Origin of the sequence: Bacteroides sp. GM023 (assembly GCF_014750685.1) — a bacterium.
Lineage (GTDB): Bacteria > Bacteroidota > Bacteroidia > Bacteroidales > Bacteroidaceae > Bacteroides.
The window spans coordinates 115,343-173,013 of sequence record NZ_JAAXGE010000014.1; the positions used below are offsets into that span (position 1 = coordinate 115,343).

A 57,671-nucleotide genomic window follows, 5' to 3' on the forward strand; every position below is an offset into this window, starting at 1 on the left:
CAAGAAGGTGGCTCATCACAATGGTAACTTTATGAAAGCCTGGCTGCCGAAAGCCAGCACAGAGAATGAACGTTCTACGGTAGTGATCGAAACACCGGAAGGTGTGGAAGTGCTCACCCGCCAAATAGCCGGTGCTGTGGCACGCCGTATCGTAACCTACGCTGAGGTAGGCGAAGAATGTTATATCGACGAACACATGGGATTCATCAAATTCGGTTCTCGTGTGGATGTATATTTGCCCATTGGTACAGAGGTCTGTGTCAGCATGGGTCAATTAACGACCGGTAACCAAACGGTTATCGCCAAACTTAAATAATTCTGTCACAATGACAAACGTTATTAAAAACAGTATCCCGAATACTGTAACCTGCCTGAACCTTTTCTCCGGTTGTATCGCTTGCGTCATGGCTTTTGAAGCAAAATACGAACTGGCACTGCTTTTTATCGCTTTAAGTTCTATCTTCGATTTCTTCGACGGACTGTTGGCCCGTGTTCTCAATGCTCATTCTATCATTGGAAAGGACCTGGATTCACTGGCTGATGATGTCAGCTTTGGCTTTGCGCCTTCAGTGATTGTATTCTCTTTGTTTAAAGAGATGTACTATCCGGCAAGCATGGAATTTATAGCTCCTTACTTGCCTTATGCCGCTTTTCTGATTTCCGTATTCTCTGCTTTGCGTTTGGCAAAGTTCAATAATGATACCCGGCAGACAAGCTCTTTTGTCGGCCTTCCTGTTCCTGCCAACGCCTTGTTTTGGGGTTCTTTGGTGGCAGGCGCACATGATTTGCTGATTTCCGAAAGCTGCCATCCTGTCTATCTTTTTATACTCGTTTGTCTATCTTCATGGTTGCTGGTATCAGAAATACCGATGTTTTCCCTGAAATTCAAAAGTCTGTCATGGGGTGACAATAAAGTCAGTTTTATTTTCTTGATTATTTGTATTCCTTTACTTGTTTTCCTGGGAATCAGTAGCTTTGCAGCCATTATTGTATGGTATATTTTACTTTCACTTTTTACAAGAAAAAGTAAATAAACAATCTCTTGGCACGTTTGTTGTACTATGAGTTTTATCAAAGTTACAATATAAAAATCATAGCCCGATGCATATACTTTTATTTATACTTATCTTTATTATTGCCATTGTCGTATTTGGTCTCTCTATTGTCGGATTCCTGCTAAGAGCCATTTTCGGAATAGGACGCCGTTCCTCGTCGTCGTCACGTCCGAAACAAGCTGAATCAGGACGTAGTGCTACGGGACAACAGAGTTACAATCAGGGAACACAGAACCCGACGGATAATGAAGAGGAGATATATTCGGAGAATGTAACGGGAAGAAGGCATAAGAAAATATTCACGCAGGATGATGGTGAATATGTGGACTTCGAGGAAATTAAAGAATAGTGATTAGCGTTTAGCGATTAATAGCTGCTCTGCATAGTGTTAATCACTAATCACTAACCGTTAATCATTTATCTCCGTTTCGCAGCAAAAAACTCTTTCATAAGCGTGGCACATTCATCTGCCATCAGTCCTTTAACGACAACAGTTTTAGGATGCAGAGCCGAACCGGCATATTTCTGATAGCCACGTTTCTCATCTTCGGCACCAAATACAAGTTTTCCTGTCTGTGCCCAGGCAATGGCTCCGGCACACATCACACAAGGTTCAACGGTGACATATAGTGTACATTCATTGAGATATTTACCACCAAGTACATTGGCAGCGGCAGTAATGGCCTGCATTTCGGCATGAGCCGTCACATCGTTCAATGTTTCCGTGAGATTGTGAGCACGTGCGATAATCCGCTCTTTACAAACCACGATAGCTCCTACGGGAACCTCTCCCCGGTCGGCAGCTTTACGCGCCTCTATCAAAGCTTGTTTCATGAAGTAAGTATCGTCCAGCATATTCTTATCGTCTCATATCGTGTTCACCGAAAAGGGTGGGATAATCTTCTTCCATATTCTTATGGATAAACATGAGAATGGTTTCACGAAGCCAACGTGACTTATTCGATATCTTGTATTTTTCAAGATAACGATCAACTATCAGTTGCTCTTCATCGCTCAACAAAATGCTCATCCGTCGTTCCCTTTTGGTACACTCGACGTGCATTTTCAGGCACTTCTTATTCCTTTTTCTCATATCTTCTGCAAAATTACTTTTACTTCTGTAAATTCAAAGAATAAAAGCAGTAAATTTGCAAAAAAAGATGGCTAAACATAATGAATTGGGTAAAGCCGGAGAAGATGCCGCTGTAGCCTATCTCGAACAGCATGGTTATATCATTCGTGACCGTAACTGGAGAAAAGGACATTTCGAACTGGATATTGTGGCTGAAAAGGACAATGAGTTGATTGTAGTAGAGGTGAAAACCCGCAGCAACACTCTGTTTGCAGAACCGGAAGATGCTGTTGATCTGCCTAAAATAAGACGTACAGTACGTGCTGCGGATACCTATTTGAAACTGTTTCAGATTGACAGCCCTGTACGTTTCGATATTATCACTGTAGTAGGTGATGATGGAGATTTCAAGATTGAACATATGAAGGAAGCATTTTATCCGCCTTTATTCTAATTATAAACATATAAAACCGGAATACTAATGAACGTAGAAACTGTCAGAGAATACTGCCTGAGCAAGAAAGGAGCCACGGAATCTTTTCCTTTTGATGATGTATCGCTTGTGATAAAGGTTATGAATAAGATGTTTGCTCTTATTGACCTGGAAGGGGCAAATCACATTGCACTGAAATGTGACCCTGAAAAGGCAATTGAACTGCGCGAACATTATTCGGGCATTGAAGGGGCTTATCATTTTAACAAGAAGTACTGGAGCAGCGTCAGTTTTGACAGCGATGTGGATGATAAACTGATGAAGGAGCTTATCGATCATTCCTACGATGAAGTAGTCAAGAAGTTTACTAAAAAGTTACGCACAGAATATGATGCCCTCCCCTGATTTATTTCCGGTTCCATTGATTCATATCAGCGAAACGAATTCTACCAATAACTATCTGCAAACTTTCTGTGCCCGGGAAAGCACGGAAGAACTGACGACCGTAGTTGCAGACTTTCAGACATCCGGACGGGGACAGCGTGGCAATTCATGGGAATCGGAACCCGCTAAGAATCTTCTTTTCAGCTTTGTACTTTTCCCTGAGTTTTTGGAAGCACGGCGTCAGTTTCTTATTTCGCAGATTGTGTCTTTAGCTATTAAGGAAGAATTGGATACATATACTAATGACGTTTCTATCAAATGGCCGAATGATATTTACTGGAAAGAGAAGAAAATATGTGGCATATTGATAGAGAATGATTTGATGGGGCGGAATATCAGTCAAAGCATTGCAGGAATCGGAATCAATATTAACCAGGAAGCATTTCGCAGCCCGGCTCCCAATCCTGTTTCTCTATACCAAATCACAGGAAAGCAATATGATATTTTTGAAGTTCTGAAGAATATCATGCTGCGTATCCAGTCCTATTATAGCCAGCTTCAAAAGGGTGATACATCATCCATTGTCACCCAATATGAAAAGTCGCTTTTCAGAAAGGAAGGAATACACCGATACAAAGATGTCAACGGTGAATTTCTTGCACGAATTGTATGTGTAGAGCCCGAAGGCAGATTGATTTTAGAAGATGAAAGACAGATAAAAAGAGGTTATATGTTTAAGGAAGTGGAATATTTATTGAAATAAATAATTGACTGACTGATTAAAACATTATCTTTGGGACCTACGTTTCTATATAAAAACTCTTTCATTTATGAAAACAAGACTAATTTTTCTCCTTCCATTATTATGGGTGCTAATAGGTTGTAGTGATTCAAACTCCGATTCTGCAACTTTGGAGATTTCCCAATCTACATTTGATGGTGTCAGTTCGGAAGGAGCTGCCATAAAAGTATCTATTACATGTAATTCCACATGGAGAACCACTAGCAATCAAAGTTGGTGTATTCCCAACCAACAAAGTTCAAGCAATGATGGAGAACTCGTTTTAACCATACATGCTAACACCACATCAGAGGAAAGAAGTGCCACTGTTACCATCATGGCAAAAAAGACGAATAAAACTATTAAAATAACCCAATCGCCCTCCACTAACATAGCCAGCGAACATCACTACAAATTGCCTGTCATATTCCATGTTCTTTATAAAGACCGTAATGATGAAGATCAATATGTAGCTGAAGGACGTCTTGCCCAAATCATTAATGCGTGTAACTTGATATATAAAAATAAGATATATAAAAACGCAAATAATAATATTAGCCAAGATATGAACCTTGAATTTGTCTTGGCTACTGAAAAGCCGGATGGAAGTCCTTTAGAAGAAGCAGGCGTTGAACGTATAGAATGGGAAACTTCTTCTATGTCTTGCAAGCAATTTATGGATGGTAAAGACAAAAACCAAGCCAAGAAGTATGCAGAAATGTTATGGAATCCTAGAGTCTATATTAATATCTTCATATATACATTCAGTGAGAACAATATTCTAGGAATCGCACACTTACCTTACTGTTTGTCATCATATCCGTTAGACGGTTTAAACAATGGAGATTATTTCTTAAGCCATGAGGTAGAATATCCGCACTGTGTCTCTATCAATAGTAAGTATATTTATATAAATGGTGATAGCCAATATTACTACACAGCCGATGTTTATAATACGCTCGCACATGAATTAGGACACTATCTTGGATTGCACCATGCCTTCTCTGAAGATGGAGATAATACAGATTTGTGTAAGGATACTGATTACTGTACAGACACTCCTACCTATAACATTACTAAATATACAGAATTAATTAACGGTATGGGCGATCTAACCAAGTATCCATTTGCTGAATTGTGTACAAGAACAGATTGTGACGGTGGCACTTTTGTTTCACGCAACATCATGGATTATGCCTATTGTTATTCGGATCAATTTACATTCCAACAACGAAAACGCATCCGCCACGTATTGTCTTATAGCCCTCTTATCCCTGGGGTAAAAGAATACACATCTGCAGATACCCGTTCATTGAGTTGTGACGAACAACCACCAATACAATTCAGATATTAAAACAAAAAGAGGTGAACCGTCTAACGATTCACCTCTTTCTCTATTCTCAATATCTTATCCAATGTCTTTTGAGCTTCTGTCGATGGAAACCGAAGGATTACCTTCTGCAATGAATCCCGTGCTTTCTGATAGCCTGAAGAAAACACTTGGGACAATCCGTCCCGATAGCGGGCATATTGCATCTTTGTCGGTGACGATATTTTCTTGTAGTCGGTATCCAACTTTTTCTTCTCCCTTTCGGCCATCAAATAATAATAATTACCTAAAAAGATATTGGCAGCCAGGTTTTCCGGCTCCAGTTGCAATATTTTCTCGTACATACGCAACCCATCCTTTTCCTGCCCGCGACATACCTGCATTTCTGCACAAGCTTCCAAATAGTCTACATCATTCGGATTCTTTTGCAGTAACTCTTTATAAAATAAATAGGCTTTATCAAAATTCCGATGTTTTTTATAAGCAAGAGCCAACTCAATAGCCAGTTTCGAACTAATCTCGCTGTTCTTGTCCACATTTGTCCAATAGTACATTTCCGTGCGGTCAATATTCAGACTGATCGTCTGCCGGAAATAACTCACAGCTTGCCCGTTCTGCCCTGCTTCGATAGCGGCAGACACTTTCTGCAACATCTCATCGACCGACTGCGCATTCAGCATCAGTGGCAACGAAAACAAAGATAAAAAGAAGATAGTTAAGGCTCTCATAATCCAATATTTGCTATTTAGTTCGTGGCACACAAAGATACAATAAAAAAATAAAAAATGTACCTTTGCGCACAAAAAGAACAATCAATTTGATAAAAGTGTTTCTATAAAATGATAGATAAAAAACAAACCTCTGAAAACAGACGAATATTACAGATTGCCATACCATCGATTATATCCAATATAACCGTTCCGTTACTGGGACTTATTGATGTCACTATCGTAGGTCACCTCGGTTCTCCGGCTTACATCGGAGCCATTGCCGTAGGGGGAATGTTGTTCAATATTATCTATTGGATTTTCGGTTTCCTGCGCATGGGAACCAGTGGCATGACTTCGCAGGCTTACGGTCAGCACGATCTTAATGAAATCACCCGGCTGCTATTGCGTTCTGTCGGCGTGGGATTATTAATCGCCTTCTGTCTGCTGATACTTCAATATCCTATCTTGAAACTGGCATTTACATTTATACAAACGACACCGGAAGTCGAGCAACTGGCAACGACCTATTTCTACATTTGCATTTGGGGAGCTCCCGCCACATTAGGACTTTATGGATTTGCAGGCTGGTTCATCGGAATGCAGAATTCACGTTTCCCGATGTATATCGCTATTACGCAAAACATTGTCAATATTGTAGCCAGTCTCTGTTTTGTCTATTTATTGGATATGGAAGTGGCAGGTGTAGCTTTGGGAACCCTCATCGCCCAATATGCAGGTTTCTTCATGGCTATTCTGTTATACCTACGCTATTATCATACACTTAGAAAACGAATTGTATGGAAAGATATTTGGCAGAAGAAGGCTATGTATCGTTTCTTTCAGGTAAACCGTGACATCTTTTTCCGTACGCTTTGCCTTGTCATAGTCACCATGTTCTTCACTTCAGCCGGAGCTGCACAAGGAGAAGTTGTTTTAGCGGTCAATACGTTACTGATGCAATTATTTACTCTCTTTTCTTATATCATGGATGGCTTTGCCTATGCCGGCGAAGCATTGGCAGGACGTTATATAGGAGCTAAAAACCAAGCTGGGCTGCGCAGCACAGTGCGCCACCTTTTCTATTGGGGATTTGGACTTTCGTTGGTATTCACTATTTTATATTCAGTTGGTGGAAAAGAATTCCTGGGATTGCTGACTAACGATGCTTCAGTAATCAATGCGTCGGACTCCTATTTCTATTGGGCACTTATCATTCCGTTAGCCGGTTTTTCTGCTTTCTTGTGGGATGGAGTATTTATCGGCGCCACCGCTACGCGTCAGATGCTTTACTCGATGCTAGTTGCTTCCGCCAGCTTCTTCGGGATATATTATGCATTTCATTCTCTTTTGGGAAATCATGCTTTATGGTTGGCGTTTCTTGTTTATCTTTCCTTAAGAGGAATCGTACAAACTTTCCTGGGAAGGCAAATAATGAAAAAGTAATCGCATCCCGTAACCCAAGTTTTAAAGTGGTCGAATTTGACCACTTTAGTAATGCTTAAAAAATAACTTGGGACACATTGAGATTATTTGTTATACTTTAAACGGTCACTTTTTATACACTTCGGTATGGTAATGAATCATAAGTTCCACCGGTTTCACCTTATAGTTAAAACACCGATGAATAGAGTGAAAGCGGGTGAAAGCAATGGCTAAATTTAGGTGAAAACTACCCTATTCGCTTTCACCTTGTTTTCTTAAAATATCCCTTGAGCTAAAACGAATATGGTTATAGCTAATCCGGATATGATTATAGCTAATCGAAATATGCTAATAGCAAATCCGCTGTCAAGTGTTAATAGTTTGGGTATCAGGTATTAACAGTTTGGGTATCAGGTATTAATAGTCTGGCTATCAAGTATTAACAGTTGAATCATTGAAGCTATATACCCAGCGTATTGGAGCTATATCTCCATCATGCTGAATCTATATGTCCAACACGGTGGGGCTATATGTCCAACAACCGGTATAAATAAATTCAATAGGTGAAAGCGATTACGGAGGATTTCACCTTATTTATTCACTTGCTTTCACCCGCTTTCACCTTATTCATAGGTGTTTCAACTATAAGGTGAAATTGATGGAACCAATGATTTAAAAGTTCGTGTTACTTATGCGAATCAATAATAAAAAAACAAACGATTCTTGTTTTTGTTAAGATACGGTTTTGCATACGTTAATAAAAACATTGAGTTGGAAGATACGAAGGTGACAAGTTGGAGCGTATATTGAATGATGCGAAAGATATTACCGGGACTTCGAGGCTTTTCCGCAGAAAGTCTTAAGAAAATGAGATTGTTCTATGAAGGATGGATGATGCTGGAAAATGGTTCGTCTATTTCTGGAGATGATAATTCGGTAATTGCAATTACCGAAACAGGCGAGATTGACATTTATCACGCTATGGTCATTCCTAATACGGCAGATTTTCCTGCAACAGAATTCCTAGCAGTTCCGTTTACACACCATTCGAGAATTCTGAGCAAAACAAAGACTTTATTAATAAGCCATTCGGTGCCATTTCTCCCTTTTCATTCGTTTATTCCAGAGATTTTCCGTAAGTTTGCGGCAAACAATAAAAAGCAAAAGATATGGCTAAGTATAAAAGAATCTTACTAAAGCTCAGCGGAGAGAGCTTGATGGGCGAGAAACAATATGGTATTGATGAAAAAAGACTGGCAGAATATGCAGAGCAAATCAAGGAAATCCACGGACAAGGCGTACAGATAGGTATCGTTATCGGTGGCGGAAATATCTTCCGTGGATTGAGTGGCGCCAATAAAGGTTTTGACCGTGTGAAAGGTGACCAAATGGGAATGTTGGCTACTGTTATTAATAGCCTTGCCCTAAGTTCGGCCCTTGTAGCTACCGGAGTGAAAGCCCGTGTATTGACGGCAGTCCGCATGGAGCCTATCGGTGAATTTTATAGCAAATGGAAAGCTATCGAATGTATGGAAAACGGTGAGGTTGTCATCATGTCCGCAGGAACAGGAAACCCTTTCTTTACTACAGATACAGGTTCTTCACTAAGAGGAATAGAAATCGAAGCTGACGTAATGCTGAAAGGAACCCGTGTAGATGGCATTTATACCGCCGATCCGGAAAAAGATCCTACTGCAACTAAATTTGATGACATCACTTATGATGAAGTACTGAAACGCGGTTTGAAAGTTATGGATTTGACAGCCACTTGTATGTGCAAGGAGAATAATTTGCCTATCGTCGTATTTGATATGGATACGGTAGGTAATTTAAAGAAAGTAATCAGTGGAGAAGAAATAGGTACTTTGGTACATAACTAAATTATAAAAAAGGACGTTCCCGGGAAATAAGGGAATTTAGTATTCAGGAACGTCCTTGAAAACATAACACTACAAAACACGGACTTTCACAAGGGCATATTTTGTTTCTCTTTATGATATTTCCATCCTATAAGTAATAATATTATTGATGAGAAATATCGGGAGAAGTTATTGTTCTTCGTGGGAAATTTTGTTTCCTTCTGAAAAAGGGGCAATATGATTGTATTATAGCGATGAGCGGTAGGCAGTCCGTATATATTCTCCTATCGCATTATCGTTATTGATTTCTATAAATTTCTTCAGCAAATCCGAAAATCCGGTTTTTATTTGTTCTGCATTTTTGTCCGTGCAAGTTGCGGAATATTCGTCAACAGCCATCAGGAAATCCTGCATACGTTCATTAAGCATCGTTCCTTTCGTAAAGACAATATCGGAAATACCAGCTTGGATAGTTCCGTTTTCCAAAACGACAGGAAGACGATATTCAAGTCCCGGACGACGGGTAGAAATGGAAAGTATCTTCACTATCGGCGAGACAATCGTTGCCGTGTCGGCAAAGACAAACTTTCCGTTTATTATCTGTGCACTATCTACGGGTAGATCGGTACAAGCATCTTTCATATAGACCTTTTTACCTTCAAATTCAGGTAGGGATGCTGTACCGTCAATCTCATATCCTTTCAGTTGATGACCGGAACAGGCTCCTCCCAACAACCCTATACCTAAGAGATAAAATAATATTTTTTTGCTCATTGAGTTATTTATTCTTCATCAATGAAAAAGAAAGCCGTCCGCCAATACCAGCAGAGCGGCTCTCTCTTTTCATTTATACATTTGTATAATCATTTATCCTTAGAATCTGAAACCCAGTTTCACCACAGGCATTTCGAAAACCTTGATGTTGTGGTGACCGGCATTATATTTATCAAACCCTTTCGGACAAATCTGTATCAAGTCATAGCGGTAAGCCAGCGGATGCATTTCGAAACCGAAAATAAAACCTTTGGCAATACTATACTCGATGCCTGCTACGGCAGCTACTTTGAAACCGTACATCTGACCGGCTTTACTACCGGAAGTGAACACTTGAGCAGGAAGTTCTTCCGACTCGTCACTATCCTTATAGGTGTCTCCGGTATAAGGTTCGGTAGTTTCAATGCGTGCCATCTGGAAGCCAAGTGCGCCTCCGATATATGGATGAATACGTTCGTTGCGCGTCTTGAAATAATAGTTGGAACCGACAGACATATACCAATTATTGGTCATCTGCGCATTGATATAACTTTGCGCCGGGATAATCATGTCGGGTACACTGTTGTCTCCTTCCACATAGTCTTTCTTGGGAGTCAGGCTGACATTCATGCTGAACTGGAAGTTTACATCCCAGTTGTCAGACAGAAAGTATTTACCTTCCACACCTGCAATATTGACAAGACTATTATTGTTCAGACTACCGATATTCAGGTAGCGGTCCAGGTCGCCGGAGTTGTCCGTTCCTCCATTTGGAAGTCCGATTACTCCTTCGGTATTGGTAAACTTGGGTAGTAGATAAGAGGTGTTCTCATTGAAGAACTTTCCACTGCCAAGCATCACCGAAACCTGCCACTGCCCTTTCTTCGGGGCAAACGACGCATCATCACTGCTGCTGTAGCGCTGCGCCAATGAAGGCGCAGCAGTCATACAGGTCAGCAAAAGTAATGTGCATAGTTTTTTTATCATCTTGTTACTTTTACGTAGTTAGAGAATTATTTGGTCAAAGCAGCAAGCAAAGCTTCCAGTTGAGCAAATGCCATCTTATAAACAGATTGTGATTTATCATATTCAGCTTGTGCAGAATCTAAAGCCATTTTTGCATTTTTAGTTACATAAGCCAATGTATAATCACCTGCGATGAAAAGGTCTTTTTCCGTTTTTTTAACTTTAACTACTTGTTTAGCGTCTTCAACATCTGTTGCGGCTCCAGCCACTTCTGCCTTCCAGTAATTTATGATTTCAGCAACAGATTCTCCAACAGCAGCTCCGGTAGTACCAACCTTTCCAATATTTTCAATTTGGGTATCAACAACGCCGACCAACGCTTCTATATCTATCACCAAATCTTTACATTTTTGAATTTCCGCTTCTACTTCTTTAGTTAATGCTTCCTTATCTTCTGTAGCTTGTTTCTTTTCTGCCACGGCTTTATAATAAGCGATACGAGCTTCATTTGCTTTATCAACATACTCCTGTATCTTCACTGAATTTGCCTGAATTTCTGCCTGAAGTTTAGTACGGACATCTTTCAGCTGCTTATTCAATGCTGTAAGCAAAGGCTCAACATCAGATAAGTTAGTATAATAATCAACCTTGTCCTTTGCAGCTACAACTACACCTAACTGTCCATAATCACCATAACTACCATTATTCTCCAACTTAGTATTAGGATGCTCTTTATAATAGCTACGAACCATATCTTCTGTCACTTCGGTAAGTCTTGCTGATTCTCCTGTTGTAGGAATAATATTACCAAATGCATAATATGAAGCTTTAGTTAAGTCATTTTCCATAGCAGTATCGTCTTTCAGCTTGGTTTCCGTCAGCTTACCATAGTCATTATCTTTTCCATCTACAGAAATCTTCTTACCTAAAATCTTATAAGTAATTTTTTGCGTAGTTGCATCCGTTTCTTTTTTATAAAATCCACTAGTGTTATTGGTCAAGTCAGAAATACTTAAATTATTCACAACAATCTGTGTGTAAGGGTAACTAGCAAGAACCTTAAAAGAAGATATTGCAATGTCCAACGGTGACAAAGTACTCTGTACTTTAATATTTGCAGCTGTAATCTTATCATCTTTCAACGATTTTACAGCAGCCAATGCTGCAATGCTAGCATTACTTTCTATAGTTGCTTTATTAGCTGTATAATTTTTAGTCACTTCATCAGAGATTGCACCTTCACCCGGAATACCTACACCACTATTCAAGTTGGTAAGTACAAGTTTGGCTGTACTGATTTTTTGGTCAATAGTAGGGCTAGCACCAACGAACGAATTATATGCAGTACGCAAATTGTCTTTAGCATCAATAACCGCCCACATCAGCTCGAATTCTACATTCTTTTTCTCATCAGCTTTCCACTTATCAATTGAAGTATTATAAGCAGCATCATACTTAGTTTTATAGTCTGTATTAAATGCTTTTATAGCAGCATCTAATGCATCATAATTTGTATTATAAGTATCAACAGACTTCTTCAAGTCCCAATCCGTTCCCTGAGAAGTTTTTCCCTTTTGAGGAACAGCAGTAATCTCTCCGTCTTTATATGCTTTAACGATAATATTCCAATCAGCTTTTAAGTCGTCTAAGTCTGCTTCTTTCGCCTTAAGTACTTTTTTAGCTTTTTCTAAAGCTATCTTAGACCATTCGGTACCATTATCATCAATTGAATATTCATCACCAAGTGCTTTAATCCAAGAATCGACAGCATATAATGATTTAGCAGCAGCAGCAGTAGTAGCCTGCAAACTATCTTCCATAGCTAAATCTGCCAAATAATTTTCCTGACTATACGTCCCCCCATTGTAAATGAATTGACCCTTAGCGGTGTCATATCTGCCACCTACAGCACTTGCAAACGGATTTACTTTTCCAAAAAGTGTAATCAATTCTTTATTAATAGGTTCCGACTCATATTTTTTAATAGAAAGTGTAGTAACAGTTCCACGAATAGCAGTACCTGCCATAGCATATATCGAGTCATTATGAGCAACGTCATAAGCTGTCTTTGTTTCAGTTTCAAGCGTAGCTTTCTCTCCTTCAAGTTTCTCAGCCTTTTTATATTCAGGTGAATTTAACTTCTCCTGTTTTTTCAATTCAGCTTTCTGTTGTTCGCTCTTATACTGATCAATCTGTTTTTTATAGTCTGCTTTCTTTACATCCCATTCAGCAGCACCAAAATCTTTACTTTCTACAAAAGCCAAAATCTCTGTATTTTTTTGCAGACTGATTTCAGCCTTCTCAACATCAACTTGAGCTTCTGCCAATTGTGCCTCCAATTGTCCTAATGTAGGCATTTTAGGATCAGTCAAAGCATTAAAATAAGCAGTTTGAGCATTTTTTAAGGCATTATACTTACCATTCATTGTACTAGTTGCAGAAGCTAAGAACTCTTGCGCAGCTTGAACCTGTCGCTGTTCTTTATCACTTAATGTCAACTTGGCAAGTTCAATCTCTTCCATAGCTATATCATAAGAAGCCTGAGCTCTTGCTGTTGCTTCCTGAGCTGCCAGCATATCCTCTTTAAATTTCTCTGCAGCCAAAGCCATGTTGTTTTCTGCATCGGCTTTTCTTTTATTCGATTCAGCTATTTCTGCTTCAATTCTTGCTTTTTCTGCTTCATTCGTAGCCTGTTCCAACTCAACTTTAAGCTCCTTCAGCTTCACTTCCAATGCTTGCAACTGATTGTCATACTCTGCTTTCTGATTAGCAAGTTCCTGTGCTTTGTTCAGTAACTCCTGATTAGCAACCTTTGCTTTCTGCATTTCAACTTCCACTAATTCTACTGCAGCCTGTGCCTTAATCAACTCAGACTTCGCCCCCCTCAGATTGGTGATGCCTTCCGGTTCATCGGTGTCAATACATCCTGTGAATGTAGCTGTCGTACCTGCCATAAGCAAGGCTGCGACTAAATACGTCCATTTTCTCATAAAAGTAAATTAAATGTTATACAATTAATAAATAAAAAATTTGGTTCTATTATTCATAGTTCTTTTTCGTATTAATAGTTCTACTCCCGTTACTTTGTAGGTAACGGGAAAACACATTTATCCCCAACAGTAGCGTCTGTAGGGTATACTTAATAAATAAGGAATGGAAATAATTTAACCCCTGCTTCTGACAAGCGGCAGAGGGGAGGGAAACATTTTGCAATATTTAGAAGTTAATAAAGCCCTAATACAAAGAATCCACGTGTTTTATCCGTCTTAGTTCCGTTTTTGAGTGGTTTATTAGAAAAAATGTTTGATTTCGTTTGGTTGTTTTAAGAAATATGCTCATATTTGCACCGATATTTATTCCCGTTACCTACAAAGTAACAGTTCTATTATTCAGCGACTTACCTATTTTATATAAATTTCCCAGTGAAGAAATTACTTTTACATTTGCTTCATCAATCTTCTTATTTTTGAAAGGTTTCAGATAGGTTTCTGTCACAGTGATAGACGAATGTCCCATTGCCTCTGAAATAACACCTGGATGCACTTCGCAATAATAAGCCATTGTAGCCCATGTATGCCGGGCGGTATACGAACTTATATCTGCATTCAACCCAAGCACCTCTTTTAAAATAGTTAACTGATAATTAAAGTTTCGCAATGCCAGCTGATATTCCTTGTATGCGGCTTCCGATCCTTCAGCACTGGTAATTAATGAGAAAAGATAAGGAGAGGAAGAATCTGTATTCATATACTGTTCTATCAGCTTCATGGCTTCCGGCGTAAGGGTTACGGTCAGTAAACGACCAGTTTTTCTACGGCGATAAGTCAAGACGTTCCCATCAATATCATGCTTTTTCAAATAAGCAAGATCAACAAACGGCATACCGCGAAGCAAAAACATTAAAAAGAACAGCGCACGCGTACGCTGCAAGTCGCTATTTTCCGAATAGTTTCCTACAGGAATCTTTGCCATCAACAACCCCATATCCTCCTTTTCCAATGCACGCTTACGGTCGGCACGCGTTCCTGTATAGACATAGCGGAAATGATGTGGCACATAAGGAGCCAAATGTCGATCAACCGCACGATTATACACAGCACGCAATGTACGCAAGTAAGTAGACACGGTATTCCAACTGCAATTCTTCTCTCGCAAATACGACTCGTATTTCTTAAGAAAAGCCTGTGTTACTTTCCGAAAAGAAAGATTCCCACTACCATTGAATGCAATAACAGCATTCATACTGCTCCTATAAATGTGAGCAGTACCAAAATTCCCACTCTTTTGTAGCCCATCGGCTACTTCTTTCATAAAAGAAATAAAGTTCCCCATATTTTTTATTAATGACGGGGAGAAGTATTTTAAAAAGCCACATGATAAATTGGCTTTTATAATACTCTCCCCTGTTTATTAGTTCAAGACAAATATAGCGATATATTTGTTTTAAAGAAAAAAACAAGCAACCTGAAATCTCTAGCAAGCCGACACTAACTAAGAATGACTTTTTCTCGCATATAGTTATCTTCTACCTGTCTGAAAATTATCCTTCCGGCGACATACTTTTAATCGCCTGTTCGTATAAAATTAATCGTCTGACAGCTGTTATTCTTTCGTCTGACAGTTGTTATCTTTTCGTCTGACAGCTGTCAGACGAAAAGTCAACAGCTGTCAGACGATTAATTTTATATAGACAACCCGATTAATTCTATGCAGGCGAAACAATAGTTTTTAGCATACGAAAGATTAAATTATACTATCAACGCCCTAAACACTTGTTTATCATTAACTAACTGCGTACTTTTGCACGCCATTTTAAAAGAGCTAAAAACAATGACCAACAAGACCAAAGGTTTTCTCCATGGAGCCATTGCCGCTGCAAGCTACGGCATGAATCCACTTTTTGCACTTCCGCTCTATGCAGCCGGTATGAGTGTCGATACGGTTTTATTCTATCGTTACTTCTTTGCCGCCATAGTACTGGCCGTTTTGATGAAGATACAACGCCAGTCTTTTGCTCTCCGAAAGGCGGATATTCTGCCATTAGTCATCATGGGATTGTTGTTCTCTTTTTCATCACTGCTGCTGTTTATGAGTTACAACTATATGGACGCCGGAATTGCTTCTACCATTCTGTTTGTCTATCCGGTGATGGTAGCTGTCATTATGGGAGCGTTTTTCAAGGAGAAGATTTCCGCGATTACCGTTTTCTCGATCCTGTTGGCACTCTCGGGCATCGCTTTGCTTTATCAGGGAGACGGTGGCAAACCGCTGTCTACCATAGGTATAATCTTTGTGCTGTTGTCCTCACTCTCCTATGCTATATATATAGTAGGTGTAAACCGTTCGACATTGAAAAACTTGCCGACAACAAAACTTACGTTTTATGCTATCCTGTTCGGACTCTCGGTTTATATCGTCCGCCTGAACTTTTGTACGGAACTGCAAGTTATTCCATCCGCCTGGCTTTGGGCGGACGTACTGACACTGGCTATTCTGCCTACTGCCGTATCACTGGTCTGTACAGCCCTGGCCATCCATTACATAGGCTCCACACCAACGGCTATTTTAGGAGCTTTGGAACCTGTGACAGCTTTGTTTTTCGGAGTTCTTTTGTTTAACGAAAAAATTACGCCCCGGCTAATGGTAGGTATTTTAATGATTATCACTGCTGTTACCCTGATTATCATAGGAAAGTCGCTCATAAAAAAGATGGGAATGCTGTTGCAGATGAACAAAAAATAATATACTTTTGCTAATTAATCAATCGAATAGCAACTTTAATTATCGAAAAATATGGTAGACGTAAAGACTTGCCTTGACAATGCACAAGAAAAAATGGATATGGCCATCATGTATCTGGAAGAAGCACTGGCACATATCCGCGCCGGAAAAGCGAGTACCCGACTGTTGGACGGTATCCGTGTAGACTCTTACGGAAGCATGGTTCCTATCAGCAATGTAGCAGCCCTGACTACTCCCGATGCACGCAGCATCACCATCAAACCTTGGGATAAAGGTATGTTCCGTATCATCGAAAAAGCAATTATCGACTCCGATCTCGGCATCATGCCCGAAAACAACGGTGAAGTAATCCGTATCGGCATCCCTCCTCTGACAGAAGAACGCCGTAAACAACTGGCAAAACAGTGTAAAGCCGAAGGCGAAACTGCTAAAGTAAGTGTACGCAACGCCCGCCGTGATGGTATCGATGTACTGAAGAAAGCCGTTAAAGATGGATTGGCAGAAGACGAGCAGAAGAACGCGGAAGCCAAACTTCAAAAAATCCATGATAAGTATATCAAACAGATTGATGATATGCTGGCTGAAAAGGACAAAGAAATCATGACTGTCTAAAAAAATAAGGAGAGAAGCGTGCACGGATTAGTAATCAAAAACACAGGTAGCTGGTATCAGGTAAAGACCGATGACGGACAATTTGTTGAATGTAAAATCAAAGGTAATTTCCGACTCAAAGGGATTCGTAGTACCAACCCGGTAGCGGTGGGCGATCGTGTTCAGATTATACTCAATCAGGAAGGCACGGCTTTTATCAATGAAATAGAAGATAGGAAGAACTACATCGTACGTCGTTCTTCCAATCTTTCCAAACAATCTCATATTCTTGCTGCCAATCTCGATCAATGTATGCTGGTGGCAACCGTCAACTATCCCGAAACTTCCACTATCTTCATCGACCGTTTTCTGGCATCGGCAGAAGCCTACCGGGTTCCTGTCAAACTGGTGTTTAACAAGGTGGATGCGTACAACGAAGACGAACTTCGCTATCTGGACGCACTAATCAATCTATACACACATATCGGATACCCCTGTTTCAAGGTTTCCGCAAAGAATGGTGACGGGGTAGACGAAATCAAAAAGGCTCTGGAAGGTCAGATTACTTTATTCGCCGGTCATTCGGGAGTAGGAAAATCTACGCTTATCAATGCCATACTGCCGGGAATAGAAACAAAAACCGGTGAAATTTCTTCTTATCATAATAAGGGAATGCATACCACCACTTTCTCTGAAATGTTTCCCGTAGACGGAAACGGATATATCATTGATACACCGGGTGTCAAAGGCTTTGGGACATTCGATATGGAAGAGGAGGAAATCGGACATTACTTCCCCGAAATATTCAAGATTTCTGCTGACTGCAAATACAATAACTGCACCCATCGTCACGAACCGGGATGTGCTGTGCGCAAGGCAGTAGAAGAACATTTAATCAGCGAATCACGCTACACTTCTTATCTGAATATGCTGGAAGATAAAGAGGAAGGCAAATATCGGTCTGCATACTAATCTTTTTTACTACATATTATCTTTCAATCAAGGAAATATATTCCATGATCGCTTTTCATACCCTATCAAAATGAATTCCTGATATTTTACTTTTAGAAGAAAAACCTGAATATTGCTCTACGGTATACTCAAAGAGTAGAAACACTTAGAAAAACATATACAAGTACTAACAGTACTTGGTCATTATTTCATCGTCTGCTATCAATAAAAAAATGTATAACGTACTATAAGACACAAATAGCTTTACACTTTACATAAATTTGGCGTTTATTCTACTTTTAAATACCATAACGGAACAAAAGTATATATTCTTTTTGCAAAAAGCAATAGAAATATGTCTTTTTTTTATGAATTCTGCATTTACACCAAGCCTCAAAGTAAAATATATATACCAATATCCTCCCAAGCAACCAGTTTATTATAAATAAGATTACAAACTCTTCATAACTATACCAAGTACTGTTAGGACTTAGTGGATACAAGCAATCAGACATAAAGTAAAAAAAAAAGTTTAGATAAGCGAACCTGAATGTCAACTAAAAATTTAATTATTATGAAGAAAATCACGAGACAAGTCTCTATGTTTTTAGTAATAGGTGTATTGGGGCTTCCCGCCACCTTACAAGCTAAAACCGAGATGGAAGTTTCAAGCCCGGAAATGGTGCAAGAGAGAGTATCAGGAACAGTCACAGATGCTTCTGGACCCGTAATCGGGGCAACAGTCATGCAAAAAGGTACGACAAACGGTACCATTACCGACATGGATGGTAAGTTCTCCCTGGATGGAGTAAAAAAAGGAGATGTCATCCAAATTACTTATATCGGATACATCATGCAAGAGATTACTTACACAGGAAAAACAATCCAAGTAAAGTTGGTGGAAGACAGTAAGAAGCTGGATGAAGTAGTCGTTGTAGGTTATGCTACAGTTAAGAAGGCCAACCTAACAGGTGCCGTTTCTGCCGTAGACAGCAAAGTGTTGGAAGATCGCCCGATTATTAACCTCGGACAAGGTTTACAGGGAACGATCCCCAACCTGAATATCACTACCAGCGGACAGCCTGGCAAAGGGTCTACCTACAATGTCCGCGGCGAAACATCCATCAATGGTGGCAGCCCGCTAGTATTAGTAGATGGAGTAGAAATGGATCCTAATCTGATTAATCCTCAGGACGTTGCCAGCGTATCTGTATTGAAAGACGCTGCTTCCGCTTCTATCTATGGAGCACGTGCCGCTTATGGCGTAATCTTGATTACTACCAAAACCGGTAAAAAAAATATGCCGACCCAAGTATCGCTCGATGCTTCCATATCATTCAACAGTCCGACCACACGTCCCAGCTACATGAACTCTATGGAATATGCAAACTGGATGAACGCAGCCAACAACTTGACTAACGGTCGTGACCTCTTCAGTCCTGACGAAATGGAACATATCACTGCTTATTTCAATGATCCTGCGAATAATTCTCCGGTATTCGTCACTAACGACCCGAACAGTTGGCAATATGGGAACTGCCAGGCAGGCAAGTATGCCTATTGCGGCAACACAGACTGGATGAAAGAAATGTATAAGAAAAGTTATCCATTACAGCAATATAATGTGAACATCAGTGGCGGTAGTGATAAAGCCACTTACTATACTTCAGTAGGATATACCGACCAAGGTTCACTGCTGCGTTACGGCGACGAAGGATTCCGCAAATTCAACATGGTGAATAACATCAATTACGACATCAACAACTGGCTGAATGTATCTATGAAAACGAGCTACATCCGTACAGAATTGTCGGGTATTGTGCAAGACGGTGTACATGGTGAAGCCTGGATTGGTAACGATACCCAACCTCTAATGCCCGTAAAACATCCCGACGGCAACTGGGCCGGACAGGGGAACTATACTAATTTTGCAGCCGTATTGGACGAAATGGGTTCTCGCAAAACGACTAAAAACGATTTTTGGAATACACTGGCATTAAAATTGACACCACTGAAAGGCATGACCATCAATATGGACTATACCTTCAACTATTATGCCGAACATAATAAAAACCACATCAAATCCTTTAATGAATATGGAATAGATGGGAATTTCCTGCAAGTGTTCCAATATTCCAAACCGAATAGTGTATATGAAGGACAAAACAACGACACTTACAATGCCTTCAACTTCTTCGGCGACTATGAACGTACTTTCGGCAAACACTATTTTAAAGTAATGGCAGGTTATAACCAGGAAACCAAGCATACACGCAGTTTATATGCCCAGCGCGAGAACTTAATATCAAACGATCTCCCTTCCATGGGTTCAGCCACAGGCGAAAAATATGTCGGTAACTCTGATGATAGTTGGGCAACACGAAGCGGTTTCTTTCGTGTCAACTATACATATGCAGACCGTTACTTACTGGAACTGAACGGACGTTATGACCTTTCTTCTAAATTCCCCAAAGACGACCGTGCCGTATTCAACCCTTCTTTCTCAGTAGGTTGGAAACTTTCAGAAGAAAGCTGGTTCAAGAATCCGACTAATGGCTTCTTTGACGAATTGAAAATCAGAGGTTCATATGGTAGTCTCGCCAATCAGGCGCTGGACAATGGTTGGCACTCTTATCTATCCACTTACGGAACCGGAACAATGAGCTATATTATGGGAGGTGCACAGAATCAATATGTATCTCCCGGTGGTTTGGTAAGTACTTCCATCACTTGGGAAAAAGTTACCCAATGGGACTTAGGTCTTGATTTCGCTATCCTGAATAACCGCCTGCAAGGAACTTTCGACTATTACCAACGTTCTACCACAGGTATGCTGGGTGCCGGTAAAGTACTGCCTAGCGTTCTTGGAACAAGTGAACCGGAAGAAAATGCAGCAGACATGGTAACCAGAGGTTGGGAACTTTCCCTCTCTTGGAATGACAGGCTGGAGAACGGTTTCCACTATAGCGCAAGCTTCAACCTGTCTGATACACAAGCTGAAATCACCAAGTTCGACAACCCGACGAAATCTCTCTCCAGTTCCTATTATGAAGGTCAGATATTGGGTGACATTTGGGGATATGAATCTGCCTTGTTCCAATCGCAAGCTGAAATTGACGCAGCTCCTGACCAGTCACAATTAGACGGTGGCATTAAAAAAGTGCCGGGAGATATCAAATTTATTAATTTAAATGGTGATAATGTAGTAGATAACGGTGAAAATACGGTAGACAATCCCGGTGATATGAAAATTATCGGCAACAACAAAGCACATTTCCGTTATGGTTTCAATGTCTCGGCTGACTGGAAAGGGTTCGACATCGGTATCTTCTTCCAAGGTGTAGGCAAACGTGACCTAATGCTACCTGCTACATTCAAATGGCAGTATGGCAGTCAGTGGCAAGTTCCGGTAGCCACAGCTCAAGACTACTGGCGTGAAGACAATACAAGTGCGTATTACCCTGTTGCACGCTTCAATGGCGGTAAAGCTCTTGGACAAAATCAGACACGCTATTTACTAAATGCTGCCTATCTCCGCTTGAAATCATTATCAGTAGGCTATACCTTGCCGCAAGCATTGACACAACAATGGGGGATTCAGAAATGCCGTATTTACTTTAGTGGTGAAAATCTGTTGACATTCAAACATACCCCCGAAGGATTCGATCCCGAGTTGGACAATCCATATAAGTATCCGCAGCAGAAATCATTGTCCGTTGGTATTAATGTCACATTTTAATCTTAAAACTTATGAAACTAAAATATATGATTTATATGACTACAGCCTTGTTGACGACAGGTTGTAATGATGCCTTTCTCGAAAGGGCTCCTCAAAGCCTGAACGATCAGACTTTCTGGTCTACTGCAAACGACCTCAAAACATACGCTAATGGTTTTTACGGCCTGATACCCGCCGGGGTTAGCAATCTGGATGATACAAACAGCGACACACAAGTTCCAAATAGCATCAACACTTTCTTGTGGGGACAATATACGGTACCTACGGAAGGGGGAGCGTGGAGTCAGTCCAATTGGTCGACCATACGAAATCTCAACTACTTCATGACCCACTATCAGAATGCACAAGGCACTGAGGCTGAAATCAACATATATGTGGGTGAGATACGTTTTTTCCGTGCCTTGCAATATTTTGACAAAATAAAGACTTTGGGAGATGTGCCTTGGTTGGATAAGGATTTGAACGTAGACAGTGAAGAGCTTTATGGTCCGAAGATGGCACGCAATGAAGTTGCCAAAAAAATTATTGAAGACCTCGACTTCGCTATCCAATGGCTTCCGGATGCCGGTAGTGAAGAAGCGAACCGCTTGAACAAAGACATTGCCCGCCATGTGAAAGCCCGCGTTTGTCTGCACGAAGGTACTTATTACAAATATCATACAGAACTGAATTATGCAAGTGAAGCCGATGGCTTGTTACAGCAGGCGGTTGCAGCATCCAATGCTCTTATCGAGCCCGGAAAATATGAAATATATAACACTGGTCATCCCGAAAGCGACTATCACAACCTTTTCACTATGGATGATAAAAGTAATCTGAAAGAAGCCATTCTTTATATTGATTATATAGAAGACAAACGTATGCACAATATGAGTCACGGCACTCTGGAAGCTTATGCCGGATTCTCAAAGGACTTTGTAGACTGTATCTTATATGATGACGGACTGCCTAAAGGAGTAACTACCCAACCTGCAACTGACAATACCATTGCAGAAGAAATGACAGGACGTGATCCACGTTTCTCCCAACTCATAAAAAATGATGCTTACTTGACAGACGAAGAGAAGGAAAAAGCAAATTATGATGATAACTATGTGGACAAATTCCACTTGACCGGCTATCACACTATCAAGGGTTATATCCCGAATTTGCCATCAGGTTATTTTGTAGAATTTACAGACGGTATTGCCTATCGCTATGCAGAAACATTATTAATCAACGCCGAAGCCAAAGCTGAACTTAAAACATTGACACAAGACGATTTAGATAAGACCATTAATGAATTACGTGACCGCGCAGGAATGCCGCACCTGAAAATGACGGTAGGATTTACAGATCCCAACTGGCCTGACTACGGATACACTCTTTCACCCGTATTGCAGGAAATACGCCGTGAACGCCGTGTAGAACTGGCAGGAGAAGGTTTCCGTTTCGATGACTTATGCCGTTGGAAAGCCGGACATTTGCTGGACAATGTAATGACATATGTCGGAAAGAAACTATCCAACGGAAAATATGCTATCGTATATCCGAACTATACCAATGATGATCTCTCCTATCAAGAAGGAAAAAGCCGCAAATGGGATGATAAGATGTATCTTTATCCAATAGCCACAGGTGAATTGCAACGCAACCCCCAATTATTGCCGCAAAACCCGGGATGGTAATAACTTAACACAATACCCCCGATTGTTTTTTAGTTAATAATACGGCGGTAGATTCCTTTTTATCCGAGCCCGGCATAGTGCCGGGCTCTTTTTGATATAATCAATTTTCATTTCTTTACTTTTATTTGCAGAAAAAACATCTTGGAGATTAAACCATTCCAAGGATAAGAAGTCTAATCTACGAAAAGAATAATTATTCAATAGCTATATACTATACTAAACCATGAATAAGAAAACTAAATGGGGCATCATTATTCTTGTTGGTGCCGGTATCATTGGTGGAGGAATCTACTCACAATTACCAAAAGAGAACGACGAACTAGCTGCTGCCGAAAAAGTGATGGGTGGCAATAAGAAAAAGGGAAGGCAGATTTTGAATGTGAACGCTAAAGTCATAAAGCCACAATCCCTGACAGATGAATTTACGACTACAGGTGTGCTTCTACCCGATGAGGAAGTGGATTTGTCTTTCGAGACTTCCGGAAAGATTGTCGAAATCAATTTTAACGAAGGAACACCGGTGAAAAAAGGTCAGTTGCTTGCCAAAGTGAACGACCGGCAGTTGCAGGCACAATTACAACGTCTCGTTTCGCAGTTGAAGCTGGCGGAAGATCGTGTGTTTCGCCAAGATGCGTTATTGAAGCGGGATGCTGTCAGTAAGGAAGCCTACGAACAGGTTAAGACGGATTTAGCCACCCTGAATGCTGACATAGAGATAATCAAAACCAATATTGAATTGACTGAGCTTCGTGCCCCGTTCGATGGGGTTATCGGACTTCGCCAAGTCAGTGTCGGTACATACGCCTCCCCTACCACGGTTGTTGCCAAGCTGACTAAAATAGCTCCGTTAAAAGTAGAATTTTCCGTACCGGAACGCTACGCCAAACAGATAAAAAAAGGAACTAACCTGAATTTCAGCGTTGAAGGAAACCTGGATGCTTTCGGTGCACAGGTGTATGCCGTAGAATCATCTATTGACCCTAACTTGCACCAGTTTACGGCACGTGCGCTCTATCCTAATGTCAATCACATTCTGCTTCCCGGCCGCTATGCAAGTGTATTGCTGAAAAAAGACGAGATTAAGAATGCCATCGCTATCCCGACAGAAGCGATTGTACCGGAAATGGGTAAAGATAAAGTCTACCTGTATAAATCAGGAAAAGCCGAACCGGTAGATATTACCACCGGCATCCGCACCGCATCCGAAGTACAAGTGATAAGAGGATTACACATGGGAGATACCATTATCACTTCGGGAACATTACAGCTCCGCACCGGACTCGCTGTGACACTTGACAACATTGATTAATATCAGCGCCTCATGAATATATCCGAATTAAGCATACGCCGCCCGGTATTAGCTACCGTACTGACAATCATTATCCTACTCTTCGGATTCATCGGATACAACTATTTGGGTGTCCGCGAATATCCATCAGTGGATAATCCGATTATTTCCGTCAGCTGCTCCTATCCGGGAGCCAATGCCGACGTTATCGAGAATCAGATTACCGAACCGTTGGAACAGAATATCAATGGTATTCCGGGTATCCGCTCTTTGTCCAGTGTCAGCCAACAGGGACAAAGCCGTATCACGGTAGAATTTGAATTGTCCGTCGACCTGGAAACGGCTGCCAATGACGTGCGTGATAAGGTTTCGCGTGCACAACGTTATTTGCCGCGCGACTGTGACCCGCCTACCGTATCGAAAGCTGACGCAGATGCCATGCCTATCTTGATGGTTGCCCTTCAGAGTGACAAACGCTCTCTATTGGAATTGAGTGAAATCGCCGATCTGACTGTCAAGGAACAGTTACAGACCATTTCCGACGTTAGTAGCGTATCCATCTGGGGAGAGAAACGTTTCTCCATGCGTCTTTGGCTAGACCCTGTAAAGATGGCAGGTTACGGAATTACTCCTATTGACGTTAAAAATGCAGTAGATAATGAGAATGTGGAACTTCCTTCAGGTAGTATCGAAGGAAACACAACCGAACTTACGATTCGTACCTTAGGATTGATGCATACCGCAGATGAATTCAACGATCTGATTATCAAGGAAGCGAATAACCGTATCGTACGTTTCAGTGATATCGGGCGTGCCGAACTGGGTCCTGCCGATATCAAAAGCTACATGAAGATGAACGGTGTGCCGATGGTGGGTGTGGTAGTCATCCCGCAACCGGGAGCCAACCATATCGAAATTGCAAACGCTGTATATCAGCGCATGGAGCAAATGAAGAAAGACTTGCCGGAAGATGTACATTATAACTATGGTTTTGATAATACCAAGTTTATCCGTGCGTCTATCAATGAGGTGAAGTCTACTGTATATGAAGCATTTATACTCGTTATCATCATCATTTTCCTTTTCCTTCGCGACTGGCGTGTCACATTGGTACCTTGTATTGTAATTCCTGTCTCCCTAATCGGTGCGTTCTTTGTCATGTACCTGGCAGGGTTCTCTATCAATGTACTTTCGATGCTTGCCATCGTATTGTCCGTGGGGCTAGTGGTGGATGACGCTATCGTAATGACGGAGAATATCTATATCCGTATAGAAAAAGGAATGAGTCCGAAAGAAGCGGGAATAGAAGGAGCTAAAGAAATTTTCTTTGCCGTAATCTCAACGACTATCACATTGGTTGCCGTATTCTTCCCTATTGTCTTTATGGATGGAATGACGGGACGACTTTTCCGGGAATTCAGTATCGTAATCTCCGGATCGGTTATCATTTCTTCGTTTGCCGCACTGACTTTCACACCGATGCTGGCAACAAAGCTGCTTATAAAACGGGAAAAACAAAGTTGGTTCTATGCGAAAACAGAGCCTTTCTTTGAGGGGATGAACCGGATGTACAGCCGTTCGCTGGCTGCTTTCCTACGTAAACGATGGATTGCACTTCCCTTCACGCTCATCACAATGTGTCTTATCGGTATTCTTTGGAATGTGGTTCCAGCGGAAATGGCTCCGCTTGAAGACCGTTCGCAAATCAGTATTAGCACACGTGGCGCGGAAGGGGTGACTTATGAGTATATCCGGGATTACACCGAGGATATCAATCAGCTTGTAGATTCCATTCTTCCTGATGCAGAAGCTGTTACCGCCCGTGTATCCAGTGGTAGCGGAAATGTGCGTATCACATTAAAAGATATGCAAGACCGTAACTATACACAGATGGAGGTTGCCGAGAAAATCTCAAAAGCTGTACAGAAAAAGACAATGGCACGCTCGTTCGTACAACAGCAATCTTCTTTCGGCGGACGCCGTGGAAGTATGCCTGTCCAATATGTACTTCAGGCCACTAACCTAGAAAAACTAGAAGAGGTATTACCCCAATTTATGGCTAAGGTGTACGAGAATCCGGTCTTCCAAATGGCGGACGTTGACTTGAAGTTCAGTAAACCGGAAGCCCGTATTCAGATTAACCGTGACAAGGCCAGTATCATGGGAGTAAGTACCAAGAACATTGCTCAAACCTTGCAATACGGATTGAGCGGACAGCGTATGGGATATTTCTACATGAACGGCAAACAATATGAAATCCTTGGTGAAATCAATCGCCAGCAGAGAAATAAACCGGCTGACCTGAAAGCTATTTATATCCGTAGCAATAACGGGGATATGATACAATTGGATAACCTTATTGAGCTAGAAAGTGGTATTGCACCTCCCAAATTGTATCGTTACAACCGTTTTGTATCGGCAACTATTTCAGCAGGATTGGCTGATGGGAAAACAATCGGGCAAGGGTTGGATGAAATGGATAAGATAGCGAAGGAAACACTGGATGATACATTCCGTACCGCTCTCTCGGGTGACTCCAAGGAATACCGGGAAAGTTCTTCCAGCTTGATGTTTGCCTTTATCTTGGCTATTCTTCTGATTTATCTGATTTTGGCAGCACAATTCGAAAGTTTCAAAGACCCGCTGATTATCATGTTGACAGTGCCACTGGCTATTGCCGGAGCGTTGGTATTCATGTATTTCACTGATATCACAATGAATATCTTTAGTCAGATTGGTATTATCATGCTGATTGGTCTGGTAGCGAAGAACGGTATTTTGATTGTAGAATTTGCCAATCAGAAACAGGAAGCCGGAGAGGACAAGATGAGTGCCATCAAAGATGCCGCACTGCAACGTCTCCGACCGATTCTGATGACAAGTGCTTCTACGGTTTTGGGACTTATCCCACTGGCATTTGCTACCGGAGAAGGTTGTAATCAACGTATCGCCATGGGTACGGCAGTAGTGGGTGGTATGGTAGTATCCACATTGCTCACCATGTATATTGTACCGGCCATTTACAGTTATATTTCGACAAACCGGATAAAAAAACTAAAGGAATGAAACAGAAAGATATTTGTATGAAACGCATCATATACATAGTTACTTCATGTGTCTTCTTATCAGTTTCTACTGTGAAGGCACAACAGGTGCTTACCTTGAAAGAATGCCTGGAAGAAGGATTACAAAATAATTACTCTTTACGTATCGTCCACAATGAAGAGCAAATCAGCAAGAACAATGCAACATTGGGAAATGCTGGTTATTTGCCGACTTTGGACTTCTCCGCCGGATATGCCGGAAACTTGGATAATATTGAAAGTAAAGCCCGTGCCACCGGAGAAATAACCAAGAACAACGGAGTATACGACCAAACAGTCAACGTCGGCCTCAACCTCAACTGGACTATCTTTGACGGATTCAATATCAGCACGACTTACAAACAGTTGAAAGAATTGGAGCGACAGGGAGAAACCAATACCCGTATCGCTATCGAGGACTTTATTGCCGACCTGACATCAGAGTACTACAACTTTATTCAGCAGAAGATTCGTTTGAAAAACTTTCATTACGCAATGTCACTCTCTAAAGAACGTCTGCGTATCGCGGAAGCGAGCCACCTCGTCGGTAAGTTTTCGGGACTGGATTATCAGCAAGCAAAGGTTGACTTCAATGCAGATAGTGCCCAATATATAAAACAACAGGAACTACTGCACTCCTCACGTATCCAATTGAATGAATTGATGGCGAATAATAATGTCAATCAAGTTATTATCATCAAAGATTCTACCATTGACGTACACAGTGATCTGAAGTTCGAAGATTTATGGAATTCTACGTTGTCGACGAATGCTTCTTTGCTAAGAGCTGACCAAAACACCACGTTAGCACAACTGGATTATAAAAAGATAAACTCACGCAACTATCCCTATCTCAAATTGAATACCGGATACGGATATACCTTTAATAAATATGACATTAACGCTACCAGTAAAAGGGGCAACCTGGGTTTCAATGCCGGAGTAACCGTCGGATTTAATATATTCGACGGAAATCGCCGCCGCGAAAAGCGAAATGCGACTCTTTCCTTTAAAAACAGACGCCTGGAACGTCAGAACCTTGAACTGGCACTCCGCTCCGACCTCAGTAATTTATGGCAGGCTTATCGTAACAATCTTCAATTGTTGAACCTGGAACGACAGAATCTTATAACTGCCAAAGATAACCATGATATTGCCATGGACCGTTATATTCAGGGAGACTTGTCAGGATTTGAAGTGCGCGAAGCGCAAAAGAGCTTGCTGGATGCAGAAGAACGTATCCTCTCCGCAGAATATAATACCAAACTTTGTGAGATTTCCTTGTTACAGATTAGTGGAAAGATTACGAAGTATCTGGAAGAATAGAAAAGACATAAGAACAAAAGAACATATACTCCACGTTCCATATTTTAAGAATATTAGTATCGGAAAAAATATGTTCTTTTGTTCTTATGTCCTCAAAAAAGCCTTTGGCCTTTTATCTCATTATGTATTTTGTTATCCCATTATATATTTTGCAGGTTTACCAATACGGTTCACCAAATGTACTATCAACCAGGAAACAACAAAAGCTACTATCGCAGCTATCGGTATCTGCAAAGGAATAGGTATATCAAGAGCTCTCATCAATACCACAGACGGACCGGTAAAGAAATAATGTATCATATAGACCCCAAAACCACATTCGGTAAGATCTGCCAATGCTTTCCGTATTCTTTCCGAACGGATATTCACCTTTTTGGCCAGCATAAATACAGGAATGGTCATCATAACCACATTGAGGGAGCAATAGGTAAAGAACAACTCTAACATTTCATCCGTGCAATCCGGCAAAGCCGTCATATGGCGGAATCCAAAGAACGTCACGACATAACCTACCGCAAACATCGGAATACCGATTGCCAATGTTTTCTTCATGCTCCAATCAAGGTTCTTCAAATAATGTCCCAATAGCAAATATCCGTTGAATCCGGCAAAAGCATATAACATTCCAAATGAGTTCCACGAACAGGAACCCCACAAATAGCCGTCAACAAACTGATAATAATAAGGTAATAATAAAGTGACTCCCCAAGCCAGCAAGAACATTAGTTTAGCACGTTCCGATGCTTTCTCTACCCATGCCGAAAAAATAGGCAGATAAAGGTAAAGCCCGATAAGCAGATAAATGTACCACATATGTACTGCCAAAATGGAGAAGTTGAACGGAATCGTCAGGATGTACTTCATAGCAACCGAAAAAGACTGCTGCATTACTTCTTCACCGGAATAAGGGAAGAAATCAAGAATGATCTGCGGACTCAAACCCAACAGTCCCGTTATCCAGGGAAAAAGATTGTAAATGACAGACCAAATCAGGAACGGATACAACACACGGGTAATACGTTTCTTATAAAAAGTGGAAGTATCACCCCGGACAGGTAAAAGCAAGGCACCCGTTATCATCACAAACAGGGGTACACAAGGACGGAGAACAGCTCCATAGATAGCTCCCCATAATTTAATTTCCCCGATATTGGGAGCAGTGCCCGGATAAAAATTAAAAGGATCGGTGCAATGGCAGCAAACAACTGTAAACATTGCGATAAAGCGCACAGCATCCAGCCATACGATATGCTGGTTCTTTTGATTAGATAGTTCGATTGTCGGTGGTTTCATAATAGTTAGTAGCAGAAAGGAGAAGTTAGTAAAAAAGGGATACCCATATGAATAAATGACAGGTATCCCTTAAATGAATCGTTTTATATAAATGGAATTATCGACTAATTATTTAGTACAATTCCATGGTTTCAACTGTTTGAAGAAGTCGTTGCCCTTATCATCTACCAGGATGAATGCAGGGAAGTTCTCTACTTCAATCTTCCAGATAGCTTCCATACCCAATTCAGGATATTCCACACATTCGATGCTCTTGATATTATTCTGAGCAAGAATTGCAGCCGGACCGCCGATAGAACCCAAATAGAAACCACCATATTTCTTGCAAGCATCCGTTACCTGCTGACTGCGGTTACCCTTTGCCAACATAACCATGCTGCCGCCATGACTTTGGAATAACTCTACATAGGAATCCATACGTCCTGCAGTAGTCGGGCCCATAGAGCCACAAGCCATGCCTTCCGGTGTTTTTGCCGGACCTGCATAGTAAATAGGATGATCTTTGACATATTGAGGCAAGTCTTCACCACGATCCAAACGTTCTTTCAGTTTGGCGTGTGCGATGTCACGACCTACGATAATCGTTCCGTTCAATGACAGACGAGTGGATACCGGATATTTAGTCAACTCTTTCAGGATTTCAGCCATCGGACGGTTCAGGTCGATTTTGACAACATCGCCTTCGCCTGCCTTACGCAATTCTGCCGGAATAAGTTCGCCCGGATTTGAATCCAGTTTCTCAATCCAGATACCTTCTTTGTTGATTTTACATTTGATGTTACGGTCGGCAGAGCAAGATACGCCCAAACCTACCGGGCAAGAAGCACCATGACGAGGCAAACGGATGATGCGAACATCATGAGCCAGATATTTACCGCCGAATTGTGCGCCAAGACCAATCTTATGAGCTTCTGCCAATACTTCTTTTTCCAGTTCTATATCACGGAATGCACGGCCATATTCGTTTCCAGTTGTAGGCAGGTTATCATAGAAATGAGTAGAAGCCAGTTTCACTGTCAACAGATTCTTTTCAGCAGAAGTACCACCGATAACGAAAGCGATATGATAGGGAGGACAAGCGGCTGTTCCTAAAGTCTTCATTTTTTCAACGAGGAACGGAACCAATGTACCCGGATTCAAGATAGCTTTCGTTTCCTGATACAGATAAGTTTTGTTGGCAGAGCCACCGCCTTTTGTAACGCAAAGGAATTCATATTCCATGCCTTCGGTAGCTTCGATATCAATCTGAGCGGGAAGGTTGCATTTTGTATTTACCTCATCATACATATTCAGAGGTGCATTCTGAGAGTAACGCAGGTTCTCTTCAGTATATGTCTTATAGACACCCAACGAAAGAGCTTCTTCGTCAGAATAGCCGGTCCATACCTGTTGGCCTTTCTCACCGTGGATGATAGCAGTACCCGTATCCTGACAGAAAGGAAGTATCCCCTTTGAAGCAACTTCCGCATTACGCAGGAAAGTCAATGCCACATACTTGTCGTTTTCACTTGCTTCGGGATCACTCAGAATCTTAGCAACTTGTTCGTTGTGCGAACGGCGGAGCATGAATGATACATCACGAAAAGCCGTATTAGCCATCGCAGTCAAACCTTCTTTCTCAATTTTCAGGATAGGATTTCCTTCAAACTCGCTTACTGACACGTAGTCTTTTGTAAGCAGATAATACTCAGTTGTATCTTTCCCCTTTTCAAACATGGGCTGATACTTAAACGGAGGTGTTGCCATAAGTCTCTTATTTTATTACGTAATGTTAGTTAGTGTGGCAAAGGTAGTAATTAAGAATGAAGAATGGTGAATGAGGAATGAAGAATTAAGAATGAATAACGGAGAAATTCGGCGTTGAAACAAAAACGGCGGACAAGTTGTGCTTTAGTTGCACACTGCCCGCCGTCTATCGTTTCATAGGTTATGGTTTGTTTACTCTTGTATACCTTCGATACGTTTAATCAGTTCATTTCCAAGAGCTGTTTTTTCTTCAATATGTTTCAACACTGCCGTCACGAATGTATTACTTTCGAAATCGCCGCGCACTTGTTCGAAATCCTGCTTCATCTCGTCATGAGAGCCGTCGGCACCAAATCCGGTCATGGAAGACAGTGAGAATTCCTTCTTTGCGTCTTCATATACCATCTTATCCAATCCGACTACGGCTTCCTGCCAGGATTTCACGATACAAATCACATCCTGTGCCGTAATTGTCTCTGGATTCAAGCCATAGAATTCCTGAATCTTATTGTAAGCCCATGTCCATTCGTAGGTGTAATAATTCTCGTGCATCTCCGCAAAGCAGGCATTGATTGACTTCAAACGATTGATAGCGCCATTCTCAATGCCATCCAGCAAACGGTCTATCTCGCTCTTCGGAGCAATTAGTCCTGACACGTCCACCCATTCACCGATTCCTATCTCCGTATCCGGTTTCAGACGTTGACGGATCTCTTCATTACTTTGGAAGTTAATGCCTTCCAATCGCTTAATGATTGAGTTACCCAGAAATTTATGAATAGCTATTTCATAAAAACGAATACCGTTATTCAAGGAAGAGTTCCTTATTTTAGCGCTCTGATAAGAATAGATTTCGGATGTTTCACCGGATACCCGTCTCATCTCTTTCAGGATGGAGCGTCCTTTGAACATTTTCTGAATGGTATAGGGACTCAAAAGGTTGTAGTTGATGTAATCCAAACGGTTCGGGTCTTGCCGTTTATCACGCTTCGGCCATTTCTGAGCATCACGGATGGTACCGACACTTCTCAGATTAACGCCCGGAACCAGATAAGTCGTATTCCGTTGCTCTATCAGATAGGAGAAAGGAAGATTGGATGTATCGGCATGATTGACATGGCGTCCCATTACAAGGGAGAAAGCTCCGACACGTGCCGGCCACAGGATGTATGAATCGGAAGTCGTTTTCGCTCCCCTTTCCATCGTTCCCTGATGAATGGGACCTAGCTTATACATATGGTTACTCTGATTGGACCCCGAACCTGCATTCATAAACGAGAACATTCCGGCAATCAGCAACGTAGATTTGTGGTGCGTCACGGTGAAAGGACCTGCAAAGATGGCGCATGCCTCTCCGTTCTCTCCCTGGCAATTACTAAAAAACAAGGAATTGGAAGCAGAATAGTTATGTCCCAGTTTACAGGACTGCCCCACAAAGCAACGGCTCAACATGGTACCATCATCTACCCGTGAACCGGATGAGATTATAAAATCGTCGCAAATCACACCATGTCCTATATACACAGGGGCTGTCACGTTACTATTAACACTGCCATTGGACAGTCGGTTGGTTCCGCAAATATGGCAATAATCGCCAATCCGCACATTCCGGATGGAACCTGTATTGAGAATCATCACATGATCACCAATACTGCCAACGGCAGATGCATGTTTGTTGGAATAATAATCCGCAATCGACTTCATGCGGCTGATTAGTTCGGGACGATGGCGGTACAGCGCAAGTATATACGCCTGATGTGCAGACAGCTTGTCATTAATCAACACCTCACGTCCTCCGGTTTCGTTGAGAACCGCCACTTCTATCCCATTACCGAAAGTAGTCAACCCATCCACCAGGATGATGTCTACATTTTCAATAAAGGAATCGCTACCAATCTCATAATTAGCAATGTAATTCTGGATATTCTCAATGCAGCAGTTATCCCCTACTGTCACATTGTGCAGCGTCACATGGCGCAATCCCGAGTGTTTCTTAATGCCTCCCCGTAGTGTAAAATCCGATTCAAATACCCCTAGCTTCACTTCTCCCGAAAAACGAGTGTGGTGAACGTACTCACAATTAAATCCATCGGCTACCAAAACATTTCCCCATTCATCGGCCAGACACGACTGGCTCTTCAACTGAAGCACTTCATCTTCAGTCAATCTACGATAGTCTTTCATATAAATAAATATAGTAATGTACTGCCTTCCCCCAATTAGCAAAGCAGCACATTGATTAATTATTCTTCCTCTTCTTCGTAGGTCTGATAAAGAAAATCGTTATAGGGATATTTCTGAACGTGCAATTCTTTCACCCGTCGGTAAACTACATCTTTCAGTTCGTCCATATTGATTCGTTCGCGGGCGGAAATAAAAAGACAGTTGTCTTCCATCTTTGCCATCCACGTCTTCATCAGTTCTTCGAGTGTTAAGTTTTCCTTTGTCCGGGGGGTAAGGTCGTCCGACGCTTTCTCCACGTAGGTGTAGGCGTCTATTTTATTAAATACAAGTATCATAGGTTTGCCGGCACCGTCAATTTCGGCCAGCGTCTTGTTCACCACCTCAATCTGTTCTTCAAATCCGGGGTGCGAGATATCTACCACATGCACTAACAAGTCCGCTTCGCGAACTTCATCCAGGGTAGATTTAAAAGATTCAACCAGGTCGGTAGGCAACTTACGGATAAATCCCACCGTATCTGATAACAGGAACGGAAGATTATCAATTATCACCTTACGTACAGTAGTATCCAACGTAGCGAACAGCTTGTTTTCCGCAAACACTTCGCTCTTTGCCAGCAGGTTCATTATGGTCGATTTGCCCACATTGGTGTAACCAACCAGTGCGACACGTATCATACGTCCGCGGTTCTTACGCTGGGTAGCTTTTTGCTTATCAATTTCTGCCAGACGTTCTTTCAACAATGACATACGGTTCAGGATGATACGGCGGTCCATTTCGAGCTGTGTTTCACCCGGACCACGAAGTCCCACGGAACCTTTACCACCACCGGCACCGGAACCACCACCCTGGCGTTCCAAGTGAGTCCAGAGTCTTTGCAGACGTGGCAGCATGTATTTGTACTGTGCCAGTTCCACCTGCGTTTTAGCGTTGGCAGTCTGGGCACGCATGGCAAATATATCGAGAATCAGCGAAGTACGGTCCAGTATCTTCACTTTCAGTTCGGCTTCTATATTACGAAGTTGTTTCGCGGAAAGCTCATCATCAAAGATGACCATTCCCACTTCACGTTCTTCTTCCTCTTCGTTACGGATATATTGTCTGATCTCCTCCAGTTTTCCTTTTCCTACATAGGTCACCGAATGAGCTGTCGGCAACTTCTGTGTAAATCGTTTCACTACTTCCGCCCCAGCCGTCTCGGCAAGGAACGCCAGTTCGTCCAGATACTCGTTCGTCTTACGCTCATCCTGCGTTTGCGTGATGAGTCCGACAAGTATTGCTGTCTCTACTTTGGCTTCGGATATTACAAATTCTTTCATTCTTTACTCTTATATAATAATGTGGGCGCAAATATAACAAAAAAAAGAGGACAATGTTATAAAAAGGCATCGAAAAAAGTCTGCCCCAGTCAAACCGGGACAGACTTTTACATATAAATTGTCTATTATATTTTATCTGAAAAGATTAATATTTTAATCGGTTACGCCGTCAGTAAGTCCAGCGCCATCTCCTTGTACTGGCATTTTTCCGTCCTTATTGTTATCACTTTCAGAAATTCCATTGTTTGAGTTAATTTCTTTCTGCGGAATACGCAATAACAACCATCCGTCGTCTGCTTTAAGATTAAATTTGAAAGCATCCGGGAAGTTACTTTCTACTCCGCTGTTGTTGAAACGAACGATGTTCTTTTTCAGACGCATAACATCAGGAAACGCGAAACCTTCTCCCCACAACTCAATACGGCGTTGCAACCATACGGCATCCTGCACTTCTTCTTTGGAACTTGCACTACAAGTATATTCTTCATCACGGTAAGCCTTTATGAAGTCTTCCAGTATTTTCTTACCACCGCCCGGGTTACCGGCCATTGCTGTTGCTTCCGCCTGAATCAGAATCATTTCTTCTGCACGCATCAAGCACCAGTCACCACTATTGATAGTGGTACCGATATTGCCCTGGTAAACTCCAAATTTAACATTGGTATATGGGGTGAATTTCTGTTTTACATCCGGAATCTCCAGCTCCGGAATAGATTGACCGTCATACCCAGCCCATGATAATCCATCCAGATTCTTTGATTTCAAGTTTTCGTCTACCCACCATCCTTTACGCACGTCTTTGTCTCCTATCTTGGCATAAAGCATAGAACTAATCATTTTATAACAGCCAACTCCCGCAGTATAGGCATCTCCAGAGAACGACGAAATAGTCGAAATCCATGAAGGATAGGCAGCAGGCATATTAGATGGATTTAATAAAATAGCCCACATCCAGTTAGCGCTTGCTTGCGCATCAACAAAAGCCGGTTTAGAAATTTCTCCTTTGCTAGCTGGTGAATAACCACTAAGGGCCTTAGTAGCATCATCTGCTGCCGCTGCCCAATTCTGCATAACCAAATTAACACGTGCGCGAAGTCCATAAGCAACGTTCTGATTAATGAAGTTCTTAGAAGCTGCCGGTCTGTTATAACCCTCAAGTAATGTTACAGCTTGGTTCAAGTCACTCATTATAAGTTCATAAACAGCCCTCACTGTTGCACGGGGATTATTAGAAGGATTTCCGGCCTCTTTATCTGTCACGATAGGTACAGCCGGCTTATCTTCGTTTCCTACATAAGTAAACTGATAGTTTTGCACGAGAGAGAAATAGTCGAAAGCACGTGTAGCCAACGCCATTCCACGATAATATTTCAACTCGGCAAGCTCCGTATCTTCCGGAATAGAAGACAGAATATCATTCGCTTGCTTAATCTGCGTGTAGAACATACTCCAACGCATATATGGGTTGGCATAGTTGTATGTACGGTCAGAATATTCGCTGGCTACAGAAAACCAGTTGAAGTCATTATTCGGGGCAACCATATCCGCCGAGTTCAAATCCTGACAAAGTGCTGCCATAGGATATCCGAAATCATCGTCACGCGGGTCTGTCATTCCATATACGCATCCTTGCTTACCAATAGAAGCAAACATTCCTAAAACATCACTTGCCACACGGCTGGGCAATGCTTCTGCTATCTCTTCTTTTTGTTCAGAAGTTATAATATCCCCTTCGGGCTTAGTATCCAGATCAGTGCAAGCTCCAATTCCAAGGCTTACCAATCCTATTGCTAATATATTGTATTTTTCTAATTTCATAATTTTCAGTTTTATTCTACAAATAATTTAGAATGTAATAGTAACTCCACCGGAAATCGTTCTAAGTGAGGTATACATACCGGCACCTGTATCCTGGAAATATTCAGTTCCCAAACTTTGACGTGGATCAACACCCTTACGTGCAGTCAATAACCCCAAATTATCACCTACAACGTAGAATCTTAATTTGTTGATATTAAACTTCTGACTCAGTCTCTTAGGAATAGTATATCCAACTGTGATATTATTCAAAGATAAATAATTAGAGTTAACCAAGAATCTGGAAGAAAGCAACTGATTGGATTTATCCGCTGTACTGATACGAGGAACGTCCGTATTTGTATTTTCCGGTGTCCATGCTTTCAAAATATCCTTGTGCCAGTTCTTACCAGGGCCATCTCCCGAGTGCATTAATTCCTGATAAGAGAAATCATAGAATTTACCACCTAACTGATAAGAAAGTGCCATAGATATATCAAATCCGTAAAGGCTTACCGTAGTGCTTATACCACCGTATATTTTAGGAAGTGACGAACCCAGATCCGCTTGTTTGGCAGCAGACCAGTCATCAGTTGTAGATCTGTCGCCTTTATCAGGATCAACATAGTATAAAGCCTTACCTGTTTCTTTATCAACTCCCGCATATTCACGCAGATAAGAGTTAAACAGCGAACCGCCAACTTTCCAGATGGTAACAGTTCTGGTGATACCATTTTCTGCTACACTAGAATCCAAAGTAAGGATTTTGTTCTTATAGTGAGTTCCATTCAAGCTAAGTGACCAATATACCTTATCAGTATTTAACAATACTCCGGTTAAATCAAATTCAACACCAGAGTTACGCATTGAACCTACATTCTTAGGCATATAAGAATATCCTTGTGTCAAAGATACCGGCTGGTTGTACAGCAAATCTGTTGTTTTACGATTGAAATAATCGATGCTACCGGTTAACCGATTGTGGAACAATCCGAATTCGACACCAAGATCGACACTATGAGATGTTTCCCAAGTGATGTCCTTGTTTCCTTTATAAGTAAATGTAGGAGCAAAATCTCCGTTACTGCTTCCAAGAGTGTATTGATCCAAATAAGGATAGTAGTTGGTTGTACCATCGCTATAATTCAGATTATCATTACCTTGCACACCATAACTAGCTTTCAGCTTTAGCATATTTACCCAGTCAACATTAAAGAACTCTTCTTTATTGATCAACCATGCCGCACCTACACTACCGAAATTTCCCCAACGATTATCCGGATGGAAACGTGACGAAGCATCTCTACGATAAGAAGCAGAGAAGAAGTATTTTTCGTCATAATCGTATTGTGCACGGAACAACCATCCCTTGGTAGAGTAACGATCGGTGTAAGACGTTGCTTTGGGAGTTTCGAAAATAGCATTACTAATTTCACCTACCCATGGGTTATACAGTTTTTTACTTTGTACATCCAGATCTTGCAACTTCAAGTTGTATGATTCGTAACCAGCCAAAATGTCTATACTATGTTTCTGAGCAAAACTAGTCTTATAAGTAAACAAGAATTGTTGATTCAATCCTATTTTTCTATAATGCTCAACTTCTACTTGTCCACCTGCTGACACAGAACCACCATAGAATGGATTATATAAAATTGAAGAACGTTGGTCACTTGTGTTCACACCCACATTAGCGTTGAACTGCAATCCTTTGTACAAATCAACTATTGCATAGAATTTCGCATTAATTACATTAGTCAAAGATTCGTATCTATCCAGTTTTAGCGATACTCCCGGATTCGACATTGCCATAAAAGCACGTACTTGTCCGGTAGAGTTACCTGAGTCATAAACAGTCATGCCGTTATTATCAACTTTGACATTTCCGTCAGCATTTCGCACATACATCGGATAGATAGGAGCGATCATGGAAGTAATATAAAACAAGTTTCCAGTTGATCCCCAGTCAGTCTGATTTGTCGGAGCTTTGCTATTATAATAGGTATATCCCATATTTGCGCCCACTTTCAACCATGGTTTAGCTTGATAATCAGCTTTTAGACGACCTGTATAGCGTGTAAAGCCTGATCCCTCGACAATACCGGAGTCATCCAGATAGCCTAATGACATATAGAAGTTCAATTTATCACTCGAACCGGAGATTGAAGCATTGTACTCTTGTCTTAAGTTACCCTTATCAAACATTTCATCATACCAGTTGTCCGGTGTGTAGTAATAATTACCATCACTATATCCCAACTTTGCATTTTTATTGATTTTACCGTCTACTCCAATGAAGTCTTCTCCAACTGGTACATTATAAACCTGATAGCCCAAACCACCATTCTTTACATCCAACATGTTTTTCAAAGCATAGGCACGTGCTTCACTAGCCGACTTTCCATTATAAGCCTGACTATTATACATTGCTTTGTAAAATGTCTCATAATACATGGCAGGATCTTTCATTACATTATAGTTAGGCACAGCACGTGAGTTGCTACCCCATTTTGCGTCAACTGTAACTACCGCATTACCACCGGACACACCTTTCTTTGTTGTTATCAGAACAACTCCATTAGCTCCACGTGCTCCATAAATAGCACTGGCAGATGCATCTTTCAATACGCTAATAGACTCAATATCCTGTGAGTTGATAGCAGAAATACTACCATCATAGGGAACACCATCTACAACATACAAAGGATCATTGCTAGAACTCATTGAGCCAATACCACGAATCTTGATTTTGGCATCCTCTCCCGGTTGTCCATTAGCGCTGGTTCCCTGCACACCTGCAACAGAACCAACTAATGCATTTGTTACATTGGAAACCTGACGCATAGCAATCTTTTCAGCTTTCATTGTTGATGCAGAACCGGTAAAAGCTGCTTTCTTTGCCGTACCATAGGCTACCACTATAACTTCATCAATCTGCTTTGCATCGGACTTCAAAACGACTTTCAAACGAGGTTTAATAGTAACTTCCTGGGTTTCCATACCAATGTAAGAAATCTGCAAAGTCTTTGCAGAACTAAACACAACCGCAACAGACTCATAACCAAAGACTTGTCAAAAACGCTATTTCCCTGGGATATAAATGCATGATTATATATATATCACAGATTATTAGCTCATTAAATATTCTTAGGAAGGCTCAAGTCTGTGAATTATGATACTATATTTCTATCAAAATATAAGCTTTATAATCTTTATTCTCAGTCACTTACATTAGCATTTTATCGAAATAATAGAGCAATATTGTTACTTCTTTATTATCAATATCCATTTTTGTCATTGCTATTCGTAATCAATATTAACCAGCAACAAGTGTACTTATTCATTTATGAGTAAGTAGCCGACGTGGATATGCAAAACACCAAAGGTGTAAAAGGCGTTGTCTGTTATTATATCTCATTAATGTTCCATAAATGGGACATTAATGAGAATATCCCGGCCTAACTTTTCCGCTTGTTACTACCTTTTAGTGAAGCCGCTTTTTCAAGATCACGCACGACTGTGATGTCCATTATATTTGCATACACCTGAGTGGTCTTTACACTTTTGTGACCTAATAATTTTTGTACAGTAGTTATATTAGCACCACTATATAATAATAAGGTAGCATTCGTGTGGCGCGCAGTATGAAATGATACTCGTTTGTCAATTCCCGCCAGGTTTGCCAGTACATTCAGCTCTTTGTTAATATTAGAATTATCTTTTAACTTGAAGAAACTATTAAGATCATCTTTGTAGTGCTGTAATATCTGAATTCCTTTTCCTTCAAATAATAGGTATAATGGCAAACGTACTTCAATTCCCGTTTTTACTGATTTGTATATAAGCCAGGTTTCCTGATGAAATTCGACAATATTCGCAGATGTTAGATTTATAAAATCGGAATATCGTAACCCCGCATAACAACAGAACAAAAAAGCATCTTTTGTTTTTTGTAATTTTGCAAACTTTCCCATTAACTGCAAATCTTCAAATTTATGCAATTCTTCTGGTGACAAATGTGTATGATTTCCTTCTACACTCTTGATCTTATATTTTCTGAAGGCATATTTTTGCACATCCATATATTCCTTATTTATAGCAACATTGACATACCGTTTCAGATGTTTCATATGCTTTGCTATAGTATTAAGGTGATACCCTTTAGATTGCAAGTAATTGTCAAATGAAGAAACAAACTCAAATGTCAGATCCATAAACGATACATCTTTCTTGAATTCCCGAAGTAATTCAAGAGTAGAAAGATGATTCTGCTTAGTACTTTCTTTCAAAGAAGAATTAGCCACTTCTTCTTTGTAGAAACTTAAAAACGACCTTCCATTACTCATCGGTTTGTCAATAGACTCTTTTAACAAATCCAGTGAAATTGGTTTTCCTTGTTGCCATAATCCAAGCTCAGTTTGCTCAATCGCAGCTATATATTCATATAACATACGGTTTAGAACATCAGCATTAGGATGACTTTTCACCATTCTTCGTTTTGTATCCCATTGATCAACTTTGAGATATATTTTGGTGGAGAAATACATTTTCCTCCTATTGAGATAAGCCTCTACCTGTACTAATGCCATTCCCTTTTTATTCAATCTCTTTTTTCTGTTAAACACAAGATTGTAACTAATCTTTTCCATACTTTTCCTTTTTAATTAATAATAGAACAAATTAAACGTAGTTCTGTGCTACATCAGAGATGAATATGCATTAATATCTCTAAAAAAATAATCTTTTAATATCTAAGTATTCACAAAACTTTAAATTAAATGCCACTTTTTCATGTCTATTCTTGCGTAAAAAGCAAAAAGTAGCCTTGCGAATACTCTTTTGTGACTAAAAACGAGTAAAATAAATCTTAAAAGATACATTTTGCTTAGACAAAATATCACTATAACTTTTTAAAACTAACCACTTTTATATCGAAAAATATGCTTATCAGCATAAAATAGACCATTAAAATAACAATATGTTATATTTACAACCTTTTTTTATTAAATCAATTGCTAGTTTCAGATTTATTAATATATTTGCAAATTGTTAGAGTAAAGAAACAATTAATGTAAAGTTAAACTTTAAGAGAGAATTTATGAAAAGAAAATTAATGCTGTTATTGGCATGCCTTTTTGTGGGCATAAGCTTGGTAACTGCTCAGACTCAGAAGGTCACAGGCGTTGTGATTTCTGAAGAAGATGGGCAGCCAGTTGTTGGCGCTTCTGTGTTAGTAAAAGGTACCACCCAAGGTACAATCACAGATGTAGATGGTAACTTTAATTTGTCAAATGTACCAAGTTCTGCAAAGACTTTGCAGATTTCGTATATTGGAATGCAAACGCAAGAAGTAGTTATCAAACCTAACTTAAAAGTCATATTAAAGCCAGATGCCCAAAAGCTAGATGAGATAGTAGTGACAGCTATGGGTATCTCACGTGAGAAAAAAGCGCTGGGATATGCCGTACAAGATGTAAAGTCTGACGAGTTGACACGTGCTGCTAATACAGACCTAGCAGGAGCCTTGCAAGGGAAAGTATCAGGTGTTGATATTACTCCATCGTCAGGTATGCCGGGTGCTTCTTCCAAAATCACAATTCGTGGTTCCCGTTCTTTCACCGGAGATAACACTCCATTGTATGTAATTGATGGCATGCCTATTGCTTCTACCGCTGATGTGAGCACTTCGCTTACTGATGGAGCGTATGGTACAGACTATGCTAACCGTGCTGTGGACATCGACCCAAATGACATAGAAAGTATCAACATCTTAAAGGGACAAGCTGCTTCTGCCTTATATGGAATGAGAGCTTCCAATGGTGTTATTGTCATCACTACCAAAAGTGGAAAAGGAGCGGATAAAGGAAAACCGACTATAACCTTTAGCAGTAACCTTGTCTTTGATAAGGTGTCAACTCTTCCGAAACTGCAGCAAGAGTATGCACAAGGTTCAGGTGGTACATTCAGTCCGTCATCCCCTTTTGCATGGGGCCCAAAAATTTCGGAATTAGCGAATGATCCCAACTATGGCGGTAATACAGACAATAGCTATACCAGTAAGCTTGGCAAACATTCCGGACAATATTATGTTCCCCAACTTGCTGCTGCCGGTATGGATCCTTGGGCTACCCCAAAGGCATACAACAACATGAAAGACTTCTTTGAAACTGGTGTGTCATGGAGCAACAATGTCAATGTAGCACAGAAATTTGATAAAGGGAACTACTCCTTCTCTATGGGTAATACTACCAGCAATGGTATAGTTCCATCAACAGGTATGGACAGATACAACGTCAAGCTGGCAGCTGAAGCACAATTGCACCCCAATTGGTCAACCGGATTTAATGGCAATTTTGTAACCTCAAAAATCACCAAGCAATCTACTGCTAACACAAGTGTGGTCGCTACAATCTATAATGCACCTGTCAGCTATAATATGGCTGGTATTCCTTCTCATATCGAGGGTGATCCTTATACTCAAAACACATTCCGTAATAACTGGATTGACGATGCATATTGGGCAGTTGACAATAACCAGTTTTCAGAACGCTCACAGCGTTTCTTCGGAAATGCCTTTGTGAAATACTCCACAAAGTTTGGAACGGACAACCACAAACTGGATATTAAATATCAGATAGGTGATGACGCTTATACAACCAATTATTCCGAAATCTATGGATACGGAAGTACTTGGGCTCCCACAGGTGAAGATTCTGAATATCACTACACCGTTAACGAGCTAAATTCACTATTAACAGCTGCTTATACATGGAATATCAATGAAGATTTGACCTTGGACGCTTTAATTGGTAATGAATTTGTTGACAAAAAAACAAAATATGAGTATGCATATAGCATGAATTTCAATTTCCCGGGCTGGAATCACCTGAATAATGCTTCTGTATTCTCAAATGAAAGCCTATACTATAAGAAACGTACTGTAGGCAATTTTGCAAATTTGTCAATTGCATGGAAAAACATGCTCTACCTGAGTGGAAGTATACGTAATGACATTGTTTCAAGCATGCCACGTGACAATCGTTCCTTTACATATCCCTCTGTATCTTTGGGATTCATCTTCACAGAACTGGAACCTTTGAAGAACAACATACTAACTTTCGGTAAAATACGTGCGTCTTATGCAGAAGTTGGTATGGCTGGTGATTATACTCAGAGTTATTATTATACTCCGGCTTATGGCGGCGGTTTCTATATGGGAAATCCGATCGTTTATCCTATAAACGGTTCAATGGCTTATATTCCATATTATAAGGTATACGACCCCAACTTGAAACCGCAGAATACAAAATCGTATGAGTTGGGAGCTGATCTTACTTTCTTTAACGGCTTGGTGACATTGAATTATACCTATTCACGTCAGAATGTAAAAGATCAGATATTTGAAGTGCCTTTGGCCGGTTCAACCGGAGCCTCAAGTATGATTATGAACGGTGGCAAGATCCATACAAACACCCACGAATTGACAGTAGGCGTATCTCCGGTAGATACGAAGAACTTCAAACTCGATTTTGCTTTCAACTTCTCTAAGATAGACAATTATGTAGACGAATTGGCACCGGGAGTAGAAAGCATCATGCTGGGAGGATTTGTAACCCCGCAAGTACGTGCCGGAATTGGTGACAAGTTTCCTGTAATCTATGGAAAAAGCTACATGCGCAATGACGAAGGAAAGATTGTAGTAGACCAAAATGGACTTCCTATGCAGGGAGAAGACGCAGTTATCGGAACAGTATCTCCTGATTTCCGTTTAGGTTTCAATACTAGCATCGAATTATACAAGTTCCGTATTTCCGCAGTATTTGACTGGAAACAAGGTGGACAAATGTATAGCGGTACCGCAGGCGAAATGAACTATTATGGCGTAAGCAAATTATCAGGTGATATGCGTAAAGCTGATTTCGTTGTAGAAAACTCTGTAAAAGAGACAGGAAAAGATGCAGAGGGAAATCCTATTTATGCACCTAATGATATAAAAACTAACGCACAGGATTATTTCACCAGAAGAAGATCAATTGATGAATCATATATTTATGACAATTCATATATCAAAATGCGTGAATTATCTGTAAGCTATCCGGTTTTCTCAAAGAAATGGTTAAGTGTGAACGTAAATGTCTTCGCTCGCAACATTCTGGTTTGGTCTGAAATGAAAGGTTTCGATCCGGAAGCTTCACAGGGTAACGACAACATGGGAGGTGCATTCGAACGCTTCTCACTCCCGGGAACAGCCAGCTATGGTTTTGGATTTAATGTAAAATTCTAATTAGCTAAAAGAAAGATGAAAACATATAATATAATCAAGGGCATTTTTGCCACTACAGTTTTATCAATTGTCTTTTCCGGATGTTCGGAAGACGCAATGGATAGAATCAATAAAGATCACGGGCATACGCAAAGTGTGGCTGCAAGATTCATCCTGACAGATGTAATAACCTCTACTGCATTTTCTAATACGGGAGGTGATTTCAATACGTATCTATCCTCCTACATCGAATATGAAGTAGGTGTTGACAACCAGCTATTTTACGCAGAAACCAGAGAAAGCGAACCGACATCGTCTTCCACTTTCAACAATACATGGAATGGCCTATATTCAACATTGAAGGCCGCCCGTATCATCATCGGCCAATGCAGTGACGGAGGAATAGATCATGGCAATTATGTAACCAAAGGTATGGCCGAAGTATTGGCTGCTTATAACTGTGCGTTGATAGCGGATATGTTCGGAGATGCCCCATGTAGCCAGGCAGCAATCATTGATGAAAACGGTTCTCCTGTTTATCTGACTCCTAAAATGGACAAGCAAGAAGAGATCTATACACAAGCTATGCAATATCTGGATAATGCCATCGAAGACTTGCAAAAAGAAGATTTGATAGACCCGGCAGATCAGGATTTGCTCTATAAAGGCGATGCTGAAAAATGGTTGAAATTAGCATATGGACTAAAAGCACGCTATACAATGCATCTACTTAAGAGATCTGCCAACAAAGACGCTGATATGGAAAAAGTATTGGAGTACGTAGGTAAATCTTTTGAAAGTGCAGATGAGCAGGCAGCATTCAATATATATGATGGTAATAACATAAACCCGCTTTATGGATTTTATGTGGCACGCGCCGGATTAGGAGCAAGCGAAAGCATGAGAAGCAAACTGGCAGAATATAACGATCCACGCTTATCCAGAGCCTTCATAAGCACACAAAAAGAACAAGCTCCGGGAACTGCCGATAACGCCGTATATGCACCTAATGGCATTCCAGAGCAAGGTACAGACAAATATGGTTCTTCTTTATTCATGTATTCCATATCAGCACCAACACTTTTGTTGAGCTATCATGAGATAAAGTTCCTGCAAGCAGAAGCTTTGTGCAGATTGGGCCGTGATGCGAAAAGCGCACTAAAAGATGCTGTAGTAGCCGGATTGTTAAATGCCGAAAACAGCTTTAGCATTTCAAGAAAAGAACTGGGGAAAACGTTAATCAATCCGAAAGCAGCTATCACTGAAGATGAAGCTAATGACTATTATGACAATACAGTAGAAGGCAAATATACAACTGAACCTTTGAAAACAACAATGACTCAGAAATATTTTGCATTATGGGGAGCTTCCGGAGAAGCTACGGAAGCTTATAATGATATTCGTAGAATGAAAGGACTCGGTGAAGACTTCATTCAATTAAAAAATCCGAAATCATTCCCATTACGTTGTCCTTATGGCAATAGCGACACTACAACAAATGCCGAAGTGAAAGCAGCATACGGAAACGGACAATATGTGTATAGTGAAAATGTATGGTGGGCAGGTGGAAGTAGATAATCCGTTCCACCTATAACTAGCAAAAGCCGGCTGGTGAAATTAGTTCACTAGCCGGCTTTGTCTTTTTTATACTATACAAAGTTATTTTTCAACCAAAATCATTATTTAAAAAGACCACCCATCCCCTCTCTCACAATATCCACCAATATCGGCTTCGCCCCGCTCACGAAACATTCCACCGCAATCACCATCAGAATCAATCCCATCAGACGCATCATCACATTATTTCCTGTCTCACCCAGGACATTCACCAATCTCGTAGAAGCACGAAGAATGAAGAAAGTCAATAGATAAATCAGAGCAATAGTACCTATCAATATCCCCTTCATTTCATAGGAATGTGCATCCTGCATCAATACGATAGCGTTGGCAATCGCTCCGGGGCCACACAACATAGGGATACCGAGCGGAGTAATAGAAATATCATCCGCATACGTTTTGATTTCCTCATCTTTCAGTTTCATTGGAGTATAACGGGCTTGAAGCATATCAAAGCCTATTTTAAAGATAATTACTCCACCGGCAATACGGAATCCGTTGGTAGAGATACCGAAAAACTTAAAAAGGAACTGGCCGGCAAAGACGAAAACCATTATCGTGATAAACGACACAATAGTGGCACGACGAACAATCGACTGACGCTCTTTCTCCGTCATTCCATGAGTCATCGTCAGAAAGACAGGCATTGTCCCCAAAGGGTTGGTCAATGTAAAAAATGAAGTGAAACAAAGTAAAGCAAAAGGCAGAAGTGCACTATCCATGATTATATCGTATTTTTATGCATTTATTAAACGCAACAAAAATACGACTTAATCCAGAAAACTTATAATAAATTCATTAATTCTTTCAGAGAATGGATGTGATAAGTAGGAAGAAAAGGGAAAGTACTCCGTTCCGTCACGTTGTAGAAGGCTTGATGCATCCCTACCCCATGCGCTCCGGTAATATCAGCTTCCCAACTGTCACCAATCATCAACGATTCGCGCAACTCCGATTGAGTGGCGGACAAAGCAAAATTAAAGATTTCAGGCCAAGGCTTCAACACTCCCAGATCTTCCGAAAGAATCACCTTCTTGAAATAACCATCCACGCCCGCCGAACGCATCTTATGCGATTGCAATTCACGAAAGCCATTGGAAAGGATATACAGATTATATTTAGGGGCAAGATACTCCAACACCTCTTTGGCATGAGGCATCAAACCGCTTTTAGTAGGAATAATGGTAAAGAAATCCTTCGAGAACTTTTCAGCCAAATCCTCATCATCCACTCCTACCGCCTGCAAAGGATAAAAGAAACGCTGACGGTTCAGTTCATCTTTCGTCACCTTCCCTTCACCATATTCAATCCAAAGTTCAGTATTTCGTTTCTGATAAAGCATATAATAATGGTCGAACGAATCAAAGTAACGGTCGAATGCATATCTCTGATATACCTCTTCAAAGGTGTCGCGGGCATTACGGGAAAAAGCCCAGATAGTGTCGTCAAGATCAAAAAACAGATTTTTATATTTCATCAGTAGTTATGGGTGTATATAAGAAATAAAAAAGCCAATGTGCTAATTTCTTGAATCCAGGAATCAGCACATTGGCAATTCAAAAAAAGGAATCCTACCTTATTTTACCTGGATAACCAAGTATCTGGATACACTCCAGAATTCATTAGGATTAGTAATCTTCAATGTCAACTGACCTTTGTCATCTTTCACCAATTCATAAGAACCGGCAGGATGAGTAGTCAACAATTCGGCACGTTTAGAATACAACTTTATTTCCTTAGTTGTACGGATGTCGATTTGAGTGAAATAATCCTTGTTGAAATCAGCGCTCTTCAATACATCTCCGCTCTGAAGAATCTTTTGAGCTTTCAATTCAGATTTTGTACCGAATACGAACCAGGCAGCGTTCAGACTCTTTTCCTGTTCGGCAACGGTCTTAGCCTTAGCTTCGTTTTCTGCAGTCAGTGTTTCTTTAGCAGCAGACAAGTCGCTGACAGCAGCATCCAGTTCCTGAATACGGATATTCTTGGAAGCCAGTTCTGTCTGGAGCTCCTCGATACGCTGTTGTTTAGCGTTCAATTCGGCAGTCAGTGCTTCAACAGCCTTTTTCATTTGTGCAGAATTGGTGTTGCTTTTCTTCAACTGAGCCTGCAATTTAGCGATCTGCGCTTTGTTTTCTTCCATCTGTTTAGAGATGAATTCGATGTCAGAAGCAATCTGCTGTTTGGCGCTGGCTGAATTTTCAGTAATAGTCCCGCGTTGTAAGTCCACGCGGCTTTCAGCAGCATTGATCTTACGGAAACCTTCCTGTACTTCATTGAAAGTTCCCATCATATCATCCAGTTCAGCATTGCGCTGGGTCAGTTCCATCAATAGAGAATCATTTTCAGCCTTCAGGTCTTTGTTTCCACCTTTAAAGCCATCACACGAAGCCAACATGGCTGCGCATACAAATAAAACTGCTAACTTTTTCATACGTTTACGTTTTACGTTTTTAAATGAAGTTATTTTAATCGTCTATTCCTGCTAATACTATCACAATCTCGCCCCGTGGTTCGGTGGCGGTAAAGTGTTCTATCAATTCTGTCAGACTGCCGCGTACCGTCTCCTCATGGATTTTGGATATTTCGCGCGACACACTTGCCTGACGTTCAGCACCGAAATATTCGGCAAACTGAGTTAACGTCTTCAACAGACGGTGGGGCGATTCATAAAACACCACGGTACGGCGTTCTTCTGCCAATGCCTTCAATCGTGTCTGACGTCCTTTCTTTTGGGGCAAAAAACCCTCGAAGCAGAACTTCTCGTTCGGCAATCCCGATGCTACGAGTGCCGGAACAAAAGCAGTTGCTCCCGGCAGGCATTGCACCTCGATGCCATTGCGCACACATTCACGAACCACCAGGAATCCGGGATCAGAAATCCCAGGTGTTCCGGCATCCGAAATCAACGCAACTGTTTCACCTGCCTTTATTCTATTAACAACACTTTCCACCGTTTTATGTTCATTAAACTTATGGTGGGACTGCATTGCGTTCTTTATTTCAAAGTGTTTCAGCAAGATACCGGAAGTACGCGTATCCTCTGCCAAAATCAAGTCGACCTCTTTCAGGATTTTGATAGCCCGAAAGGTCATGTCCTCAAGATTTCCTACCGGCGTAGGTACTACATACAACTTTCCCATATCTTTTTTGTTTATGCTGATTGGTTAAAATACTTCTTTAGTAGCTCCAGGAAATCAACTACCGCTTCTTTCTCTTCGTCTATTTCTATTTTCGAAGAAAGGAATGCGACAGCAGTCTTATAAGAACTCATTACCGAAATCTGTTCGACCACACGATTCATCAATTCAGTATCCCCTTTAAATAATTCACGTGAGAAACGGAAAGAATCATTCAGGCTGATAGAATGGCGCAGACCGGCGGCCAGTTTGATACTTTCTCCCAACACTGCAGATTTAGGTTCCTCCTTCTTTTCAATGACAGGTTCTTCCTCGACGACAAGCACTTCTTCCGTTATAACCGGTATCTCTTCTACGATAAGAGAATCGCCTTCTTCATCTTCTTCCACAACGACAGGTTCGGGAGATTGGATAATAACGGAAGAAAGAGAACTTACCTCAACAGCATCTACCTCCTGCGACAGTTCGTCCAGGCGTCCCTGCATTCGTTCAATACTCCGCTTCAACAGTTCAGACAAAGTCTGAGTCGGCTCTTTGGAAAATGACTCCATGAGATACTTCAACTCATGAACATCCAACTCGATATCTGTTAATAGCTTCTGTTTCATGTTCATCCATTATTAATATGGTGCGAATGTAGGAATAATTTATGCAATAACTTAAAATAATGGATATTTTAACAGTTCTTGCACATTGAATTGTTTACCTTTGTGCAGTCATTTATTTAATCAAGAAAGCACAAATTCACATGGTATTATTTTCAGAAGACCACATACAGGAGACCAGAAGAAGAGGTAGAATTGAAGTTATTTGCGGTTCTATGTTCTCAGGAAAGACAGAAGAACTGATTCGCAGAATGAAGCGGGCAAAGTTCGCACGTCAACGCGTGGAGATATTCAAACCGGCTATCGACACTCGTTATTCGGAAGAAGACGTCGTTTCACATGACAATCATTCCATTACTTCCACTCCTATTGATTCATCGGCAAGTATCCTGCTGTTTACTTCCGAGATAGATGTAGTAGGTATCGACGAAGCACAATTTTTCGACAGCGGACTGATAGACGTTTGCAATCAGCTTGCCAACAACGGGGTTCGTGTCATTATTGCAGGATTGGATATGGACTTCAAAGGAAATCCCTTCGGACCGATGCCACAATTGTGCGCCATAGCCGATGAAGTATCTAAGGTGCATGCCATCTGCGTAAAATGCGGAGAGTTGGCATCTTTCTCACATCGTACAGTCAAGAACGACAAGCAAGTTCTCTTGGGCGAAACGGCAGAATACGAGCCTCTTTGCAGGGCGTGCTATCTCCGTGCGCTGGAAGAGGACGGGCAAAAGATATAAACCCAACAGAAAACATATATGGAAAGGAAGAAGATAACATTCGACAGTTTTATACGCGGTGCCATCGGATGCGTGATGGTGGTAGGGATATTAATGCTTGTAGAACGGTTGAGCGGAGTGCTATTGCCTTTCTTTATTGCCTGGCTGATTGCCTATATGGTTTATCCGCTAGTCAAGTTCTTCCAGTACAAGCTGAAGATGAAAAGTCGTATCCTTTCCATTTTCTGTGCTCTATTTCTGATTAGCGTTGTCGGAGTTGCGTTGTTCTATCTGCTGGTTCCGCCGATGATTTCCGAAATAGGCAGGATGAATGATTTATTGGTGTCCTACCTCACCAATGGAGGTGGCAGCAATGTTCCCAAGACGCTTTCCGAGTTCGTCCACGAGAATCTCGACCTGGCGGCATTGAATAAGATGCTTAGTGAGGAGAATATTCTTGCCGCAATCAAGGAAACAGTACCCAGGATGTGGGCTTTGCTTGCAGAATCCATTAATATCCTGTTCAGCATCCTTGCTTCCTTTATCATATTATTATATGTAATCTTTATATTACTGGATTATGAAGCCATAGCCGAAGGATGGCTTCACCTGCTCCCGAATAAATACCGCAAGTTCGCTTCCAACCTCGTTTACGATGTGCAGGACGGTATGAACAGATATTTCCGTGGACAGGCATTAGTTGCATTCTGTGTAGGTATTCTTTTCAGTATAGGTTTCCTGATTATTGATTTCCCGATGGCAATCGCCTTAGGGCTTTTCATCGGAGCTCTCAATATGGTTCCTTACCTACAAATTATCGGTTTTCTCCCTACCATTGTACTGGCTATCCTCAAAGCTGCCGATACCGGACAGAACTTTTGGATTATCATTGCATGTGCATTGGCAGTCTTTGCCATCGTGCAAATCATACAAGACACTCTCCTCGTCCCCAAAATCATGGGAAAGATTACCGGACTGAATCCTGCCATCATCCTTTTATCTCTTTCTATTTGGGGCTCTTTAATGGGGATGCTGGGAATGATCATCGCATTACCTCTCACCACTTTGATGCTTTCCTATTATCAACGCTTTATTATCAACAAAGAAAAGATAAAATATGATGAAGTCGAAATTACTGATAATCAAGAAACAAGCGGTAAAGAGGAAAAATAATTGAAACTTTTTTCTACGAAACACTTGCAGATTAAATAAAAGTCACTACCTTTGCACCCGCAATCAGGAAATAACTGATTCGCAAATAAGGATTGATTCGCTAGCTCAGCAGGTAGAGCACAACACTTTTAATGTTGGGGTCCTGGGTTCGAGCCCCAGGCGGATCACCAAAATAAAATTAAGCCTCTGATTTTCAGGGGCTTTTTTCTTACCCTACGGCTTTACTCCCCCATTCTACTCCCCCGCTGAAAAGCGCTATATTTATATTACTTTAACTCTGCCTATCCTCTCCTCTCGACAAATTACACTAAAAATACCTCCTTCCACTCCCATCATCTCTATTCTGAATAACAATAAAAAAGGGAATACACAGTAAGCCGTATATCCCCTTAATCAATAACATATTCAAGTTTACACTATAACTTTTCTATTTCCTCTTTAGACAATCCAGTAGCTTGTGAAATTATCTCAATAGCCACTCCTAATTTTTTCAGATTACGAGCATTATTCAAATTGGCTTCTCTTGCTCCTTCTTCTTTTCCTTTATTCAATCCTTCCTCAAGACCTTCCGCTCTTCCTTCTTCTCGTTCTGTGTAAATATTATCTCGGAGTATGACAATATTATCCAGGTGACGATAATAAGCCGCCAATTCATCTTTCGTCATGCTATCAAGCTTTAATCTCTCACGTGCCTCTTCAAGTCCAGGAGCTGTAGCACTCGAAGGAATCTCACCTGTATTCAAATAGTAAATCCATTCTTCCAACGGACTCTTAGCTACCTGATTAAAGCCATTCACTTTCAGAATATAATATTCAGGATAAAGTTGACTCACCGTATCCACCTTGAATGTTTGTTTTTGGAATGGAGTCAATTCAAGAATATCCCCCTGATGAATACCTCTAAATTCCGTCTTTCCATGATATACAAAGTCTGTTCCGTGACCTAATGAGAAATAGACGATATTGACGCTATAAACTTTACGTACTTTGTCATAACTCTCTCCTCTATTGATATATTCAGTCACCAGTTTAGAAGTACCGAACAACATTCGCTGAAAGTAGGCATATTCATTATTATTCTGCACTTCTATCAAAACAAGCTCACCTTTAGAATTTTCGGCAAGCATATCTACACGATTATACTTATCAAATTCATCCTCCTGATTGCTTTCACTTTCAAGGAGTTTCTGGATAAAGATCTTCTCACCCAATAGCGTAGTCAACAAACCTTCAAGTACGCTAAAGTTTGCCTTATTCCGGAGCAATCTCTTCATCGCCCAGTCAAAACGAATTATCTGATTATTATTGTTCATATTCTTCTATCTAATATATTGTTAGACACAAAGGTAAACAAAATGCTTTAGATTAACAAAGAAGCAGATATCTTTCAATACATAAAGTTTCAAATAAAACTACTCCATAAATCAACTTATTCTTCAAAAGAATATATATAAGAAATTATACTCTTTATTATATGTACCTAATCATTATCAGTACAACAAAATAAAAATCTGTACGATTGTTTATTCATGTTACGATTCAACAATAAATTATTAATTTATCTTTTTTGTATCTAAAAGCTATTTCAATGAGATTTCTCTAACAATCTCATAAACTCAACTTCTATAGAATCAAACATATAGCATAACAAGCCACTCCTACTATAGTTATAATAGTGACAATCATACCTAAACATCCTTTATTAGTTTTTAGCCTAGCCTCTTCAAGCTGTCTTTCTAATTCCCGACCTCTTTCCTTCGCTTCATTTAAGTCTTTTGCAACCTGTGTATTTTGAGTCGTCAATTTTTGAAGAGATTTGTTTAGATTATCATTGGTCTCTTGCATCATTTTCAAACTATCATTAAATTCCTTAGATTGCTTACTCATTTGCTCCACGTGAGCTTTTTGAATATCCTCGTTGGCTTTACTTATTTCTGCAAGTTTCTTTTGCAGTTCTTGATTCTGTTTATGGGCAATTTCTACTTGTTCTTTATGTAGTTTTTGAGCATCCTCGTTAGCTTTACTTATTCCTGCAAGTTTCTTTTGCAGTTCTTGATTCTGTTTATGAGCGACTTCTACCTGTTCTTTATGTAGTTTCTGAGCATCCTCGTTAGCTTTACTTATTCCTACAAGTTTCTTTTGCAGTTCTTGATTCTGTTTATGAGCGACTTCTACCTGTTCTTTATGCAATCTCTGAGCAGCCTCTTGAGTTTTAGTAAGGGAAACTAACTTCTCTTGTAACTCCTTATTTTGTTTCTGACCCGCTATGAGTTGCTCTTGAAACTGCTTTTTTATTTGCTCTGTTAAAACAGCACGAGATTTATTTTTCTTTTCACTAACAGCTTCAACCAAATCTGAGAAGTATTGTCCTAAACCATTTGGAGTTGGGGCTTCCTTATCCACAATTTGCTTTATAAATAACTTCTCTTCAACGTGACCAATTGCAGCGATAATTGGAGTTTGCATTTCCACTATCATGTCTAAGACATCTAGTTCATCGAGACTCTCAATGCCACCACCACCTCCACGAACAAGAGCAATAACATCATATTTTTGTCGATCAAGCTCTTTTAAAAGAGTAATCAAATCTTTTATATTAGCAAAATTTACACGTTGTTCGTAAAAATCGATAGCACTTTTTGCAGCATTAATACCAGCATTAAAATCAGACATAGTTATAGAAGTAGTAGCAAAAACTAAAGCAACCCTAGGCCTTTCATCAATAAATAGCTTTTGTTCTAAAATCCCATCTATATTTTTATATCCTATTTGAACTTTCTTTCGACGAAATTCTATACGCTTCTGCTCTTCTTCATCAACAACTTGTTCTTGCACTATCTCTACGCGACTAACAACTAACATTAGCTGGATATGACTATTGTTTTGTACCCTTCTTCCTAATACTCCACCTACTGTGACAAGATTGCCATCTTTCAACTCACTACATAGTTTTTGTGAAATTTGAAGAGTGATTTCTGTTTGAGTATCTTCATCTCTTAAAATATCATATCTATATATCCAACGTGGGTCGTGTTTAGGGTTCTTTAAATATATTCCACGAAGATATATTACTTTTAAATTCACATCTTGTTTAGACAGGTAGGATGTAAACATCCCAAGTAGTTCTGAAGGTTTATAGATGACTCCTAGAGAATTATCGCTAGACGGTTGTAGATTATTTACCATAAGCTAACATTTTTCTTGTTTATCTTATATTAGATGCTGATAGTTTACAATTTATACAATCAATTGTTATCACATTCTCTTTATTAAGGAAACCTGTTTTTTTTAGAACCCTATCCACTTTCTTCTTTTCTTGTTCAGTAAAATACAAAATAACTTCTATAGATTTATTTGTATTGTTGGCCTTTTCATAAACAGATAGCTGATGTATCAAATTGGCTTCTAATTTTGAATTTGAAGCGAGTTTAAATTCTATCAGTGTCTTATCATTAGCACCTTTAGAAATTATAAAATCAACAACACCTCTGCCATTTCCTACTTCACTATCAACTGCAAATTTTGTTTTATACCAAACTAACTTAAAACTCAATTGAACATCCGTTTCTTTACATTTACCGTCATTCCTATTAAATAATTTATATCCATCTCTATCTTCTATAAAATTTTTGAAGAACTTTATCCTATGTATAGCTTCTGAATAAGATGTATCATAAGTATCCCCTTGGGAGATGCTCTTATTAAAGTCTAATACTGATTTTGTTTGCTCAATATAATGTTGTTGAATCTTTAACCATTTTTTTATTAAGCTAATATAGCGTAACTCCTCCTTACTATAAGACTCAAACAATTCTTCATTTTCAATCTGATAAGATTTGTCTATTATAAGTTTCTGATATTGTAAGAGAATTGGGTTCTGCTCTAAACTACGAAGATCAATCTTCTTAATTAGCGCTTGAGTACAACCTAATAAATAATTAACTAAATCTTTTTCCGTTATTAAATGTGCTTTCGTTAATTGTGTATAAGGGTTATAAGCTGATTCTGTAAACATTATGGGAGAACGTTGCTCAAAATACTTTTTTGCATTTTGAAATTCAGGAAAATCGAACGGAAAAGATTTAAGCCATACATCATATTTAGACAATAAAAAATTTATTGGATTTTTAGTAACAGACTTTATGGGCTTTTTTAAATCAGCTATATATGAATTGATAAAAGAACGGATTTCCGGCTTTATATCTGAGTTCCCTTTTATTAGTTGAGATAGATAATCAAAAAATTCACCAATAAATAAAGGTACTCCATAACCCTCTGGAAATAAACCAAAACTATTTATTGCATACTCTAAATAGTCCTCAATATCACTTTTCCAATCTGTCCTATATTGATTATTCAAAATATGCTGATAACAAAAAATCACCTTATCTGCACACATCACATCAGCATTATAATAATCCCTCTTATCAAACTCCTTTAAGGTTAATAATTTTTTATGATGCTCACAACAGAACGGGAATTTCTCCATCTTGTTTTTTAGATTTTCAAGAATTTGCCGCCTGTTCTTCTGGCAACATTCACAGGTTCTGTAATCGTGTTCTCCTGTAGTAGGAATAATCAATTCAGGTTTTGCTAAAAATGTAGCCACTCCATAATTATATCTTCTACTACCACATTTAGTATCAAATACTTCTTTTAC

General features: G+C 40.3%; 44 protein-coding genes and 1 tRNA gene (2 of these 45 running past the window's edge). 23 read left to right on the forward strand and 22 right to left on the reverse strand.

Annotated elements, in window-relative coordinates; all coding sequences use genetic code 11:
- The 3 genes from HC965_RS23050 to HC965_RS23060 all read left to right on the forward strand — a co-directional run.
- Window positions 1–316: the 3' portion of a phosphatidylserine decarboxylase family protein gene (locus HC965_RS23050; protein WP_022140340.1), read on the forward strand. The gene continues 371 nt to the left of window position 1, outside the view; the window shows 316 of its 687 coding nt (coding positions 372–687); its start codon lies beyond the left edge, outside the window; the stop codon is at window positions 314–316.
- Between the two features lie 10 nt (window positions 317–326).
- Window positions 327–1,034: a CDP-diacylglycerol--serine O-phosphatidyltransferase gene (gene pssA / locus HC965_RS23055; RefSeq protein ID WP_191033676.1), complete on the forward strand. Its 708-nt coding sequence runs from the start codon at window positions 327–329 to the stop codon at window positions 1,032–1,034.
- A 67-nt stretch (window positions 1,035–1,101) separates the two neighbouring features.
- The gene (locus HC965_RS23060) at window positions 1,102–1,404 is read left to right on the forward strand and encodes a DUF4834 family protein (RefSeq protein ID WP_191033677.1); all 303 of its coding nucleotides are present in this window, start codon (window positions 1,102–1,104) and stop codon (window positions 1,402–1,404) included.
- Between the two features lie 68 nt (window positions 1,405–1,472).
- Here the strand turns inward: HC965_RS23060 and HC965_RS23065 are convergent, their stop codons facing one another.
- Together HC965_RS23065 and HC965_RS23070 are read right to left on the reverse strand one after the other, a co-directional pair.
- Entirely contained in the window at window positions 1,473–1,910 is a 438-nt protein-coding gene (locus HC965_RS23065; protein WP_022140343.1) for a nucleoside deaminase, read from the reverse strand.
- A 4-nt stretch (window positions 1,911–1,914) separates the two neighbouring features.
- The gene (locus tag HC965_RS23070) at window positions 1,915–2,148 is read right to left on the reverse strand and encodes a hypothetical protein (RefSeq protein WP_167959477.1); all 234 of its coding nucleotides are present in this window, start codon (window positions 2,146–2,148) and stop codon (window positions 1,915–1,917) included.
- A 67-nt stretch (window positions 2,149–2,215) separates the two neighbouring features.
- Here HC965_RS23070 and HC965_RS23075 point away from each other — a divergent pair, with 67 nt between their 5' ends.
- The 4 genes from HC965_RS23075 (at window position 2,216) to HC965_RS23090 (ending at window position 5,079) form a co-directional block, all read left to right on the forward strand.
- Complete coding sequence (locus tag HC965_RS23075) at window positions 2,216–2,581, forward strand: YraN family protein (RefSeq protein WP_191033678.1); 366 nt, start codon at window positions 2,216–2,218, stop codon at window positions 2,579–2,581.
- A gap of 27 nt (window positions 2,582–2,608) precedes the next feature.
- On the forward strand, window positions 2,609–2,965 hold the full coding sequence (locus HC965_RS23080) for an MmcQ/YjbR family DNA-binding protein (RefSeq protein ID WP_191033679.1): 357 nt from the start codon (window positions 2,609–2,611) through the stop codon (window positions 2,963–2,965).
- Entirely contained in the window at window positions 2,949–3,707 is a 759-nt protein-coding gene (locus HC965_RS23085; RefSeq protein ID WP_191033680.1) for a biotin--[acetyl-CoA-carboxylase] ligase, read from the forward strand. Before HC965_RS23080 ends, HC965_RS23085 begins: the two co-directional genes overlap by 17 nt.
- A gap of 67 nt (window positions 3,708–3,774) precedes the next feature.
- Window positions 3,775–5,079, forward strand: coding sequence for a zinc-dependent metalloproteinase lipoprotein (locus tag HC965_RS23090; RefSeq protein WP_191033681.1), 1,305 nt, complete (start codon window positions 3,775–3,777; stop codon window positions 5,077–5,079).
- A gap of 20 nt (window positions 5,080–5,099) precedes the next feature.
- Here HC965_RS23090 and HC965_RS23095 read toward each other — a convergent pair whose 3' ends face one another.
- The gene (locus tag HC965_RS23095) at window positions 5,100–5,783 is read right to left on the reverse strand and encodes a tetratricopeptide repeat protein (protein WP_191033682.1); all 684 of its coding nucleotides are present in this window, start codon (window positions 5,781–5,783) and stop codon (window positions 5,100–5,102) included.
- A 111-nt stretch (window positions 5,784–5,894) separates the two neighbouring features.
- Here HC965_RS23095 and HC965_RS23100 point away from each other — a divergent pair, with 111 nt between their 5' ends.
- The 3 genes from HC965_RS23100 to pyrH all read left to right on the forward strand — a co-directional run bounded on the left by HC965_RS23100 (window position 5,895) and on the right by pyrH (window position 9,067).
- Window positions 5,895–7,208 carry an MATE family efflux transporter gene (locus tag HC965_RS23100; RefSeq protein ID WP_191033683.1) on the forward strand — a complete coding sequence of 438 codons (1,314 nt, stop codon included), beginning with the start codon at window positions 5,895–5,897 and terminating at the stop codon, window positions 7,206–7,208.
- A gap of 789 nt (window positions 7,209–7,997) precedes the next feature.
- A complete protein-coding gene (locus tag HC965_RS23105; RefSeq protein ID WP_223854995.1) occupies window positions 7,998–8,384 on the forward strand; it encodes a hypothetical protein in 387 nt (128 codons plus the stop codon).
- Window positions 8,357–9,067, forward strand: a complete 711-nt coding sequence (gene pyrH / locus HC965_RS23110) for a UMP kinase (RefSeq protein ID WP_167959484.1) — start codon at window positions 8,357–8,359, stop codon at window positions 9,065–9,067. The genes HC965_RS23105 and pyrH overlap by 28 nt, the downstream gene beginning before the upstream one ends.
- A 225-nt stretch (window positions 9,068–9,292) precedes the next feature.
- Here pyrH and HC965_RS23115 read toward each other — a convergent pair whose 3' ends face one another.
- The 4 genes from HC965_RS23115 to HC965_RS23130 form a co-directional block, all read right to left on the reverse strand.
- A complete protein-coding gene (locus tag HC965_RS23115) occupies window positions 9,293–9,820 on the reverse strand; it encodes a DUF4369 domain-containing protein (RefSeq protein ID WP_191033684.1) in 528 nt (175 codons plus the stop codon).
- Between the two features lie 99 nt (window positions 9,821–9,919).
- On the reverse strand, window positions 9,920–10,786 hold the full coding sequence (locus HC965_RS23120) for a BT1926 family outer membrane beta-barrel protein (protein WP_191033685.1): 867 nt from the start codon (window positions 10,784–10,786) through the stop codon (window positions 9,920–9,922).
- A 26-nt stretch (window positions 10,787–10,812) separates the two neighbouring features.
- The gene (locus HC965_RS23125; RefSeq protein WP_191033686.1) at window positions 10,813–13,755 is read right to left on the reverse strand and encodes a hypothetical protein; all 2,943 of its coding nucleotides are present in this window, start codon (window positions 13,753–13,755) and stop codon (window positions 10,813–10,815) included.
- Window positions 13,756–14,131: 376 nt separating this feature from the next.
- Window positions 14,132–15,097: a site-specific integrase gene (locus HC965_RS23130; protein WP_191033687.1), complete on the reverse strand. Its 966-nt coding sequence runs from the start codon at window positions 15,095–15,097 to the stop codon at window positions 14,132–14,134.
- 498 nt (window positions 15,098–15,595) lie between these two features.
- On the opposite strand from HC965_RS23130, the gene HC965_RS23135 reads away from it, so the two are divergent.
- From HC965_RS23135 to HC965_RS23170, 8 genes are all read left to right on the forward strand, one after another.
- Entirely contained in the window at window positions 15,596–16,507 is a 912-nt protein-coding gene (locus HC965_RS23135; protein WP_191033688.1) for a DMT family transporter, read from the forward strand.
- A 51-nt stretch (window positions 16,508–16,558) separates the two neighbouring features.
- Window positions 16,559–17,119, forward strand: a complete 561-nt coding sequence (gene frr / locus HC965_RS23140) for a ribosome recycling factor (protein WP_191033689.1) — start codon at window positions 16,559–16,561, stop codon at window positions 17,117–17,119.
- 18 nt (window positions 17,120–17,137) lie between these two features.
- Window positions 17,138–18,070 carry a ribosome small subunit-dependent GTPase A gene (gene rsgA / locus HC965_RS23145; RefSeq protein WP_191033690.1) on the forward strand — a complete coding sequence of 311 codons (933 nt, stop codon included), beginning with the start codon at window positions 17,138–17,140 and terminating at the stop codon, window positions 18,068–18,070.
- 553 nt (window positions 18,071–18,623) lie between these two features.
- Window positions 18,624–21,788: a TonB-dependent receptor gene (locus HC965_RS23150; RefSeq protein WP_191033691.1), complete on the forward strand. Its 3,165-nt coding sequence runs from the start codon at window positions 18,624–18,626 to the stop codon at window positions 21,786–21,788.
- An 11-nt stretch (window positions 21,789–21,799) separates the two neighbouring features.
- On the forward strand, window positions 21,800–23,455 hold the full coding sequence (locus HC965_RS23155; protein ID WP_191033692.1) for a RagB/SusD family nutrient uptake outer membrane protein: 1,656 nt from the start codon (window positions 21,800–21,802) through the stop codon (window positions 23,453–23,455).
- Window positions 23,456–23,678: 223 nt separating this feature from the next.
- Window positions 23,679–24,764: an efflux RND transporter periplasmic adaptor subunit gene (locus HC965_RS23160; RefSeq protein ID WP_167959492.1), complete on the forward strand. Its 1,086-nt coding sequence runs from the start codon at window positions 23,679–23,681 to the stop codon at window positions 24,762–24,764.
- A 12-nt stretch (window positions 24,765–24,776) separates the two neighbouring features.
- Window positions 24,777–27,809 (forward strand): efflux RND transporter permease subunit, encoded by a 3,033-nt coding sequence (locus HC965_RS23165; RefSeq protein WP_191033693.1) that lies wholly within the window; start codon window positions 24,777–24,779, stop codon window positions 27,807–27,809.
- Window positions 27,806–29,152: a TolC family protein gene (locus HC965_RS23170; RefSeq protein ID WP_191033694.1), complete on the forward strand. Its 1,347-nt coding sequence runs from the start codon at window positions 27,806–27,808 to the stop codon at window positions 29,150–29,152. The genes HC965_RS23165 and HC965_RS23170 overlap by 4 nt, the downstream gene beginning before the upstream one ends.
- Window positions 29,153–29,284: 132 nt before the next feature.
- Here the strand turns inward: HC965_RS23170 and HC965_RS23175 are convergent, their stop codons facing one another.
- From HC965_RS23175 to HC965_RS23205, 7 genes are all read right to left on the reverse strand, one after another.
- Window positions 29,285–30,445: an acyltransferase gene (locus tag HC965_RS23175; RefSeq protein WP_191033695.1), complete on the reverse strand. Its 1,161-nt coding sequence runs from the start codon at window positions 30,443–30,445 to the stop codon at window positions 29,285–29,287.
- Window positions 30,446–30,553: 108 nt separating this feature from the next.
- A complete protein-coding gene (locus tag HC965_RS23180) occupies window positions 30,554–32,191 on the reverse strand; it encodes a fumarate hydratase (protein ID WP_191033696.1) in 1,638 nt (545 codons plus the stop codon).
- 192 nt (window positions 32,192–32,383) lie between these two features.
- The gene (locus tag HC965_RS23185; protein ID WP_191033697.1) at window positions 32,384–34,375 is read right to left on the reverse strand and encodes a DUF4954 family protein; all 1,992 of its coding nucleotides are present in this window, start codon (window positions 34,373–34,375) and stop codon (window positions 32,384–32,386) included.
- 59 nt (window positions 34,376–34,434) lie between these two features.
- A complete protein-coding gene (gene hflX / locus HC965_RS23190) occupies window positions 34,435–35,694 on the reverse strand; it encodes a GTPase HflX (protein ID WP_191033698.1) in 1,260 nt (419 codons plus the stop codon).
- Between the two features lie 153 nt (window positions 35,695–35,847).
- Window positions 35,848–37,512 carry a RagB/SusD family nutrient uptake outer membrane protein gene (locus tag HC965_RS23195; protein ID WP_191033699.1) on the reverse strand — a complete coding sequence of 555 codons (1,665 nt, stop codon included), beginning with the start codon at window positions 37,510–37,512 and terminating at the stop codon, window positions 35,848–35,850.
- Between the two features lie 27 nt (window positions 37,513–37,539).
- Window positions 37,540–40,533, reverse strand: coding sequence for a SusC/RagA family TonB-linked outer membrane protein (locus tag HC965_RS23200; RefSeq protein WP_370539993.1), 2,994 nt, complete (start codon window positions 40,531–40,533; stop codon window positions 37,540–37,542).
- Between the two features lie 416 nt (window positions 40,534–40,949).
- Window positions 40,950–42,140 (reverse strand): site-specific integrase, encoded by a 1,191-nt coding sequence (locus HC965_RS23205; RefSeq protein ID WP_191033701.1) that lies wholly within the window; start codon window positions 42,138–42,140, stop codon window positions 40,950–40,952.
- A gap of 449 nt (window positions 42,141–42,589) precedes the next feature.
- Here HC965_RS23205 and HC965_RS23210 point away from each other — a divergent pair, with 449 nt between their 5' ends.
- Together HC965_RS23210 and HC965_RS23215 are read left to right on the forward strand one after the other, a co-directional pair.
- Window positions 42,590–45,775, forward strand: coding sequence for a SusC/RagA family TonB-linked outer membrane protein (locus HC965_RS23210; protein WP_191033702.1), 3,186 nt, complete (start codon window positions 42,590–42,592; stop codon window positions 45,773–45,775).
- 15 nt (window positions 45,776–45,790) lie between these two features.
- A complete protein-coding gene (locus HC965_RS23215; protein WP_191033703.1) occupies window positions 45,791–47,332 on the forward strand; it encodes a RagB/SusD family nutrient uptake outer membrane protein in 1,542 nt (513 codons plus the stop codon).
- Window positions 47,333–47,433: 101 nt separating this feature from the next.
- Here the strand turns inward: HC965_RS23215 and HC965_RS23220 are convergent, their stop codons facing one another.
- The 5 genes from HC965_RS23220 to HC965_RS23240 all read right to left on the reverse strand — a co-directional run bounded on the left by HC965_RS23220 (window position 47,434) and on the right by HC965_RS23240 (window position 51,119).
- Window positions 47,434–48,093, reverse strand: a complete 660-nt coding sequence (locus tag HC965_RS23220) for a MarC family protein (RefSeq protein WP_191033704.1) — start codon at window positions 48,091–48,093, stop codon at window positions 47,434–47,436.
- Between the two features lie 62 nt (window positions 48,094–48,155).
- Complete coding sequence (locus tag HC965_RS23225; RefSeq protein ID WP_191033705.1) at window positions 48,156–48,848, reverse strand: YjjG family noncanonical pyrimidine nucleotidase; 693 nt, start codon at window positions 48,846–48,848, stop codon at window positions 48,156–48,158.
- 99 nt (window positions 48,849–48,947) lie between these two features.
- Window positions 48,948–49,805, reverse strand: a complete 858-nt coding sequence (locus HC965_RS23230) for a hypothetical protein (protein ID WP_191033706.1) — start codon at window positions 49,803–49,805, stop codon at window positions 48,948–48,950.
- A 34-nt stretch (window positions 49,806–49,839) separates the two neighbouring features.
- A complete protein-coding gene (rsmI, locus tag HC965_RS23235; protein WP_191033707.1) occupies window positions 49,840–50,514 on the reverse strand; it encodes a 16S rRNA (cytidine(1402)-2'-O)-methyltransferase in 675 nt (224 codons plus the stop codon).
- An 11-nt stretch (window positions 50,515–50,525) separates the two neighbouring features.
- The gene (locus tag HC965_RS23240) at window positions 50,526–51,119 is read right to left on the reverse strand and encodes a hypothetical protein (RefSeq protein ID WP_191033708.1); all 594 of its coding nucleotides are present in this window, start codon (window positions 51,117–51,119) and stop codon (window positions 50,526–50,528) included.
- Between the two features lie 140 nt (window positions 51,120–51,259).
- Between HC965_RS23240 and HC965_RS23245 the strand changes: the two genes are divergently transcribed.
- The 3 genes from HC965_RS23245 (at window position 51,260) to HC965_RS23255 (ending at window position 53,181) form a co-directional block, all read left to right on the forward strand.
- Window positions 51,260–51,859 carry a thymidine kinase gene (locus HC965_RS23245; protein WP_191033709.1) on the forward strand — a complete coding sequence of 200 codons (600 nt, stop codon included), beginning with the start codon at window positions 51,260–51,262 and terminating at the stop codon, window positions 51,857–51,859.
- Window positions 51,860–51,877: 18 nt separating this feature from the next.
- Window positions 51,878–53,011, forward strand: coding sequence for an AI-2E family transporter (locus HC965_RS23250; protein ID WP_191033710.1), 1,134 nt, complete (start codon window positions 51,878–51,880; stop codon window positions 53,009–53,011).
- Window positions 53,012–53,105: 94 nt separating this feature from the next.
- A tRNA-Lys gene (locus HC965_RS23255) sits at window positions 53,106–53,181 on the forward strand.
- Window positions 53,182–53,427: 246 nt separating this feature from the next.
- Here HC965_RS23255 and HC965_RS23260 read toward each other — a convergent pair.
- The 3 genes from HC965_RS23260 to HC965_RS23270 all read right to left on the reverse strand — a co-directional run.
- Entirely contained in the window at window positions 53,428–54,324 is an 897-nt protein-coding gene (locus HC965_RS23260; RefSeq protein ID WP_191033711.1) for a PD-(D/E)XK nuclease family transposase, read from the reverse strand.
- A gap of 310 nt (window positions 54,325–54,634) precedes the next feature.
- A complete protein-coding gene (locus tag HC965_RS23265; protein ID WP_191033712.1) occupies window positions 54,635–56,197 on the reverse strand; it encodes an exodeoxyribonuclease VII large subunit in 1,563 nt (520 codons plus the stop codon).
- Between the two features lie 19 nt (window positions 56,198–56,216).
- On the reverse strand, window positions 56,217–57,671 hold the 3' portion of the coding sequence (locus HC965_RS23270) for a hypothetical protein (protein ID WP_191033713.1). The gene runs 21 nt beyond the window's last position; only the last 1,455 of its 1,476 coding nucleotides appear in the window; its start codon lies off the right edge, out of view — the gene reads right to left on this strand; it ends in the stop codon at window positions 56,217–56,219.

Excerpts from the sequence above, each read along its gene's own strand:
- HC965_RS23105 (WP_223854995.1), top strand. The coding sequence starts at position 7,998 with ATGATGCGAAAGATATTACCGGGACTTCGAGGCTTTTCCGCAGAAAGT.
- HC965_RS23065 (WP_022140343.1), bottom strand. The coding sequence starts at position 1,910 with ATGCTGGACGATACTTACTTCATGAAACAAGCTTTGATAGAGGCGCGT.
- HC965_RS23240 (WP_191033708.1), bottom strand. The coding sequence starts at position 51,119 with ATGAAACAGAAGCTATTAACAGATATCGAGTTGGATGTTCATGAGTTG.
- HC965_RS23090 (WP_191033681.1), top strand. The coding sequence starts at position 3,775 with ATGAAAACAAGACTAATTTTTCTCCTTCCATTATTATGGGTGCTAATA.
- HC965_RS23095 (WP_191033682.1), bottom strand. The coding sequence starts at position 5,783 with ATGAGAGCCTTAACTATCTTCTTTTTATCTTTGTTTTCGTTGCCACTG.
- HC965_RS23155 (WP_191033692.1), top strand. The coding sequence starts at position 21,800 with ATGAAACTAAAATATATGATTTATATGACTACAGCCTTGTTGACGACA.
- HC965_RS23215 (WP_191033703.1), top strand. The coding sequence starts at position 45,791 with ATGAAAACATATAATATAATCAAGGGCATTTTTGCCACTACAGTTTTA.
- HC965_RS23085 (WP_191033680.1), top strand. The coding sequence starts at position 2,949 with ATGATGCCCTCCCCTGATTTATTTCCGGTTCCATTGATTCATATCAGC.
- HC965_RS23210 (WP_191033702.1), top strand. The coding sequence starts at position 42,590 with ATGAAAAGAAAATTAATGCTGTTATTGGCATGCCTTTTTGTGGGCATA.
- HC965_RS23115 (WP_191033684.1), bottom strand. The coding sequence starts at position 9,820 with ATGAGCAAAAAAATATTATTTTATCTCTTAGGTATAGGGTTGTTGGGA.
- HC965_RS23100 (WP_191033683.1), top strand. The coding sequence starts at position 5,895 with ATGATAGATAAAAAACAAACCTCTGAAAACAGACGAATATTACAGATT.
- HC965_RS23250 (WP_191033710.1), top strand. The coding sequence starts at position 51,878 with ATGGAAAGGAAGAAGATAACATTCGACAGTTTTATACGCGGTGCCATC.
- HC965_RS23080 (WP_191033679.1), top strand. The coding sequence starts at position 2,609 with ATGAACGTAGAAACTGTCAGAGAATACTGCCTGAGCAAGAAAGGAGCC.
- HC965_RS23075 (WP_191033678.1), top strand. The coding sequence starts at position 2,216 with ATGGCTAAACATAATGAATTGGGTAAAGCCGGAGAAGATGCCGCTGTA.
- HC965_RS23195 (WP_191033699.1), bottom strand. The coding sequence starts at position 37,512 with ATGAAATTAGAAAAATACAATATATTAGCAATAGGATTGGTAAGCCTT.
- HC965_RS23185 (WP_191033697.1), bottom strand. The coding sequence starts at position 34,375 with ATGAAAGACTATCGTAGATTGACTGAAGATGAAGTGCTTCAGTTGAAG.
- HC965_RS23205 (WP_191033701.1), bottom strand. The coding sequence starts at position 42,140 with ATGGAAAAGATTAGTTACAATCTTGTGTTTAACAGAAAAAAGAGATTG.
- hflX (WP_191033698.1), bottom strand. The coding sequence starts at position 35,694 with ATGAAAGAATTTGTAATATCCGAAGCCAAAGTAGAGACAGCAATACTT.
- HC965_RS23060 (WP_191033677.1), top strand. The coding sequence starts at position 1,102 with ATGCATATACTTTTATTTATACTTATCTTTATTATTGCCATTGTCGTA.
- HC965_RS23120 (WP_191033685.1), bottom strand. The coding sequence starts at position 10,786 with ATGATAAAAAAACTATGCACATTACTTTTGCTGACCTGTATGACTGCT.
- HC965_RS23180 (WP_191033696.1), bottom strand. The coding sequence starts at position 32,191 with ATGGCAACACCTCCGTTTAAGTATCAGCCCATGTTTGAAAAGGGGAAA.
- HC965_RS23150 (WP_191033691.1), top strand. The coding sequence starts at position 18,624 with ATGAAGAAAATCACGAGACAAGTCTCTATGTTTTTAGTAATAGGTGTA.
- frr (WP_191033689.1), top strand. The coding sequence starts at position 16,559 with ATGGTAGACGTAAAGACTTGCCTTGACAATGCACAAGAAAAAATGGAT.
- HC965_RS23225 (WP_191033705.1), bottom strand. The coding sequence starts at position 48,848 with ATGAAATATAAAAATCTGTTTTTTGATCTTGACGACACTATCTGGGCT.
- HC965_RS23125 (WP_191033686.1), bottom strand. The coding sequence starts at position 13,755 with ATGAGAAAATGGACGTATTTAGTCGCAGCCTTGCTTATGGCAGGTACG.
- HC965_RS23175 (WP_191033695.1), bottom strand. The coding sequence starts at position 30,445 with ATGAAACCACCGACAATCGAACTATCTAATCAAAAGAACCAGCATATC.
- pssA (WP_191033676.1), top strand. The coding sequence starts at position 327 with ATGACAAACGTTATTAAAAACAGTATCCCGAATACTGTAACCTGCCTG.
- HC965_RS23230 (WP_191033706.1), bottom strand. The coding sequence starts at position 49,805 with ATGAAAAAGTTAGCAGTTTTATTTGTATGCGCAGCCATGTTGGCTTCG.
- HC965_RS23160 (WP_167959492.1), top strand. The coding sequence starts at position 23,679 with ATGAATAAGAAAACTAAATGGGGCATCATTATTCTTGTTGGTGCCGGT.
- HC965_RS23170 (WP_191033694.1), top strand. The coding sequence starts at position 27,806 with ATGAAACAGAAAGATATTTGTATGAAACGCATCATATACATAGTTACT.
- HC965_RS23260 (WP_191033711.1), bottom strand. The coding sequence starts at position 54,324 with ATGAACAATAATAATCAGATAATTCGTTTTGACTGGGCGATGAAGAGA.
- HC965_RS23165 (WP_191033693.1), top strand. The coding sequence starts at position 24,777 with ATGAATATATCCGAATTAAGCATACGCCGCCCGGTATTAGCTACCGTA.
- HC965_RS23135 (WP_191033688.1), top strand. The coding sequence starts at position 15,596 with ATGACCAACAAGACCAAAGGTTTTCTCCATGGAGCCATTGCCGCTGCA.
- HC965_RS23245 (WP_191033709.1), top strand. The coding sequence starts at position 51,260 with ATGGTATTATTTTCAGAAGACCACATACAGGAGACCAGAAGAAGAGGT.
- HC965_RS23220 (WP_191033704.1), bottom strand. The coding sequence starts at position 48,093 with ATGGATAGTGCACTTCTGCCTTTTGCTTTACTTTGTTTCACTTCATTT.
- HC965_RS23130 (WP_191033687.1), bottom strand. The coding sequence starts at position 15,097 with ATGGGGAACTTTATTTCTTTTATGAAAGAAGTAGCCGATGGGCTACAA.
- HC965_RS23265 (WP_191033712.1), bottom strand. The coding sequence starts at position 56,197 with ATGGTAAATAATCTACAACCGTCTAGCGATAATTCTCTAGGAGTCATC.
- pyrH (WP_167959484.1), top strand. The coding sequence starts at position 8,357 with ATGGCTAAGTATAAAAGAATCTTACTAAAGCTCAGCGGAGAGAGCTTG.
- HC965_RS23070 (WP_167959477.1), bottom strand. The coding sequence starts at position 2,148 with ATGAGAAAAAGGAATAAGAAGTGCCTGAAAATGCACGTCGAGTGTACC.
- rsmI (WP_191033707.1), bottom strand. The coding sequence starts at position 50,514 with ATGGGAAAGTTGTATGTAGTACCTACGCCGGTAGGAAATCTTGAGGAC.